Below are 55,795 nucleotides of genomic sequence, written 5' to 3'. Positions count from 1 at the left end.
GATACCGTGGTGACAGGTACCGGCTTTGAAGTGGCCAGCCTGATGAGTCCCGGTTCCGTTACGCGTATTGGTGAGGAGGAGATTCGCCGGCGCAGCCTGGCGGATGTCGCTGATCTGTTCCGGGATCTCCCCGGCGTGGTGCTGTCCGACTCGGATACCCCCGGCATGAAGCGTATCTCCATTCGCGGCGAAAGTTCACGGCGGGTGACCATTCGTATCGATGGCCAGACCGTGACTGACCATACCGACTATGGCACCCCCCTGTTGATCGACCCGGCGATGATCGAACGGGTCGAGGTGGTGCGTGGTCCGGCCTCGGTGATCAACGGCTCGAACGCCATCGGCGGGGTGGTCAATATCATTACCCGGCGGGGGAGCGATGTACCGCTGGAAACCTACGTCGGCGGTGGCTATTACTCCGCTACCCAGGGCTACCGCAGCAATGCCGGCCTGTCCGGCAGCAGCGGCGGTTTCGACTATCGCCTGAGCCTGTCGCGCAGCGAGCACGGCGATCGGCGTACCCGGGGTTATGGCGAACTGGACAACTCCGCCTATGACAATGAGTCGGCGGCGCTGCATCTGGGCTATCGCAGGGCCAATCACTATGTCGCGTTCAAGGCTGAGCGTTTCGACATGAGTGCCGGCAGTTGGGTGGAGCCCCAGCCTGGTTCCGAGTTCAACCTGGACTTCCCCAGGCGCGATCAGCGGCACTATGCGTTGTTCTACGAGGCAACTGACCTGAGCCCGGTGCTGAAGAAGCTGTCGGCCAATGCCTATCGGCGGACGGTGGACCGCGACTTCAATAACAATGTCCTGACCCAGGTGCCGCCGGTCACCGTGGTGGTGGACAACAATTCGCTGGATGAGCAGCTCACCAGGGGATTGGGAGTGCAGGCCGAACTGGAGCTGTTCGCAGAGCAGACCACGCTGATCGGCCTGGAATACATGGATGACGTGCTGGACAGCGACAAGTTCGGCAGCACCACACGGATCACGCCGGTGGGCACCGTGGTGACGCCTGCTTCGGCGAGCCAGAAGGCCGATCAGCAGACGCTGTCGGCGTTCGCCCAGCAGCAGTGGCAGTTTGCCGAGAACTGGACCGCCTACCTGGGCGGCCGCTACTACCGGGTCGACTCGGAGCTGGCGCGCAGCACCGAGCGAACAGCGATAGACAGTGATGATGAGCGTGTGCTCGGTTCGCTGGGGCTGGTCTACAGTCCGGCGCCACACTGGGCGCTGCGAGCCAACCTGGCCCAGGGTTATTCCTATCCGACGCTGGCCCAGCTGTATTCGGTCTCTCCGGCCAGGGAGCGGATCTTCTACGGTAATCCCGACCTCAAGCCCGAGCGTGCGCGGGTCATGGAGCTGGGTTGGCGTTATGAAGTGCCCCAGGTCACTGCCGATGTGGTGCTGTTTCATACCATTGCCAAGGACTACATCGACCGTCAGCAGATCGATACCACGCCGGATGGTTACCTGCCGCCCGGCAACGCCGCCCTTGAGCAGTGGCAGTACACCAACGTCAACGAAGCCAAAACCAGCGGCCTGGAGGTGTCCCTCGAGTGGCGCCCGGACTGGCTGGTCCAGCCTCACGCCGCGGTCAGCCTGAGCCGCCGTGAGTTCGACTACGGCAATGGTTACTCCACCTGGGACAGTGGCTTGCCCACTGCGACAGGCACCTTGGGGCTGCGCTCCTATGTGCAGCTCGGCCGGGTGAGCAATGAATTCGACTTCTTTGTACGCGGCGCCAGCGGTGCCGAGCGCAAGGGAGCGGATCGCAGCGTCGAGGACCGTGAGGGTGGTTACGCCACGCTCAACCTGGCCTGGACGCTCGACTATCAGGAGCGGGTCAGCGCCCGGTTGCTATTGGGCAATCTGCTCAACCGTTCCTACCGGCCTCTGGACGAGTTGCCCGGACTGAAACGCCACATCGATACGGAGATAACGCTGACCTTCTGACCCACTGTTGTACCTGATGAGCCGATTACATTGTCGAGGAAAGGACCAGACCATGAAAATGACCAAACCGTTAACCGCCGCAATCAGCATACTGGCGCTGACGATCACCGCCTCCGCGTTCGCCCAGGGCTCGGACCCGGAGAAAGCCGCGGCCGCCTACCAGGGTGAAGCCTCCGCCGTAGACCCCTCCCTGGCCAGGGTTGTGCGTACCCCAGGTGCCCCTGACCTGAGCGAAGCCGAGTTCGATAAGGCCAAGGAGATCTACTTCCAACGCTGCGCCGGCTGCCACGGCGTGCTGCGCAAGGGCGCTACCGGCAAGCCGCTGACGCCGGATATCACCCAGGAACGCGGCCAGGCCTACCTGGAAGCGCTGATCGCCTATGGCTCGCCCGCCGGCATGCCGAACTGGGGCACCTCCGGCGAGTTGACGCCCGAGGAAATCACCCTGATGGCCAACTATATCCAGCATGAGCCGCCGACTCCGCCGGAGTGGGGCATGCAGGCCATGCGTGACAGCTGGACCGTACTGGTCAAGCCCGAGGACCGGCCGACCAGGCAGATGAACAAGCTGGATCTGCCGAACCTGTTCTCCGTCACCCTGCGTGACGATGGCAAGATCGCGCTGATCGACGGCAACAGCAAGAAGATCGTCAAGACCATCGATACCGGTTATGCGGTGCATATCTCGCGTATGTCTGCATCCGGCCGCTACCTGCTGGTGATCGGGCGTGATGCCAAGATCGACATGATCGACCTGTGGGCCAAGGAGCCGACCAAGGTTGCCGAGATCAAGGTGGGTATCGAGGCGCGTTCGGTGGAAACCTCCAAGTTCGAGGGCTTCGAGGACAAGTACGTGGTCGCTGGCGACTACTGGCCGCCGCAGTACGTGATCATGGATGGCGAGACGCTGGAGCCGCTGAAGATCATGTCGACCCGCGGCATGACCGTGGATGAGCAGGAGTATCACCCTGAGCCACGGGTGGCGGCGATCATCGCCTCCCACGCGCATCCGGAGTTCATCGTCAACGTCAAGGAAACCGGCCAGGTGCTGCTGGTCAACTACGAGGACCTGGACAACCTGACCGTGACCAGTATCGGTACCGCGCAGTTCCTGCATGATGGCGGCTGGGACAGCTCGCACCGTTACTTCATGACCGCGGCGAACAACTCGGACAAGGTAGTGGTGATCGATTCGAAGGATCGCAAGCTGGCAGCCATCGTCGAGGTGGGCAAGATCCCGCACCCGGGGCGTGGTGCCAACTTCGTGCATCCGCAGTTCGGTCCGGTATGGGGTACCAGTCACCTGGGTGACGACACCATTTCCCTGATCGGTACCGATCCGGTGAACCATCCCGAGCATGCCTGGAAGGTAGTGTCGACTCTGAAGGGGCAGGGTGGTGGCTCGCTGTTCATCAAGACCCACCCGAAATCCACCAACCTGTATGTGGATACCACCTTCAACCCGAGCGCGCAGATCGCCCAGTCGGCAGCGGTGTTCGATATCAACAACCTGGAAGGCGGCTACAAGGTACTGCCGATCGCCGAATGGTCCGGTATCGAGGGCGGCTCCCGTCGGGTGGTCCAGCCTGAGTACAACGAGGCGGGTGACGAGGTCTGGTTCTCGGTGTGGAGTGGCCAGGATGAGGAGTCCGCCATCGTGGTGGTGGATGACAAGACCCTGGAACTGAAAAAGGTGATCCGTGACAAGCGCCTGATCACACCGACCGGCAAGTTCAACGTGCACAATACCCAGCATGACGTGTATTGAGACTGCTGGTTGAAGTGGCGGGAGCTCCTGGCGCTCCCGTTCAGTTCAATGATCAAGCCCGGGCTCCTTGGCCCGGGCTTTTTTGCATGTGATGTTTTATTCATCCTGTGCATGAATTGTGCTGCAGATGCGGGTTCTGCCAACTGGCGCACATCCATTCAAGCCTGATTTTGTGACAATGCCTGCCCATCATGTGGGCAGCCGGTGCTGGTTGCCTCTGGCGAGAACAGATGAGGACAACGGATGTTTGCCCCGGCCAATGAGCCCCACTTCACCCTGAGCCTGCCCGGCCTCGAACACGACTTCAAGGTCCTCGAATTCCGCGCCCGCGAAGCCATCAACCAGTGCTACCGTATCGAACTGCAACTGGTCAGCGAACAGCCCGACCTGGACCTCGAAGCCCTGCTGCAACGCAGCGCCTGGCTGGACCTGGACAACGGCAGTGGCCTGCACGGCCTGGTGCACCACGCCGCCATCGGCGAATCCGGCCAGCGCCTGACCCGCTACCGCCTGGAACTGGTACCCCAGCTGCACTACCTGGCTCTGCGTCACAACCAGCGCATCTTCCAGCACCTCAGCGTGCCGCAGATCATCGCCCGCCTGCTCGAAGAGCACGGCATCCACGCCGATGCCTACGCCTTCCAGCTCGGCAGCGAGTATCCCCAGCGCGACTACTGCACCCAGTACGCCGAGAGCGACCTGCATTTTATCCAGCGCCTGTGCGAGGAAGAGGGCATTCACTACCACTTCCGCCACAGCCAGGACGGCCACCTGCTGGTATTCGGCGACGACCAGACCGCCTTTCCACGTCTCGAACCGACCGGCTTCGAGCAAGGCAACGGCCTGGTCGCCGATGAACCGGTGGTCAAGCGCTTCGGCGTCCGCCTGGAAACCCGCAGCAGCCGCGTCACCCGCCGCGACTACGACCACAACAAGGCCCGCCTGCTACTGGAAGGCGAAGCCCGCAGCGAGCAACTGCCGGACCTGGAGGACTACCACTACCCCGGCCAGTTCCACGACCGCCACCGCTGCAAACACCTGGCCCGCCGCACCCTGGAGCGACACCGCAGCGACTACCATCAGGCCCACGGCCACAGCGACCAACCCACCCTGCGCAGCGGTCACTTCCTCGAACTACAAGGCCACCCCCGCACCAGTTGGAACGACCTCTGGCTACTCACCGACATCCACCACCACGGCAAACAACCCCAAGTGCTGGAAGAGTCCATCACCACCCCATCAGGTTCGCACGCCCTGACTCCCTCTCCCCTCGCGGGAGAGGGCCGGGGAGAGGGGGATAAAGAACCCAAAGAAGCCTTCTACCAAGGCTACCGCAACCACTTCACCGCCACCCCCTGGGACACCCCCCACCGCCCAGCCCTGCACCACCACAAACCTAAAATCCTGGGCACCCAAACCGCCACCGTCACCGGCCCCGAACACGAAGACATCCACTGCGATCCCCAGGGCCGGATCAAGGTCCAGTTCCACTGGGACCGCGAAGGCCAGGCCGACGCCCATACCAGCTGCTGGCTGCGGGTAGCCAGCAGCTGGACCGGCAACCAGTGGGGCAGCATCACTATCCCGCGCATCGGCATGGAAGTGCTGGTCAGCTTCCTCGAAGGTGATCCGGACCAGCCACTGGTCTCGGGCTGCCTGTACAACAGCGCCCACCAGGTGCCCTACACCCTGCCGGAACACAAGACCCGCAGCCTGTTCAAGAGCCAGAGCAGCCCCGGCGGGGAGGGTTTCAACGAACTGCGCATCGAGGACAAGGCCGGCGAGGAACAGATCTTCATCCACGCCCAGCGCGACTGGGACCAGCGCATCCAGCACGATCAGCGTATCCACGTCGGCCATGAACGGCACGAGCGCATCGAAGCCAACCGCTATATAGAGAACCTGGTCGAGGAGCACCACCGCACCCATGCCGACCGCCGCACCGAGATCCGGGCCGATGACCACCTGACCGTCGGCAACCAGCAGCACATCAAGCTCGGCCAAGGCCAGTTCATCGACGCTGGTCAGGAGATCCATCTGTCCAGCGGCATGAAGGTCGTGCTGGAGGCGGGAGCAGAAATCACCTTCAAGGTCGGCGCCAGCTTCGTCAAACTCGATGCCGGTGGCATCAGCCTGGTCGGCCCCAGCGTCAAGCTGAACTCTGGTGGCAGCCCGGGTAAGGGAACAGGTGCGACAGCGTTATTGCCGGGCGATACGGTCAAGACGGAGTCCACCCAGGCAGGCAACCTGCTGGTACCAGCACAGCGCCAGGCATTATTGGCAGCTCCCCCGGTATGCGCTATCTGTACCGCCAATGATGGGGATGGCAAGTGACCAGATACTTGCTGGTGGACGGTGTGCGTTATAACGAGGCACTGGCTCGCCTGTACCGGCGTGCAGAAGATATTCAGATAGAACCACTTTATACGGGTACATCCTGGCAGGCAGTGGCTGACCTGGGACCCATTCTGCTCGAGCCAAATCAGGACTCCCCGCTATGGCAGGAAGTCAATGATGGGCCGGAATGGCACACGGCTGCGGCAGTGTTGACCAGCGACGTACCCCTGACACAGTTAGCCGACCATCTACGCCAGTTCAACCAGGTGACGGATACCCAGGGCAATGCCTATCTGCTGCGCTATGCCGATCCACTGGTCGCCTGGTTCTGGCTGAAGAGTTTTGCCAGTGACTCGGAGGTACCGGTGCTTGGTCCGGTTCTCCAATGGCATATTGTGCAACCGCAGCCGGCTTGGCAGATGGCTGACGCGGCCTGGCACGCATTCAATGGACCCGTTTGCGAAACCAGCGAATCGCCATGCAACTCATTCGGCGAAGCACAACGGCAAGCGCTGGACCAGGCCTATCGTTGGCAATTGAAATCGCGTCTGTATGCGTGCCTGCACGCCAATCACCTCGCTGCATTACAGCGCCGGGAAGCAAGCGATCTGAATGACTGGCTGGATAGTCGTCTACTCACTGCTGAGACCTGGGGGCTGAGCAGTGAGCGCAGCCAGATTATCTGGTGCGTACTGAGTCTGACCCATGGTGATGACTTTGCCACCGCTACTGATGGGGCCTACCAGTATTGGTTGAGCCAGCATCAGTACACCGCCGCCTTCACTCCCGATCAACGCCTCCAGCAGTACTATCAAACAACGGTTGAGCCAGAAGGATTACTGACATGACCAGCATGCGCACGCCCAGCGAGATCCGAGACAACCTGTTCGCCACCTTCGCTGACAAGCCCATGACCAGTATCGGCCAGTGTCCGCTACAGCAGGCAGAGATCGCGATCTTTCCAGTACGCTATGCGCTGGACGAAGCCGCGCAAACCAACGGCGAACCGGGTCCGCATCCGCTACCCGTCACCTGGCAGGGCGCAGCGTCATTACCCGCACTGCAGACCCGCACCTATACCCAGCGCCAGCTGCGGGATGGGTGGCTGTATGTCATCGATCGAACAGCCAACACACTGGATGAATATCGTGTGCAGGGTGCCAACTTCAGCAAACAGGCTGCGGGAGGCGAGGGTAGTGCGGGGCCGGCGCTGGGCTATCTGCTTTACCCGCGGGACCACCAACTGCTACTTGCTTACTCCAGCGTAAAATGGAGTGAGCATACCCGCGGTCGCATGGCTGACCCGGCGGCGCAAACGCGCTGGATGCGAGCCCTCGATCTGGCCGGTTATGCCCGCACCATGCGGGCTCCCCATTGCGCCGCACTGGCGGAAATAGCAGAACATGTCGCGGATATTGATTCCGCTACGGCGAAGGCCGGCTTGCGTTTCGATAGCACCCTGCTGCCCACCCAGGCCCAGGATGCGGACCAGGCCTGTAAGCCGGCCTTGGGCAGCGACCGGGTGCTGGCCTGCGTACCGGATCAGGACTCCGCCCTGTTCATAGCGCTGGATGATCCGCTGGGGATACTTGAAGACCTGAGCATGCAAGCGGCTGGTCCGGCATTGGCCCTGGCCCAGTTCGAAGAACAGCATATGCACCGGCTGACCGTGGCTCAGTATGTGGAGATGCTGTCTGGAGCGGATTTTTCTGACCTGCAAGCCACACTCGATCTGGATGACCAGGCCTTTCACGCCTTCAAACAGAAAGCCCAGCGTTACCTGGATGCGACGCTTATGCAGCAGTTCGATGCAGCCAGCGAAACCACCGTGGCGCTCAAGCAGGCCGGCAAAGAGCGGGACTTGCTGGTAGCCGAATATGGCGAAGACGTGGTCAGCCGGGTGGACAGGCTCATGACCCAGTGGCGAGCGCGGGAATCACTGCGAGGGCAGGTGCGTTTTGACGAAGCACAGCAATACGTGCTGGAGAAGCGTATTGAGTTCGAAGGCCATCAGGCCTCTCTCAAATACTGTCTTGAAGACCTGATCGTCTGGCTGAAGCGTTTGGGAACAGACCCTTTATGTGTATTTCACGATCACACCGATGAGCACCAGTGCCTGAGCCTGATGGAGCATGCCGATGCCTGGCTGGGCCTGCTCACTCAACATGAAGCCGGTCGTGACTGGTTCATCAGGGACTATGCCGAACCAGGCACCCTGATGGGCCTGGCACACTACAACTTCGACAAGGAGCTGGCGTCGATTATTGACCGGCTGGCACAGGAGTTTACCGAGGAGCAGGGGATCAACCTCGCGCTAGTTGGTTCAGTTGCAAAGCGTTCACAGGAAATTACCGACGTACTCAGTAATGAAACCATCCGCAACAGCGCCCTGTTCCAACGCCTGAGCCAACCGGCCCAGCGAGCCTATGACACCCTGCTGAAGGTAGCCAGCCAACACTTCGAAGACCTCTGGGAAGCCTTTGAATACAAACTGCTACCCGCCGTCAGCACCCGGCTCGGACCGCAGTGGAAGCCCGTTGCGTACCTGGCCATCAGCGTCGCTGTACAAAGTACCGTCGATGAAATCAAGCCCTTCCTCATCCTTGATGGTGAATACAAACAAAAGCACGCACGTTGGTCGCGACAGGTTGCCATGGTTACCCGCAAGCTCGACGTCCAACACCGCGTGGCGCGAACCGGGGCACGCCATGACCGTCAGGCTGCCAGCCGGGATGTGAGGCAACTCAAACAACAACTGGATAACCTGATGCTGGAAATGCCCAGCAGAATCCTTGCCCGTGGTGAGGTACAGCAGCAAACGCAGCACACCGTCATCCAGCAGCGAGCTTTCACCATCGAAACCCTGGGCCGAGCAGAGCTGGCCCAGCAACTGGAAGCCAGGGCCAGGGACTATGGCAGCTACATCAAACGGGTCAACGACTGGGTCAAGAACAACATCAACAAGGGGCTGGCAGGCCTGGTCACGGTACTGAACCTCTGGAACTTCCACACCGCCATGGCCGACGCCGGCGCCAGCGGCGAATGGACCACTACAGACCAGCTATCGGTCGGCACGGCCGCCGCCACCATGCTCAGTGGTTTGACTGCGCTGGCGATCATGCCGGTTTGGGCGAGGATGGCTAGCCTTACCGGCGAAGCAGCCGTTAAAGGTAAGTCAGTTCAGGTGCGTCTTGTGGATGCCGCAGCTAGATACTGGCACCCGGATCACGGGGGGCACAAGGCCCTGTTCAAGGCCTTTGCCAAGCGAGCGTTTGCCATGTCGGGATTGGCGGTGATTGCGTCAGGAGCAGAGCTGCTTCAGGTTCGGGGGGAAATCAGTAACGCCAAGTCTAGTGGTGAGCAAGTGGCTCAGATTGCAAAATTTTTTACAGTAATTGGAATGTTTGGTGTTGCTTCCTTTCAAATGGTCAGCTCATTAGGTGCAATGGCAGGTATATTTTCCGTGGGGGCCGCATTTGCTCCTTGGACAGTGATTGCATATGCAGTAATAGGGGCAGCATATTTGATTACCACCTTGATTGGCGAGAGCCTGAAAAAGGAAGGGCTCAGGTTATGGTTGCACCGCAGTAGTTGGAGTAACTCGAGAATGGGCTACTGGCCAGATACGGAGGAGGGCAACAAAGATGAGTTACGGGCTTTGCGCGAGGTACTATTGCACCCGACCATCATAGTGCAAACCTTGAAAGGACGAATGAGTGACCTCAATAACCCAAACCGAAATGGTGTCTGGCTCAAGCTGATACTACCGCCTGATGTGGCAGGGCATGATATTCACATCTATCCGATCATGGTGACAGAAGGAGGCTGGTTCAGCAGGGACCGACAGACCCGCTACCGAGCGAATCTGTATGCCGACTACTTTGCTGACGGCAACTGGGTTGATCTTGAGCAAATTGGCGATTGGGAGTCGCTGGACGTACGCAAATATGGAGACCGACTCCCCGCTCAGTACACATCCGAAGATTGGAGAGTGTGGCTTGTTTATCTGCCTCATCGTTGGGGAATGGACAGGCTGGAAGTTGAGATCCATTATCCGCCGGCTATATTGGGTCGCCCTGATGCGCTTGGTTACCGTTTCAGTATCGGCCTCGGGGGCATGAAAGCAGGCACTCTACATGAAAACCCTTATGTGCATGGGCAGGTCACCGAGCCAGACGAGGGGGGCAGACCTCTGGTGATTGACAGCATTCCGCCTGTTGCACGGAATACTCTTACCTTGGGGGTGATGTGATGCGACGAACTGGGTGGTGGAAAGTGCCAGACCTGTCTGATCGGATGGAGTGGCAGTATGCTGCTGAACCAGATGTCATGACATGGACAGTGAAGGCCATTGATCGAAATATTCTGATATGGGTCTGTTTGTTTGGTAGCGTTATTGTTCCGTTCGCCATAGCGTCTTTTATATTCTATATGAAAGACGATGGTCTGATGGCCAGTGGATTTCTATTTGCGATATCCATACTTGTATTTCTTTTTTTCAAGATTGGCTTGGAAAAAACCGTCTTCGTCTACCGCGCCACCGAAGAACGTTTGGAAGTCTGCCAATGGCAGGATATCCCCGATCTGGTGTTTACCTTCCTCAAGGTATTTCCCTTTATCGTGGTCGGTATCATCCTGATGGCGCTGATCAGCAACCCTGCATTATCGTTTGCCGCCCTGGCAGGTCCGGCGCTGGTGGGCATCCTGCTGGCATCGGTGGGTGGTGACTCACACTACAAGGCAATCTATAAACGCTTTCGTCATGATGAAGTCATCTGGTCGGAGATTCGCAAGGCCTTGCTGGATGAAAAGAAAGGGCTGCTTGCGCTGAGTGTTGACTGGGAAAACAAGGTAATTGACCCCGCGGCGGTTGATCTTGCGAATAAAGAGCATCATATCCACTTGTACCCTGTTTACTTCCGTAAGGACCAGGAACGAAGCGTTCTCGCACTTATCAGGGAGAGAGTGCCGGATGCTACTGTCATGGTGGAAGGGCAGTACACATATCCATTTTCAGGCTAACAGATTGACCATGTCCCAGTTGATTCGCGCTACACCTTTCCTTGGAATTGATCTGATGTCACGTACCAACGTAACGGAAAGTGCCAGACTTCTCTGATTGTCTTCGGCGACATCCAGCCAGCGGATCGCAACCCTCAACATCTGCTCAGCTGCCGATCTGGCTCTTGAATTGCCCTGGCGTCACTCCGAACCATGTCTTGAAAGCACGATGGAGGGTGCTCACATCGGCGTAGCCCAGCACCTCGACGATTTGCTCGGTAGGTAATTGCCGTACCACCAGCAGCTCCAGTACTTTCTCCTTCAGCAGTCCTTCCTTGAGTTTACGGAAGCTGGTGCCTTGTTCATCGAGGTGTCGCTGCAACGTCCGTTTCTTGAAGCCAACGGTTTTTGCCAGCGTATCGATATCCAGTCTGACCAGGTCATCGCCCTCCATGTGGCTTTTGACATGATCCAGGAAGCTCTGCCCAACGCGCTGGGCTCTGGATAGCCCATCGGCGTAACCCAGCAACAGCTGGTACAGGTGTTCGTCACGCCCCGTAATCACCGCATCGATCGCTGTGTTATCAAACTCGACGATGTAGCGTTCCCCGCATGACACGACAGGGCATTTCAATGCTTCAGCCACTCCCTCAGCATCTGCCCCAGCGGGCAAGTGCAAAAGGCGCGCCCTGGTATTGCCAGCGGAGATGAGAGAAACATTTTTCAGAATCGCAGTTATCACCGACAGCACATGCTGCAGGTGCACGGAGACGGATGATTGGGCTGGAAGATATTCCAGTGCTACGACATCGCCTTGTGTGGCTTCAACAAATCGGAAACGGCCATTTTCACTGATCAGGCCCTGATAGCGAACCAGCAGCTCCATCCCGGTGCGGACTGAAGGGCTGTGGAGCAGCAAGGGAAACAGCAGCCCTGACGAACGGGGGCTGAGACGACGGCCTGCTTCTACTCCCAGGTGCTCCAGGCCGGAGGCAGACACTGCCCGATGCCACAAGGTGCGAGCTTCCACCAGGTCCAGCTGCTCGCCAACCGAAAGCCTGCCGTCTTGAATACCCTTGACCCCCTTGGTTAACGAATCTATATCCACTCCCAGTTCAGAAAGAACCAGCAGCAGTTCGTTGACCCAGAGGTTATTGATATAGCGATGATCCATGCCTGCCGTCTCGCTCAAAGCGCAAAATAATACGACCCTTTGTGGCACTAAATGCAAATCGATAGCACGGATTCTCAATGAGCCCGCTTCCATAATCTCTTACAGTGAGTGTGTGAATAGCAGCTATAAATTAAAAAAATTATCTACGGCACAGGCAGGAGCGAGACATGAGTTACACCATTACATCAACGTCAGGTGCATGCGGAGCGACAGTAGCAGGTCTGGATCTCTCTGAAGACCTGGATAAGGCGACAGTTGAAGATCTGCGCGCAGCCTGGCTGAAACACAAGGTGCTGGTTTTTACCGGACAGAGCATCAGTGATGCGGATCTCGAGCGTTTTAGCCTTTACTTCGGGGCATTCGCCGGCGACCCCTATATCGCATCGCTGGACGACAACCCGAATATCATCGAACTGCGTCGTGCCGCGGATGAAACCACGCCGATTTTTGCTGATGCCTGGCACACGGATTGGAGCTTCGGTGAAAATCCTCCCTCGGCAACCATCCTGTATGGCATCACCATTCCGCCCCATGGCGGCAATACCGACTTCGTGAATCAGCAAAAGGCCCTGCAGGAGATGCCGCAAGAGTTGCGTAGCCGCATCGAAGGGAAGAATGCCATTCATTCCGCGCGCCGGGCATATGCTCCGACGGGTGCCTATGGGGACGGGGAAAAGGCGAGTGGCAAGGAACGCGGGTTCAAGATCAAGACGTCCGAATCCGCCTACGATACCCAGGCTCACCCGATCATCCGCAAGCACCCGGAAACAGGCGAAGAAACCTTGTTCGGGTGCATTGGCTACATCATCGGTATTGAAGGTATGGCTGATGACGATGGGAATCGGCTACTGATGGAACTCTATGACTGGCAGACCCGCCCGGAATTCCAGTACAGCCATGAATGGCAGCCCGGCATGGTGGTCATGTGGGACAATCGTGCGGTCCTGCATAAAGCCAATGGTGGCTATGAAGGTTATGAGCGGCTACTGCATCGTACGGTCATCAAATAAACCCGATACCCCAAGGTTGTTCGTGACGAGCAACCTTGGGAGAGGGGATTGAGGGGCAGGGCAGGACTCAGTTGCTGATCTGCGACTGCTGGTAGTTTTCCAGGCCAACCTTGTCGATCAGGCCCAGCTGGGTTTCCAGCCAGTCGACATGCTCTTCCTCCGATTCGAGGATTTCCTGCGCCAGATCGCGGCTGCCGTAATCACCAATGCTTTCGAAATAGGCGATGGCGTCCTTGAGGTCGGGAATGCCCTTCATCTCCAGGCGCAGGTCACATTCGAGAATCTCACGGGTGTTTTCGCCGATCATCAGCTTGCCCAGATCCTGAAGATTGGGGAGGCCTTCCAGGAACAGGATGCGCTTGATCAGCGCGTCGGCGTGCTTCATTTCATCGATGGATTCGTGGTACTCATGGTCGCCGAGCTTGTCCAGACCCCAATCCTGAAACATGCGCGCATGCAGGAAGTATTGGTTGATGGCAACCAGCTCATTACCAAGCAGGATATTCAGATGGCGGATGGCCTGTGCGTCGCCTTTCATGACGATATTCCTCAGTGCAGGGGGATCAATGCACCGAGTGTGCTACCGGGAGCGGCATCTGTCAAATCCGCCCTTGAAAATCAAATAGATAGAAACTTTTCGCGGATGAACGCGAGACGCATTCAGGCTACCGAGAACTGTCCCGCATTGACGAAGCTGGCCGCTGCGGCCTGGCGATATTCGCCCAGGATGGATTTGCAGTCCCGACCGCATTTGCCGCATTGGCTGGCAACGTCCAGGCGCTCGCGCAGATCACGCATGCTACAGGCACCATCAGTCACGGCATCGCGAATCTGGGTGTCGGTAATTCCCTTGCAAAGGCAGACGTACATGGGCGCACTCCGGGAGCAGGTCAAGAATGGCTATACGCTAATTGTAATGAGAATAATTGTCAAACAATTATCCGTGCTATTCGCATGAATTGGATGAGCGGTGCGCTGGCTCGCGGTTTTCAGCTCATCAGTCAGCTGAATATCTCTCATCCCTGCACTTTATAAGGGGCTGCAGCCCGCGTCGGTGCTGGTGTGCAAGCAGGTCAATGTCGCCGTTTCGCAATACCTTGGTACATTCACCGAGAATGTCGCGTGAATATTGGCCGTTGAGATGGAATAGACTCCGGTCAACGACGACAGCTCGGTGGGCCTTGGACCCAGGCAGCGTCAGCGAGAACAACTACAACAAGGCAGGGCTCGCTCCCTGCTCAATCTCATTTGGAGTGGCATAGATGAGTCAGTCCGGCATTCTGAAACGTTCCACTATCCTGGTCCACGGTTCCGTGGGCATCCCCCTGGCTATCATCGGTTATCCGCTGGCAGTTTACCTCCCGCCTTTCTATGCCCAGGAAATGGGTCTGAACATGGCACTGATGGCTCTGGTGCTGGTGATCGCGCGCTTTTCCGATGTGATCACCGATCCGCTCATCGGCATGCTCAGTGACCGCTGGCAAACCCGGTTCGGGCGGCGCAAGCCATGGCTGGTAATGGGTACGCCGATCATGCTGGTCAGTACCGTGATGATCTTCATGCCACCCGATGGGGCGGGGCTCTGGCACCTGCTGTTGTGGACGGTGCTGATGTACCTGGGCTGGACCATGGTCACGCTGCCTTACGGTGCCTGGGGCGCTGAACTGTCGCCGTTGTACCATCAACGCAGCCGGGTGACCGCGTCGCGCGAGGGCTACGTGCTGCTGGGTCTGTTCATCGCGGCGCTGGCGCCGGCAGTGGTGCAGGCCATGGGGGCGCGCTACGCGGCGGGAGAAACCGATGGTGTCCTGATGCGCACCATGGTGTGGCTGGTCGGTAAGGATGGGCAATTGGGTACGGGTTACGGTCCCATTCTGGCGGGGATGGGGTGGTTGCTGCTGATCCTGCTGCCGCTGACTGTATTCCTGGTGGTGACCCTGGTGCGCGAGGCGCCGCCTCGGTCGGTACAGAAGACCGACTGGAAGAAGGGGCTGCGCATCATGAAGAACAATGGGCCGTTCAAGCGGCTGATGCTGATCCTGCTGATCGTCATCACTGGCGAGTCGTTCCGCAACGCCATGTCGGTGTTCTTCATGCAGCATGTGGTCCAGATTCAGGCGCAGATCGGCATGATGTACCTGCTGTATTTCGGTATTGGCATCCTCGGCATTCCATTCTGGCTGATACTGGGCCGCAAGATCGGCAAGCACCATGCCTTCTGCGTGGCGGTGGCGGTATCGAGTATCAGTATTCTCGGCATGTTCTTCCTGCAGGCCGGCGACCTGGTGCCCTTCGCCATCATGTTCGCGGTCAAGGGTTTCTGTTTTGCTGCCTTTCAGTTCCTGCCGCTGTCGATGCTGGCGGATATTGTTGATCTGGACACTGCACGCACCAGGGAGCACCGCACCGGCCTGTTCTTCGCCATGTCCGGCATGGCGCAGAAAGCCGCCATGGCCCTTGGTCTGGGGCTGTCGCTGGGCCTGCTGGCCCTGGTCGGCTTCGATGCCACCCAGACCGTGCACAACGACAGCCAGCTGATGTCCCTGCGGGTGCTCTACATCATCGGGCCGGTACTCATGTACATGGCTGCCTTCATGCTGGCGCGCCGCTATCCGCTGACTTCCGACCGGCAGGAACGTATCCAGTCGTGGATCGAGCGGCGTGACCTGCGTCTGGGCACTGCCGGGGTGGAAAAGGCCTGATACGGCGGTTGACGCAGAATGTGTCGCATTCTTCCGTTATGCTGTCATCCTTCGCGTGGCTTCAAAGAGGATGACAGCGATGGCGGGGCGGTCCCAGTTCGGTTTGTTGCGCAGCAGGCGGTTTCTGCCGTATTTCATTACCCAGTTTCTCGGCGCGTTCAACGACAACGTGTTCAAACAGGCGCTGGTGCTGGCGATTCTGTTCAAGATCGGCACCAGCGCCGATCCGAATGTGCTGATCAACTTCAGTGCCCTGTTGTTCATCCTGCCGTTTTTCCTGTTCTCCGCCCTGGGTGGCCAGTTCGGTGAGAAGTTTCCCAAGCACACGCTGATCCGCCTGATCAAGTTCGCCGAGATCATCATCATGCTGGTGGGGGCGGCCAGTGTGTTCATCGGGCATCTGCCGCTGATGCTGGTGGTACTGTTCGCCATGGGCTCCCAGTCGGCGTTGTTCGGTCCGGTGAAATACTCGATCCTGCCGCTGCATCTGGCGGAGCGGGAGCTGGTCGGCGGTAATGCCCTGGTGGAAATGGGCACCTTCCTGGCTATTCTCGGCGGCACCCTGTTCGCCGGGCTGCTGATGAGTGGCGAACACTGGCCCTGGTGGGTCTCTGTGTCGGTAGTCGGGCTGGCGCTGCTCGGCTTTCTCGCCAGCATGACGATTCCGCGTACCGCAGCGGCCTTGCCCGACCTGCGGCTGGACTGGAATATCTTTCGCCAGTCGGCGCGTATCCTGCACCTGGGACTGGTGCAGCAATCCCGGACCGTGTCCCGTTCGCTGCTGGCCAACTCCTGGTTCTGGTTCCTCGGTGCGACCTACCTGGCGCAGATTCCCGGTTTCACCCGTGATTACCTGCAGGGTGACGAGACCGTGGTGACGCTGATCCTGGCGGTGTTTTCCGTCGGTATCGCCGCCGGTTCGCTGCTCTGCGAGCGCTTGTCGGGCAAGGCGGTGAACCTCACCCTGGTACCCTTTGGCGCGCTGGGCCTGACATTGTTCGGCTTGCTGTTGTGGGCCGGCGCCGGGCATATCGAGGTGGGGGTCGAGCACCTGGGCTGGACGCAGTTGCTGATGCAGCCGGCGGCCTGGGCGGTAATGGCCTGCATACTGGGGCTGGGCATGTTCGGCGGCTTCTACATAGTGCCGCTGTACGCGCTGATCCAGGCGCGGACGGAGAATCATGAGCGGTCCCGGGTCATTGCCGCGAACAACATCCTCAATTCCCTGCTGATGGTGATTTCCGCGGTATTCGCCATGTTCATGCTGGGGGTAGTGGGGGTCAGCATTCCGCAGTTGTTCCTGGTGGTATCCCTGCTCAATATACTGGTCAGCCTGTATCTGTTCCTGGCGGTGCCCGAATTCACGGAGCGCCTGCGCATGCGTTTGGGAGGGAGTCGATGAAGATGCTGGATGAGTTGCGCCGGCGCGACCAGCTGCTCACCTGGATGGAGCAGGGCCTGCTGACCCGGCCGCAGCTGGAACAGGCGCTGGCACCGCAATTGCCGCAGCCGAGCGGTCGGGACTGGCGCCAGGCGCTGGATCGGTTGTTGGCCTTGTATGGCAGCCTGTTGCTGGCGCTGGGGGTGATCTTCTTCTTTGCCTTCAACTGGGACGAGCTGCACCGCTTTGCCAAGTTGGCCCTGGCGCTCGGGGCCTTGACCGGGTTTGCCGGGGCGGCGCTGTTGCTGCCGGCGGGGGCGGTGCTGTATCGCGCTGTTCTGCTTGGTGCGGCGCTGAGCACCGGCGGGCTGCTGGCGCTGGTAGGGCAAACCTATCAGACCGGAGCGGATATCTGGCAACTGTTCGCCGTCTGGGCGGTGCTGATGCTGCCCTGGGTGCTGTTGTCACGTTCGCGGGCCTGCTGGGCGCTGTTCTGGGTCGTCAGCAACCTGGCTTTGCTGCGCTATTTCGCCGTGCATGCCGGCTGGTTCGGTACGCTGTTGGCCAGTGCGCAGGCGCTGCTCGGCGTGGCCGTTCTCAATCTGCTGTTGTTGCTGGTGTTCGAGCTGTTCGCCGCCCGCCTGCTGTTGCATCCCGGGCGCAGCATGCCGCGCCTGGCCGGCTTCGCCCTGCTTAGCGCACTGGCGCTCGGCGGTTGCATTGCCTGGTGGGAAAGCGGTTATGCCGACCTGTTATGGGGAGCGGCTGTGGCCTGGCTGGTCGGTATCCCGCTGTACCGCTGGTGGCGAGAGGATCTGTTGCTGCTGGCCCTGCTGCTGTACTCGCTGGTCGGAGTGCTGACCGCGGGGCTGGCCCGGTTGGTGGATAACCTGGATGGTTTCGCGCTGTTCAATCTGCTCGGTTTGTTCCTGCTGCTGAGCAGCGCCCTGGCATCGGTCTGGCTGCATCGGGTCCACCGGGAGGGTGACGCATGAGCATGGCATGGCGACAGGCCCTGATCGCGGAGCTGCGGCAACGACAGGTGCTCGACCCGCAGGCGCTGGAGCAACTGCGCGGCGGCAGCGCCACACCCTGGTACATGGCCTTGCTGTCGGGCCTGGCGGCCTGGCTGGCGGCGCTGTTGCTGTTGGGCAGTTCGCTGGTCACCATCATCGATGACAGCGCCCTGGCCAGCGCCGTAACCGGGGCTGCGCTGCTAGCATTGGCGGTCTGGTTGTTGCGCCGCCCGGGCGTGTTTACCGCGCAGCTGGGGTTGGCGCTGTCACTGCTGGGGCAGGGGCTGCTGGTGTTCGCGTTGGTGCAACTGGAGCCGTGGCATGCCGTCGGGCAGCGGCTGCCGGCGTTGGCGGCGCTGCTGATGGCCGGTGGCATGCTGGTAGTGCCGGCGGTGGCTGCCCATCGACTGATCTGCGCGCTGATCGTGCTGGCCAGTCTGGCGGTGCTGGTCGGCGCCAATCCCTGGTTGTCGGTGTATGGCCTGTCACTGGCCGCGCTGGGTGTCTGGCTCTGGCTGCGGCGTAGCGGCTGGGCCGGGTCGCGGTGGGCGGCTGTGTATCGTGCGCTGGCCTGTGCCAGTACCCTGATGGGCCTGGTTCTGGCCATCTTCGGCCACGGCCGTCTGCTCGATGTGTTCCCGGCTGAGCGGAGCCTGGAGCTGTGGCCCTGGATATATCCGGCAGGCGCAGGCGCGCTGTTGCTGGTGACAGCCAATTGGCTGCTGCGCCGGCAGAGCCCGGGTATGCACCTGGGTGGAACAGTGGCGGTGCTGACCCTGATTGCACTTGGCGCCCAGGCACCGGGCCTGCTGATCGGTGCGGCGCTGTGGCTGGCGGTATTCCACGCCAGCGACCGTTTCTGGTGTGTACTGGTGGGCATCGGCACCACCCTGTACCTCGGTGAGCTGTACTACAGCCTGCACATCACTCTGCTGCACAAATCGCTGTTGTTGTTGGCAACCGGCCTGCTGTTGCTCGTGTTGCGCTGGTTGCTGCTGCGGCAATGGGGAGGCCGGTATGAGAGTTGATCGAATTGCCATCGTCGCTGCCTGGCTGCTCGTGGTGCTGGCAGTGATGTATGCCGTCACCGGCCATGAGCGAACCCTGCGCGACGGACAACTGGTGCTGCTGGAGCTGGCCCCGGTGGACCCTCGCTCGCTGATGCAGGGCGACTACATGGCGCTGCGCTTTGCGGTCGATGATCAGTTGTCCGCGGAAGATGGCAGCTGGCCGACCTATGCCCACCTGCATGTCGGCGCCGAGGGCCGGGCGGTGCTGGCGGGTACCGGTAATCAGCCGAGCAGCGAGCCGGGCATGATCTCCATGCGCATTCGTCAAGCCGAGCGCAGGGCGAGTGTCGGCCCCAATGCATTCTTCTTCCAGGAAGGCACCGCGGCAGTATACGAGAAAGCCCATTGGGGTGGTTTTCGCGTGGCCGCCGATGGTACTGCGCTGTTGACCGCGCTATATGATGAGGATCTGCAACTGCTGGGGAGCAATCGACGCTAGGCGAGCGAATGCCGTGTGAGCTTGAACGGACTCAGGCTTTCTGCGTTTTGCTGACTGGCTTGGCTGCGCGTGGGCTGCCGTAGGTCTGGCCACTGGTGCCGCTGGGGATGCTCTGGATCTTGCCCCCGGAGGCGAGGAAGGCGGCGACCTGGTCGTCAATCGATGCGCTGGTGGCCACGGCCGGTTCGGCCTTGCGCTTGGCCGGAGCTGTCTTGGGTTTGGCTACGGCCTTGACGGCGGGTTTTGTCGACATGGAGTACACCTCGAAGCAGGAAAAACAACCATAATACACTTTATCTGTCAATAATGCTTGGGTTGTTTTTTCAGGCCGAGGGGCAGGGCTTGCCAGCCGGGGGCTGGCAAGCGGATCTCAGTGCTGGTGGCCGCCTACCCCATGGGCGTGACCATGGGCCAGTTCCTCTTCCGTGGCCGGGCGTACGGCGAGGATTTCCACGTCGAACTTCAGGTCTCGACCGGCCAGCGGATGGTTGGTGTCCACCTCGGCCTGGGACAGGCCGACCTTGACCACGGTGACCTGGCGCGGACCCTGCTCGGTATGGACCACGGCCATCATGCCCGGCTTCCATTTCTTCGCGCCCTGCAGGTGCTTGACCTGGACCTTCTGCGTGGCATTTTCCTGGCGCGGGCCATAGGCCTTGTCGACCGGCAGCTCGACGCTGAAGCTGTCACCGGCCTGGCGGCCCTCCATGGCGTCGACCAGGCCTTCCAGCAGGCCCGGCTGGCCGTGCAGGTAGAGCACAGGTTCGTGCTGGTGGGAGTTTTCGATTTCGCCATTGGCGTCGGACAGGGTGTAGTGGAACTGGACCACCGAATTTTTTGCGATCTGCATCAGATGACTCGTCAGGCTGGTTTGAAAGCCGCCATTATCCGGAGCTGCCGGGTCGTTGCCAAGTCGCCCGGCCTCAGGCCGAGCTACCACGTTCCAGTACCTGCTCCAGCGGCAACTGCGCACTGACATTCACGCTACCCTGGGCGGCGAAGACCACCAGGTGATCGGCGGCTACCCGGATACCGAGTTCCTCGCCCAGCAGATGGTCATCATGGCTGGGGAAGATGGCTTCCAGGGTGCTGCCGGTCGGCAGTCGCAGGCGGTACAGGGTGGTGGCACCGAGGAACACCTTGCCGGTGATGGTCGCTGTCTGGCTGCTGCCTTGCTGGCCGACGATATCGTCGGGGCGCAGCAGTACATCCACGGCGCTGCCGTCGGGCAGCTGGTAGGCCCGGTTGCCGCGAATCACGCCAAGCTCGGTCTGTACCGTATCCGGTGTCAGCAACTGGCCACGGATGAAATAGCCCTGGCCGATGAAGCTGGCGACAAAGGGTGTGGCTGGTTCGTGATACAGGTTGTACGGGGTATCCCACTGTTGCAGCTGGCCTTCGCGCAGCACCCCGACCTGGTCACACACGGCGAAGGCTTCGTGCTGGTCATGGGTGACCAGCAGGGCGCTGGTGCCCCGGGCCTTGAGAATGTCGCGTACTTCGGCCGACAGGCGGCGACGCAGATCGCCATCCAGGTTGGAAAAGGGCTCGTCCAGCAGCAGCAGCCGGGGCTCCGGGGCCAGGGCGCGGGCCAGGGCCACCCGTTGCTGCTGACCACCGGACAGCTCGTGCGGGTAGCGCTTGCCCAGCTGGTCGAGCTTGACCAGGGCCAGCAGCTCATCGACGATGCGCTTGCGTTGCGGATGCTTGGCGATACCGAAGGCGATGTTCTCCGCCACGTTCAGGTGCGGGAACAGGGCATAGTCCTGGAACACCATGCCGATGCGGCGCTGTTCCGGCGGCACCGTGCGAGTCGGACTGGACAGCACCTGGCCCTCCAGGCGGATCTCTCCTGCGGTGACCGGCTCGAATCCGGCAATGCTGCGCAGGGTGGTGGTCTTGCCGCAGCCCGAGGGGCCCAGCAGGCAGCCGATATCACCGGCCCGCAGGTGCAGGCTCAGGTCGTCGACTATCTTGTGTCCGCCATAGCCGCAGGCGAGGTTATTCAACTCCAGAACAATGTCGGACATCGACAGTCACCGTCAGTCAGTCAACCAGCAGGAATTCGACCAGTGCCTTCTGCGCATGCAGACGGTTTTCCGCCTGGTCCCAGACCACGCTGCGCGGGTCATCCATCAGTTCGGCGGACACTTCCTCGCCACGGTGGGCCGGCAGGCAATGCATGAAGATCACCGACTCATCGGCCAGATCCAGCAGTGCCGGGGTCACCTGGTAGGGTGCGAAGCGCTGCAGGCGGTCCTGGGCTTCGTCTTCCTGGCCCATGGAGGCCCAGACATCGGTGCTGACCAGGTGCGCGCCAGCTACCGCGGCGGCGGGATCGCGCAGTAGGGTCACCCGGTCGCCGGCCTGGTCGAGGAACGCCGGGTCCGGATCATAGCCCTCGGGGCAGGCGATGCGCAGTTGGAAGTCGAACTGGATGGCGGCCTGGATGTAGCTGTTGCACATGTTGTTGCCGTCGCCGATCCAGGCCACGGTCTTGTCCTTGATGCTGCCGCGGTGTTCCAGGAAGGTCTGCATGTCGGCCAGCAGCTGGCAGGGATGCAGGTCGTCGCTCAGGCCATTGATCACCGGTACCTGGGACCAGGCGGCGAAGGTTTCCACGGTGCTGTGGGCAAAGGTACGGATCATCACTGCGTCGCACATGCGCGACAGCACCCGGGCGCTGTCTTCCACGGTCTCGCCGCGGCCCAGCTGGGTGTCGCGCGGAGACAGGAAGATAGCCTGGCCGCCGAGCTGGATCATGCCGGCCTCGAAGGAGACCCGGGTACGTGTCGATGCCTTTTCGAAGATCATGCCCAGCACGCGGTTCTTCAAGGGTTCGTAAATGACGCCCTGGCGGTGCAGCGATTTCAGCTCGGTGCCGCGCTTGAGCAGGCCAGCCAGCTCTGCCGGGGAACAATCCATCAACGAAAGAAAATGCCGTACTGTCATGTTGTGCTACCTGGTTGCTTCGATCGGCTATCGACCGGAAATAGCGACCCTTACCGTGACCTGGCGGCCCGGTACAAGCCATACCTGAAAAAGTGAGAAGCCGGCATCTTATAGGGAAAATCCGCCGCAAGGCAAATGGCCTGTCGCGGTTGGGCATGGCAGGGTGCTTTGCGGTACACTGGGCGCCGTGATTACGCCCCTAGGCAAGCAACCGCCACCGAGGAACCTCCATGAGTACCACCATCGATACAATCAAAGACCAGATCGCCAGCCATCCTGTATTGATCTACATGAAGGGTGCGCCGAATGCCCCGCAGTGTGGTTTCTCCGCTCGCGCCGTGCAGGCCTTGATGAGCTGTGGCCAGAAATTCGCCTACGTGGACATCCTGCAGAACCCGGACATCCGCGCCGAACTGCCCAAGTACGCCAACTGGCCGACCTTCCCGCAGCTGTGGATCAGCGGTGAGCTGGTGGGTGGCAGTGATATCATCCAGGAACTGTTCGACTCCGGCGAGCTGCAGAGCATGGTTACCGAGGCAGTGGCCAAGGCTGAGTAATCTGCCTGGGATCAGATCCTAAGCACCGGGCGGCAAAAGATTTTTTTCAAAATGCTCTTGTGAAAAAACAACGATTATGTAAAATGCCGCCTCACCAATACGGAGCGTAGCGCAGCCTGGTAGCGCGTCTCGTTCGGGACGAGAAGGTCGCTGGTTCGATTCCAGTCGCTCCGACCAATACCAAAGCCCTGACTCGAAAGAGCCAGGGCTTTTTTGTGGCCTACCATCCCGGGCATCACTGCATGTCGTCGGCATCCTCGCCATTCGCCGATCCGGCGCCGCGCAGCTCTTGCAGCGCCTTGCTCGAGTGCACCACGCAAGCCTCGTCATCACCCTGGGCCTGGGCCTCTCCGGCCAGACGCACATGCTCATCGACCTGCTGGCGTGCGGCATCGCTGAGACCGTCCCGGTCAAGGGTGCTGTTGTCGGACAGCGCCTGCATGTTGGCTTCACAGGTAGCGTCCTGCCCCTGGGCGAACACGGCAGGGCTGGCCAGCAGCGCCGTGGTGAAAATCAGTGCAACGGTTTTCATGGCAATCACCTCATATTACGGATGTGGAGTGCCCCCAGGGTTGTGACAGCGACCAGCACGGGGTGTTTTATCTTTTTCGGGCGTGCTACCTGCATTGCCGTGCGACTGGTATTCTCCAGAGTCCTTCCCCCGGTGTGGACGAGAATGGATAGACATGTTTAACGAGAATCTCGAGAGCAAGAGTTTCCTGCTGTTGCTGGCGCTGGTATCGGTGGCCTTCGTCATGATCCTGTTGCCGTTCTACGGTGCGGTGTTCTGGGGCACCATCCTGGCGATCATCTTCCAGCCGATGCAGCGGCGCTTCGAGGCCCGCTTCAATCAGCGGCGCAGCCTGGCGGCAACGGTTACCCTGCTGATCATCCTGCTGATGGTGATTCTGCCGGTCAGCCTGCTGGCCGGCGCGCTGGTGCAGGAAGGGGCCAATATCTATCAGCGCATCAGTACCGGCTCGCTGGACTTCGGCAGTTATCTCGAACAGGTGATTAATGCCTTGCCGGACTTCGCCCGCGACCTGCTCGAACGTTTCGGCCTGACCGACATGGCCGGCGTGCAGGAGCGCATCTCCCAGGGCGCCATGGCCGGGAGTCAGTTTCTCGCGACCAAGGCGTTCAGTATTGGGCAGAACACCTTCCAGTTCCTGATCGGCTTCGCCATCATGCTCTACCTGCTGTTCTTTCTGCTGCGTGACGGCCGGCAGGTTGCGGCGGCGGTGCGTCGTGCGATTCCCCTTGGGGAAATCTACAAGCAGCATCTGCTCAGCAAGTTCACCACTGTGGTCAAGGCGACGGTCAAGGGCAACATCGCCGTGGCCGCGGTGCAGGGCGCGCTGGGTGGGTTCATATTCTGGGTGCTCGGCCTGCAGGGGGCGCTGTTGTGGGGCGTGCTGATGGCGGTGCTGTCCCTGTTGCCGGCGGTGGGTGCGAGCCTGATCTGGGGGCCGGTGGCCATCTACTTCCTGGCCACCGGTGCCATCTGGCAGGCTGCGGTACTGACTGCCTTCGGTGCGGTGGTGATCGGTCTGGCGGATAACGTGCTGCGCCCGATCCTGGTGGGCAAGGACACCAAGCTGCCGGACTATGTGGTGCTGATTTCGACGCTTGGCGGTCTGGCGCTGTTCGGGCTCAACGGTTTCGTCATCGGGCCGTTGATCGCCGCCCTGTTCATCGCGGCCTGGAGCCTGTACGCCGAAGCTCGGGAAGAGCATGAGGTGGTGGCGGTGCCGGCGGAAGAGGTGGTGGAGCCGCTGGTCGAAGAAGTGGTGGTGGTCGAGGTGGAGCAGGGTAAGGGGCCGGAGGGTTAGGGGGGTGCTTTTCCCCTCTCCCCCAACCCCTCTCCCGCAAGGGGAGAGGGGAGCAAAACGGTGATTGTCGGCGATCCCTACAAAGAGTTAACGTTACTTCCCCGTGGAGGCCAAGAGCCATGGCCGACTACAGCAGCCTTTCGATTCAGCACCCCCTTTCCGCCTGCACTATCGAGCTCCCCTCTCCCCTTGCGGGAGAGGGGTTGGGGGAGAGGGGGAGCTACTTCCCCACCCGCTCCCCACCAACAGGCTCACGCACCCGCCGTACCGCATTCAACCAGCCAGCATACAACTCCTCACGTCGCTGGGCTGGCATCAGTGGTGTGAAGCTACGCTCGCAGGACCAGTGCCGGGCGATATCCTCCAGGCTGTCGAACAATCCCTGCTGCAAGCCCGCCAGGCAGGCCACGCCCAGGGCGGTGGTTTCCGTTACCTGTGGCCGGTCGACCTGCACGCCGAGGGTGTTGGCCAGTGCCTGGACCATCCAGTTGTTGACCACCATGCCGCCGTCCACGCGCAATGAGGCGGTGGCCATGGCGCCATCGGCGTTCATCGCCTCGAGCAGGTCGCGGGTCTGGAAGCACACCGACTGCAGGCCGGCGGTGACGATCTCGGCGATGCCGGTGTCGCGGGTCAGGCCGAAGATCGCGCCGCGTGCCTGCGGGTCCCAGTAGGGCGCTCCCAGCCCGGTAAAGGCGGGCACCAGGTAGACGCCGCTCTGGTCGCCGACCTGCTCGGCCAGGGCTTCGGTTTCGTCAGCATGCTGGATCAGCTTGAGACCGTCGCGCAGCCACTGGATCGCTGCCCCGGCGACGAAAATGCTGCCTTCAAGAGCATAGGTGGTACACCCATCGAGCCGATAGCCGATGGTGGTCAGCAGCCGGTGCGATGACTGTACCGGCGTATCACCGGTATTCATCACCATGAAGCAACCGGTGCCATAGGTGCTCTTGACGCTGCCGGGGGTGAAGCAGCCCTGGCCGATCAGGGCCGCCTGCTGGTCACCGGCCATGGCGGCGATCGGTATGCTGGCGCCGAACAGGGCGGGATCGGTGTGGCCGAACTCGGCGGTGTTATCCAGTACCTCGGGCAGCAGGCTGGAAGGGATGTCCAGCAGTTGCAGCAACTGCTGGTCCCATTGCTGGGTGTGGATATTGAACAGCATGGTGCGCGAGGCGTTGGTGGCGTCGGTGCGGTGTACCTTGCCACCGGTCAGGCGCCATAGCAGGAAACTGTCGATGGTGCCGAAGCGCAGTTGGCCCTGTTCGGCACGCTCGCGCGCGCCTGGCACATTGTCCAGTAGCCAGCGCAGCTTGGTGGCCGAGAAATACGGATCGATCAGCAGTCCGGTACGCTGGCTGATCATCTGCTCATGACCGTCGGCCTGCAGTTGGTCGCAGAAGGCGGCGGTACGCCGGTCCTGCCAGACAATCGCCGGGTGGACCGCCTCGCCGGTGTCGGCATCCCACAGCACGGTGGTTTCGCGCTGATTGGTGATGCCGATGGCGCAGATCTCACTGGCTTGCAGGCCGGCCTCGGTCAGTACCCTACGCACCACCTTGAGTACGCTGTCCCAGATGGCTTGCGGATCATGCTCCACCCAGCCATCACGAGGGAACTGCTGGGGAAACTCCTGCTGGGCGACGCCGAGCGGCTGGCATCTACCATCGAACAGCATGGCGCGGCTGCTGGTGGTGCCCTGGTCGATGGCGAGAAGATACTGCTGCGGCATGGGCGTTGCCTCTCTGGTCTGGTTGGCCGCTCAGTCGCTGCGACCGATGGCGGCGAAGGTGGCCCGGGTCTGCCGGGCCAGGTCCTCGGGCTGCAGCTCGATCTCCAGGCCGCGCCGCCCGCCACTGACGAACAGCTGGGGCCATTGCCGGGCGCTGTCATCGATGAAGGTGCGCAGCGCCTTTTTCTGCCCCAGCGGGCTGATACCGCCGAGCAGGTAGCCGGTGCTGCGCTGGGCGGCGGCGGGGTCGGCCATCGCGGTTTTCTTGGCGCCGGCGGCCTTGGCCAGCAGTTTCAGGTCCAGCTGGCCGCCCACCGGTACTATCGCCACCAGCAGCTCGCCGGCCTCGGTACTGGCCAGCAGGGTCTTGAACACCTGGCGCGGGTCGAGTCCCAGCTTGTCGGCGGCTTCACCGCCGTAGGACTCGGCCTGCGGGTCATGTTCATAGCGGTGCAGCTGGTAGGTGATCCTGGCCTTGTCGAGTACTTTGGTTGCGGGCGTCATGCTTGGCTCAATCGGCGATCTTGACCACCATCTTGCCAAAATTCTGCCCTTCGAGCATCCCGATGAAAGCCTGGGGGGCGTTTTCCAGTCCATCGACCCGGTGCTCCCTGACCTTGACCTTGCCCTCGGCGACCCAGGGCGTCATGGCCTGCAGAAACTCGGGATAATGCGGGCCGTAGTTGTCAAAGATGATGAACGCCTGCATACGGATGCGCTGGCTGAGCAACAGGCGCATCAGCTGTGGCAAACGATCGGGGCCATCCGGCAGACTGGTGGCGTTGTACTGGGCGATCAGGCCACACACCGGAATCCGTGCGTGCGGGTTGAGCAGCGGCATGACCGCATCGAACACCTTACCGCCGACGTTCTCGAAGTACACGTCGATACCGTCCGGGCAGGCATTGGCCAGGTCGTCGGCCAGGCTGTCGAGCTTGTGGTCCAGGCAGGCATCGAAGCCCAGCTCATCCACCGCATAGGCGCATTTCTCCGGTCCGCCGGCGATCCCGACCACCCGGCAGCCCTTGAGCTTGGCGACCTGGCCGACCACGCTGCCGACCGGACCGGTCGCCGCGGCCACCACCACCGTCTCGCCGGGCTTGGGCTGGCCGATATCCAGCAGCCCCATATAGCCGGTGAAGCCGGGCATGCCGAGCACACCCAGGGCCTGGGACGGTTCGGCCATGTTCGGGTCCAGCTTGAACACCATGCTGCCGTCGGACAGGCTGTAGTCCTGCCAGCCGGCGGTATAGCACATCACCAGGTCACCGGCGGCGAAGCCGTCGAGGTTGGATTCCAGCACCCGGCTCACCGCGCCACAGGGCATCACCCCGCCGACCGACACCGGCTCGGCGTAGGACTTGGCATCGCTCATGCGACCGCGCATGTACGGGTCCAGCGACATCCAGATATTGCGCAACAGCATCTGTCCGGGACCGGGCCTGGGCACCGGGGTTTCCACCAGCTTGAAATCGCTGGGTACGGGGGCACCCACCGGGCGGGAGGCGAGTAGGATCTGGCGGTTGATATCGGCTGTCTGAGGCATGGCGAGGGTTCCGCTGTGAAGGTGAGTGGAGAGCTTCCGTGGACTTTAGCATGCAGAGCTGGTGCGGCAGGGTCAACCGCACCGCGGCAGCTTGATGATGGGGTATCAGCAAAGCCACTATATTGGCTGGAGGCGGGGAACGGCGTAGTCTTGTGCCGGAGCGACGAATCAGAAGGATAACAACAAGATGATGGTCGAAGCCGCTGCCGCGCCTGCCGAATCGTTGGACGAGCCGGCGTTGCTGGCCCAGCGTCATCGCCTCGGGCGATTGCGCTTTCCAGCGCCGATGGAAGCCGGGTTCATGTCCTACCTGCACCGCAAGATGTGCAGCCGGGTCTGGCCGGTGGCCGTCTCCAGCCTTGGCTTCATGCTGTTGTTCATCTGGGTGGACTACGCCTTCCTGCCCGAGTCGGTATACCAGCTGAGCATCCCGGTGCGCCTGGCGGTGCTGCTGCTGGTGTGCTACTGCCTGTGGTATTCCAACCGTGCCGATCGCGTGGTACCGGGCTCGGCATTCAATACCGCGACCCTGGGCTACGTCTGCACCGGGCTGATGGTGACCATGGTGATCCTGCTGTGCCGCCTGGAGCCAATAGGTGTCCCGGTGACCCATGACGGCCTGTACCTGATCCTGCTGTCAGGCTCCTTCCTGCTCGGCTTGCCGGCCCGTCATTCGGTGCTCGGGTCCTGGTTCATCGTGGCCAGCTACCTGCTTGGTGAGGCGCTGCTGGGTGCGTCCCGCCAGGTGGTGTTGGGTACCGGGCTGTTCCTCTGCTGCTTCACCCTGATGGCCAGCATCGGCGCCTATGCCTACGAGCATATGCTGCGCCGCGCCTACCTCAACGAGCAACTGCTGCAGGCGGCGCGGGTACGCGCCGAGCGGGAAAGCCAGAGCAAGACCCGCTTCCTGGCCACCGCCAGCCATGACCTGCGCCAGCCGCTGCACGCCATGTCGCTGTTCATTCAGCATCTGGACGAAAAAACCGTTGAGCCAGATACCCGCAGGACCATTGACCGGCTGGCCGAGTCCGCGCAGTTGCTGCAGGCGATGCTCAACTCGCTGCTGGACATCTCCCGTCTGTCGGTGGGTATGGTGCGGCCGCAGTTGCGGCACATCAACCTGCATGACTGGTTGCAGCGCCTGCTCGACAGTGTCGAGGTCAGTGCCCGCCAGCGCGGTATCAGCCTGCAGCTCGATTGCCCGCCACGTTGCGCGGTATACACCGACCCGGTATTGCTGGAACGGCTGGTGCGCAATTATCTCAACAATGCGCTGGTCCACGCCGGCGCCAGTCGGGTGTGGCTGCGGGTGACCGAGAGTGGAGCACAGGCACGCATCGCGGTGGTGGATGATGGCTGTGGCCTGAGCCGGGACGAGCAGCAGCGGATATTCGAAGAGTTCACCCAGTTGCGCAACCCGGCACGGACGTTGGACAAGGGGGTAGGCCTGGGGTTGTCGATCTGTCGCCAGCTGCAGCATTTGCTGGAGTACCCTTCCGGGGTGGATTCCGAGCCGGGGCAGGGCGCCTGTTTCTGGATCGAGGTGCCGCTGGGTGAATGGCAGGCGCAGCCGGCCACGATACTGGCGCCCAGTGGCGCAGCGCTCAACGGCCGTGTGCTGCTGGTGGAGAACGACATGGTCAACCGGGAGGCGATGGACACGCTGCTGCGCCACTGGGGTTGCGAGGTCAGCTGCTACGCGGATGCTGAGGCATTGCTGGGGCAGGGCGCGGCTGCCACCGAAGGGGCCGACCTGTTGCTCACCGACTATCATCTGGAAGGTCCGATGAACGGCCTGGAACTGGTCACCAGCCTGCGCCAGGCTGGCCTGTATGACGGGCCGGCGGTCCTGGTCACCGCCGACACCAGCAGCACGCTGGCTGATGCCGCTCGGCAGGCCGATGTCCTGGTCATCTACAAGCCGGTGCTACCGGCACGTCTGCGCCGCAGCGTGCAGTCGCTGCTGGCCGGGGCGGCCGGAACCATCGGTTAGTTGCTGACCAGGCCGTGCCGGCGCGCGGTGTTGACGCATTCGGTGCGGTTGTGGCAACCCAGTGCGGCGAATACCGCCTTGAGGTGCGTCTTGACCGTATCCTCGGACAGCGACAGGCGCTGGCAGATCACCTTGTTCGGCAGGCCTTCGGCGAGCAGATCGAGAATCTCCAGCTGGCGCGGGGTGATACCCCGTTCCCGGGCATTGGCCTGGCGGTCCAGCGGCTGGCTCTCATCGGCGATCAGCACCTGCTCACCGAACAGCAGGCGCAGCGCGGCACTGACCAGCATCGGCCCATCGGCGGTCTTGCTGATGAAGCCGGCGGCGCCCAGACGCAGCGCCGCATCCATGTCACTGGGGTTGTTGCTGCCGGTGAGAATCGCCACCGGTGTCAGCGGATCGATGCCGCGTAGCTTTTCCAGCAGCATCAGGCCATTGCCGTCGGGCAGGTGCAGGTCCAGCAGGACCAGGTCGTAGGTGTGTTGCCTGACCTGCTCCTGGGCCTCGGCGGCAGTGCGCGCATGATCCAGGGTGATGCCCTGGCACAGCTTGTTCAGGGTCAGGGTAAGGCCGTCGAGATAGATCTGGTGATCATCGATGAGCAGCAGGCGGGTGTCCGGGGGCAGTGTGGCTATGGGCATGCCGACAATTCCTTGGCTTGGTTCATCCTGAGACAGGACTGGCTTATTGTTCTGTTGCTGATAATAGGTAAGCCTGGCCTCAACGTCCAGTTGCCAGCGCGCGTCGCATATAGAGAATCAGTGCCAGGTTGACCAACAGGATCAGCAGGCTGCCGCCGACCACCGCCGGCCAGCCCGCCAGGCGCCAGAAGGGTGCCAGGTAGTAGATGCCCACTGCCGCACCGAGGTAATAGAACACCGAGTACAGCGACGAGGCGCTGGCCTTGCCATGTGCCGCCTGCTGATTCACCCAGCTGTTGGCCAGCGAATGGGTGAGGAAGAAACCGAAGGCGTTGCAGATCAGCCCGCCGATGATCAACCATAACTGGTCGCTCAGGGTAATCAGGCAGCCGAGCATGAACAGCAGGATGCCCCAAGCCATGCCTTGCGTGGCCCGGCCCGTGCCCACGCGCCCGGACAGGCTGGCCGACAGGGTGCCGGCCAGGTAGGTGAGGAATAGCAGGCCGAGGCTGCCGGCGCCCAGTTGCCAGGGCTCGGCGCTCAGGCGGAAGGTGATGAAGGTGTACAGGTTGATGAACACCATGAAGTTCAGCCCGCCGATCAGATAGGCGGGCAGGAGCGCACGATTGCCCAGATGGCTGGCGAAGGTGCCCAGGATGCCGCCCAGTGACAGCCGCTGCGGGCGGAAGGCGCTGGCTGCCGGTAGCAGCAGGGCGACGGCGAGGGTGCACAGCAGGCTCCCGGCGCCGACGATCAGGAATACCGCCTGCAGACCGACATGCTCGGCGACGAAGCCGCCGAGCAGGCGGCCACCGGCGCCGCCAACGGTATTGCCCCCGATATACAGACCCACCGCACTGACCAGCGCGGTGCGCTGCATGCTGTCACCGAGATAGGCGATGGCGGTGGCCGGCAGTACGCCCAGGGCGATGCCCAGCGCCGCGCGCAGCCATACCAGGGTGGTGAAGCTGCCGGCGAAGGCCATGCCCAGGGTCAACAGGGCGGTGAGCGCCATGCCGACGATCAGTGGGGCTCGTCGGCCCCAGGCATCGGAGAGCGGGCCGTGCAGCAGCAGCGACAGGCCCAGGGTCAGGCTGGTCAGGGTGAAGGCGTTACTAGCCTGCAGCGTGCTGACCTGATACTGCTGGGAAATCAGCGGCAACAGCGGGTGGATGACATAGAGGTTGCCGAATACCACCAGCGAAGCAAGCACCAGGGCCAGGCTGGCGCGACGGAATGCGGGCGTCCCCCGCGCGATCAGATCGGGTGTGCTGGCCTCGCCGGGCATGGACCTACTCGTTCTCTTCGAAGGCGCACAGGGTAAAGGTGGCGATGCCGGCATCCTGCATCAGGCGCGAGCCGCCGAGGTCCGGCAGGTCGATGATGGCGGCGGCTTCGTAGACTTCGGCGCCGAGCTGGCCGATCAGCCGGGCTGCGGCGAGGAAGGTGCCACCGGTGGCGATCAGATCGTCGAGCAGCAGTACCTGGTCGCCCTCGTGCAACGCGTCGCGGTGCACTTCGATATGCGCTTCGCCATACTCGGTAGTGTAGGCGGCGCTGAGACAGTCGGCGGGCAGCTTGCCGGCCTTGCGAAACAGTACCAGCGGCTTGTTCAGCTCGTAGGCCAGTACCGCGCCGATCAGGAAGCCGCGGGCGTCGATGGCGCCGATATGGGTCACCGGCGACTCGACGTAGCGCTGGATCAGGCTGTCGGCGACCATGCGTACCGCGCGCGGGGACTGGTACAGCGGGGTGATGTCGCGGAAGGTCACGCCCTCGCGCGGGAAGCCCGGAACCGGGCGGATCAGCGACTTGATGGTGAACTCATCGAATATCATGTGGCGATTCCTTGGTTCAATCGTTCTGGCCGCCGGCCAGGGCACATAGCTGAATATAGTCGAGGATCTCGATCTGCTTGCCGTCGGCCAGCAGCAGGCCCTGCTGCTGGAAGCGGGTGAAGACCCGCGAGACGGTTTCCACCGCCAGCCCCAGGTAGTTGCCGATCTCGTTGCGCGACATGGCCAGGCGGAAGGCCTTGGCCGAGTAGCCGCGGGCGCGGAAGCGCGCCGACAGGTTGATCAGCAGGGTGGCGATGCGCTGGTCGGCATTCTTGCGTGACAGCAGCAGCATCATTTCCTGGTCCTCGCGCAGTTCGCGGCTCATCAGCCGCATCAACTGCTTGCGCAGTTGCGGCAGTACCGCGGTCAGCTCGTCCAGGGTGTCGAAGGGGATCTCGCACACCGAGGTGGTTTCCAGGGCCACGGCGGTCACTGTATAGCGGCCGGTATCCATGCCGGACATGCCGATCAACTCGCCGGCCAGGTGGAAGCCGGTGATCTGCTCGTCACCCTCGTCGGACAGGCTGTAGGTCTTCATCGCTCCACTGCGCAGGGCGAAGATGGCACTGAACTCATCGCCCTGGCGGAACAGCACATCACCTCTCTTCAGTGGTCGGCCGCGCTTGACGATACGGTCGAGTGCGTCCATTTCATCGGCATGCAGGGAGATGGGCAGGCACATGCAAGCCAGGCTGCAATCCTTGCAGTGCGCCTCGCGGTGAAGCAAAGGTGTGGCATTGGGCACGGTTTCAATCCTCACTGTCGATGGCGAGCCGCCGAGATGACGTTGCTGCTATACGTCGGATAAGCCGCGATTCTATCACTGCTTGGCGGTCAATGCCCGGAATGAGGCGCTGCCGAATGCGCGTGGTCGCCATGACCACCCATGAGCCAGGCGGTATGCGGCCCGGGAATGGTCCAGATGCCGAACAGGATGATCAGCAGGCCGGCGGTGATGCGCACCAGGCGCTTTCTCAGCAGCGCCATCATGCGGTTGGCCAGCAGGCCGGTAGCCAGCAAGGTCGGCAGGGTGCCCAGGCCGAAGGTCGCCATCAGGCCGGCGGACAGGGCCGCATCGCCCTGGCTGCTGGCCCAGACCAGGGTGCTGTAAACCAGGCCGCAGGGCAGCCAGCCCCACAGCGAGCCGAGCAGGATCGCCTGTGGCAGCCGGGTCACCGGCAGGAGCTTGCGGGCGCGTGGCTCGATATGCTTCCACAGGCCGCGGCCCAGGCGTTCGATACGGGTCAGTCCTGCCCACCAGTTGGCCAGGTACAGGCCCATGGCGATCATCAGCAGACCGGCCACCACGCGCAACCCCTGGCCCAGGCCCAGGTCCTGGATCAGCCAGCCGAGACTGCCGAGCAGGGCGCCGGCCAGGCTGTAGCTGGCGATGCGCCCGAAGTTGTAGCCCAGCAGCACCCGCCACAGCGTCCAGCCCCGGCGCTGCTCGGCGGGAATGGCCAGGGTCAGCGCGCCCATCAGGCCGCCGCACATGCCGATGCAGTGGCCGCCGCCGAGCAGGCCCAGGGCCAGGGCGGTAAGGAATAACGGCAGCAGTTCCATGCTCAGGCCCTGGGCTCCTGCTCGTCGGCTGGCTGCTGGTCGTCCTTGGACTGCGGTTGTTCGGCCTGTTGCTGGGCCTTGAGGTGGGCTGGGTCCTCCTCATCGAACAGGATGCTGTGGGCCGGGCTGTCCAGGTCATCGTACTGGCCGCTGTTGACCGCCCAGTTGAATACCAGGATGGCGACGATCACCAGGACGATGGCCACCGGGATCAGTATGTAGAGGACCGTCATGGGCTGGGCTCCAGAAGGGGGGCGGGCCGAGGGGCGCTGCGTTGACGCCGGGTATTGCCCGGCAGGCGACTCAGACGCAGGGCATTGAGCACCACCAGCAGGGAACTGGCGGACATGCCGGCGGCCGCCAGGGCCGGTGTCACCAGGCCGAGCGCGGCCAGTGGCAGTGCCCCCAGATTATAGGCGCTGGCCCAGAACAGGTTCTGCAGCATGATGCGCCGGGTGCGCCGGGCGACCACGAAGGCATCGCTCAGTACCTGCAGTTGACTGCTGAGCAGCACTGCATCGGCGCTGGTCTTGGCCAGGTCGGAGGCTTCGCCCATGGCGATGGAAATGTTCGCGCTGGCCAGTACCGGCACATCGTTGACGCCGTCACCGAGCATCAGCACTGTCGCACCGGCGGCCTGCTGGCGCTGGACGAAGGTCAGCTTATCCGCCGGCGTGGCATTGCCGATGGCCTCATCGATGCCCAGCCCGGCCGCCATGCGCTCGACCACTGGTGCATGATCGCCGGACAGCAGCACTACGCGCAGGCCGCGGGCCTTGAGCGAGTGGATCAATTGCGGGGCATCACGGCGGAGTCGGTCATTGAGCACGAACCAGGCCAGTGGTCCCTGTGCATCGCCGAGCAGCAACCACTGGCCGGGCTCGGCAGGCACCTCCGGCGCTGCCCAGTTGCCCAGCTGTGCCACATAATCGGGCTTGCCGATGCGCAGCAGGCGGCCTTCGCAGATGCCCTCCAGGCCCAATCCCGGGTGGCTGGTGACCGACTCGGCCTGCCGCGCACTGCGGCCGAAGGCCCGGGCGATGGGGTGTTCCGAGTGCGACTCGATGGCCCGCGCCAGTTCCAGCGCCAGATCGGCATCCTGGCCGGCAAAAGGCTGGATGCGCTCCAGGGTCATGCGTCCTTCGGTGAGGGTGCCGGTCTTGTCGAGAATCACCGTATCGACCTTGTTCAACCCCTCCAGCACGTGCCCACGGGTGATCAGCAGGCCGAGCTTGTGCAGGCTGCCGGTGGCGGTGGTCAATGCCGTTGGCGTGGCCAGCGACAGCGCGCAGGGGCAGGCAGCGACCAGCATGGCGATGATGATCCAGAACGCCTTGTCACCATTGACCAGCCACCACCAGGCGGCCCCGACCACGACGATCGCCAGCAGCACGGTGAGCAGGAAGTGTTGCGCGACCCGATCGGCCAGCTGGGCCAGCCGCGGCTTGTCCGACTGGGCACGGTCCAGCAGGCGGACGATGGCCGACAGGCGGGTCTGCTCACCCACGGCGCTGACGCGGATCTGCAGCGGGCCTTCGACATTCAGGGTGCCTGCGGTGACCCGGTCACCGACCTGCTTGGCCAGCGGCAGGTACTCGCCGGACAGCGCCGACTCGTCGATGCTGCTAACCCCGCGGGTGATGACCCCGTCGGCGGGAAGACTTTCGCCTGGCTTGACCTCCAGCAGGTCGCCGGGGCGTACTTCGTCGAGCATGATGCGCTGGGTATGGCCGTCGGCATCGGTGCGAAGGGTGCTCGGTGGCAGCAGGTTGACCAGCTTGGCGGTGCTTTCGACCGTGCGCTGGCGCGCGCGCCGCTCCAGGTAGCGTCCGGCCAGCAGGAAGAAGGCGAACATCACCACCGAGTCGAAATACACTTCGCCGGAGTTGCTGACGGTAGCCCAGATACCGGCCAGGTAGGTGGCGCCGATAGCCAGCGACACCGATACGTCCATGCTCAGCCGGCGGTTGTTCAGGTCGCGCCAGGCACCGCGGAAGAACGGGACGCAACTGTACAGTACCACCGGCGTGGTCATCAGCAGCGCCGCCCAGCGCAGGGTGACGGCCATTTCCGGGGTCAGGTCCTGGTTGAAGCCGTCCCACAGGGCCATGGTGGCCATCATCACCTGCATGAACATCAGCCCGGCCAGGCCGAGGCGGCGCAGATAGCGGCGGTTCTCCTGGGCGATCTGCGCACTGGCCTGGTCCGGCTCGTAGGGGTGGCCGGCATAGCCGATGCGCTTGAGTTCGGCGAGCAGCGCCGACAACCGGGTACGGGTCGCGTCCCAGCTGAGGGTCAGCCGGTTGTTGCCCAGGTTGAGCACGGCCTCGGCGACCCCGGGCATCTGCTGCAGGCGCCGCTCGATCAGCCAGCCGCAGGCGGCGCAGCTGATACCTTCGATGAGCAGCTGGATATGCTGCTGGTCACCTTCGCTGCGTACGTAGCGCTGCTGCACATCGCTGCGGTCGAGCATCTCCAGCTCATCCTGCAGGGCCTGCGGCAGGGCTTCGGGGTTGATCGAGTTTTCCGTGCGGTGGGAGTAGTAGGACTCGAGTCCGCCAGCGATGATGGCCTCGGCCACGGCCTGGCAGCCGGGGCAGCACATGGCACGTTGCTCGCCGAGAATGGCGACGCGCCACGACGAGCCGGCCGGAACCGGCTCGCCGCAGTGATAGCAGGGAATGGGGTGGGCCATGGCTCAGCGCGAGTTGAGCTGGTGCTGCTGCCCCATGACCAGGGTGATCTCGCCGGTCAGGCGCCAGCCGTCTGCACCCGGCAGCGCCGGATCGCTCAGGTCGATGTAGTGCCGGCCCTGGATGCCACGTTCCAGTTGCCCGGTGTAGTGATTGCCGGAAATCTGCTGCAGCTCCACGCTGCGGTCGCGCTCGGCGTGGGTCGGCGACATGATCTCCAGCAGCAGCCGGGGTGGCAGTTGCTCCAGGTTGCCTTCCAGCTGCAGGCTGACATCACCGGTCAGGTCATCGACGCTGAACTGCGCCGCCAGGTCCAGGTCCCGTGCGCGGTGGTCGCGGCCCATGTGCATGTTGATGGCGCGACCTTCCTTGTAGTAGTTGTCGCGCACCATGCTGTCCGGGTTGAGCAGCGAGACGTAGAGCAGGCCCAGGCCGATGACCACGGCGAACACCAGGATGCTGATCAGGAACCAGGGCCAGAACTGTTTGTACCAGGGTGGAATGTTTTCGTCGTGTTGCATGAAATTACCTGATTGTCGGGCCCATGAAACGGCTTTCGGATTGCGCCGAAATACCGGCATCATCCGCCGCGGTGACGATGAAGGTGATGGGCATGTTGGTGCCTTGCATGAAGGCTGGGTCCAGTTGCACGTTGACCGGCACCTGCAGCAGGCTGCTCGGCTCGACGGTCAGGCGGCCTGCGCTCATCTGCAGCTGCAATTGCGGATGGCCTTCCACGCTCAGGTCGAAGGTGCGGGTCTGCTGGCCCTTGTTCATGACCTTGATTATGTACACGTTTTCGATATTGCCGCCACGGGCTTCACGATACAGGACATTTCGGTCGCGCTGCACGTCCAGGCTGACCTGGGCCATGTTGCCGATGGTGAAGATGAACATGCCGATCATGATTGCCAGCGCAGCACCGTAGCCGATCAGGCGCGGGCGCAGGATGCGGGTCTTCTGGCCGGCCAGGTTGTGCTCGGTGGTATAGCGGATCAGGCCACGCGGGTAGTTCATCTTGTCCATGATATCGTCGCAGGCATCGATGCAGGCGGCGCACTGGATGCACTCGTGCTGCAGGCCGTCGCGGATATCGATGCCGGTGGGGCAGACCTGCACGCACATGGTGCAGTCGATGCAGTCGCCCAGGCCAAGTTCGGCCGGCTCGATACCCTTCTTGCGCGGGCCACGGCTCTCGCCACGGGTGTAGTCATAGGTGACGACCATGGTGTCCTTGTCGAACATCACGCTCTGGAAGCGTGCATAGGGACACATGTAGAAGCACACCTGCTCGCGCAGCCAGCCGGCGTTGATATAGGTGGCGGCGGTGAAGAAGAAGATCCAGAAGGCGGCCCAGCCATTCAGGTTGAAGGTGGCCAGGTCGACCACCAGACCGCGGATGGGTGTGAAATAGCCAACGAAGGTCAGCGCGGTGACCAGCGCCACGCCGATCCACAGGGCATGCTTGGCGCTGCGCCGGGCCAGTTTGTTGAGGCTCATCGGCGCCGCATCGAGCTTGATGCGGGCATTGCGCTCACCCTCGGTGACACGCTCGGCCCACATGTAGATCCAGGTCCACACGGTCTGCGGGCAGGTATAGCCGCACCATACCCGTCCGGCGAAGGTGGTGATGAAGAACAGGCCGAAGGCGCAGATGATCAGCAGGAACGACAGCAGGAAAAAGTCCTGCGGCTGGAAGGTGGCGCCAAAGATGTGGAACTGGCGAGCGGGGAGATCCCACAGCACCGCCTGGCGGCCATCGACGTTCAACCAGGCCGTTCCGAAGAACAGCAGAAACAGTACCGCGACACCTGCCAGGCGGATGTTCTTGAAAAAGCCCTGGTACGAGCGCGCGTGAATATTGGCGCGCTTGGCGTACAGGTCAACGGTTTCTATCTTGTTCGACGATACATCCTTAACGGGTATTTTCTCGCTCATATCAGGCTGGCCATATCGTTATAGGAAGGGACGCCTGGCCAGAGCAGTGCTGGTCAGGGGGGTGATGCGGCTCCGCCCGATCAGAGTAACCTGATCGGGCGGAGCGTACCATGCGACAGGGGGTCGCGTGGGATGTTACTTGTCTTCCAGGGAAAGACTGTAGACGTACGCGGCAAGCATGTGCAGCTTGTCTTCACCCAGGTGGGCCTGGGCGGGCATGTTGCCGTTACGGCCGGCACGGATGGTGTGCTGGACCTGCAGCATGCTGGAACCGTACAGCCATACATCGTCGGTCAGGTTGGGCGCGCCCAGCAGCGGGTTGCCCTTGCCGTCGGGACCATGACAGGCAACGCAGTTGGTGTTGAACACCTGCTTGCCGGCCTCGAGGTCCACACCTTCGGACTCCAGGCCTGCCAGGTGACGCACGTAGCCTGCGGTGTTGCGTACGCCTTCCTCACCGATGACCGCCAACCAGGCCGGCATCGCAGCCTGACGGCCCTGGCGCAGAGTGGTCATGATCTGCTCGGGCTCGCCACCCCAGATCCAGTCGTTGTCGGTCAGGTTCGGGAAGCCGAAGGCGCCACGGGCGTCGGAGCCGTGACATACCGAGCAGTTGGTGGCGAACAGGCGCTGGCCGATACGGCGTGCCTCTTCGTCGCGGGCTACATCGGCGATCGACATCTCGCTGTAGTTGGCGAAGATGGGGGCGAACTGTGCCTCGGCACGGCTCACTTCACGCTCGTACTGGTTGACCTGGGTCCAGCCCAGCACGCCCGGGAACTTGCCCATGCCGGGGTACAGGATCAGGTAGATCACGGTGAAGACCAGGGTCGCGATGAACAGCATGAACCACCAGCGCGGCAACGGGTTGTCATATTCCTCGATGCCGTCGTAGTTGTGGCCGGTGGTCTCGGTCGTCTGGTCGACCTGCTGGCCCTTGCGCGTGGCGAACAGGAGCCAGGTGATCAGGACGAGGAAAACGACAGTGAGGGCAATGATATAGCCGCTCCAGAAATTACTCATTTTTCATTACTCCTGGTGTCTTGCTGCTCACGCGTTTTCTGGTCTTCATCATCGTCGGCGAAGGGCAGTTGGGCTGCTTCATCAAAATCCTTCTTCTTGTATGAGCTGTAGGCCCATATCACGACGCCGATAAAGGCCACCATCGCAAAGATGGTGGCAATGCCGCGGAGAGTGTTGATATCCATTGGTTGGTTACCGGCGGTCGGAGATGACAGTGCCCAGGTGCTGCAGGTAGGCGATCAGAGCGTCGATTTCGGCTACGCCCTTGACGGCCTCGGTGGCGCCGGCAATGTCTTCATCGGTGTATGGGACGCCCAGCTTGCGCATGACTTCCATTTTCCGGGCGGTGTGCTTACCAGTCAGGACGTTTTCCTGCAGCCAGGGGTAGGACGGCATTTTCGACTCGGGAACCACGTCACGCGGGTTGATCAGGTGAGCGCGGTGCCAGTCGTCGGAGTAACGCTCGCCGACACGGGCCAGGTCCGGACCGGTACGCTTGGAGCCCCACAGGAAGGGGTGCTCCCAGACGCTTTCGCCGGCGACGGAGTAATGACCGTAGCGCTCGGTTTCCGAGCGGAACGGACGAATCATCTGCGAGTGGCAGCTGACGCAGCCTTCGCGGATGTAGATGTCACGGCCTTCCAGTTCCACCGCGGTGTAAGGGCGCAGGCCCTCCACCGGCTGGGTGGTTTCGTCCTGGAAGAACAGCGGGACGATCTGGGTCAGGCCACCGAAGCTGATCGCGATCACGATCAGCACGATCATCAGGCCTATGTTCTTCTCAACAATCTCATGTTGTCTCATCAATCAAATCCTCAGGCGATCTGGGCTGCAGACTGGGCTTCGGCCGGCTTGGACGCGGCAATGGTGCGCCAGGAGTTGTAGGCCATCAGCAGCATGCCGATCAGGAAGAACAGGCCACCGATCCAGCGGACGATGAAGCCCGGATGGCTGGCTTCCAGTGCCTCGACAAAGGAGTAGGTCAGGGTGCCGTCGATGTTCACTGCGCGCCACATCAGGCCCTGGGTGATGCCGTTGACCCACATGGAGACGATGTACAGTACGGTACCGATGGTCGCCAGCCAGAAGTGCGCGTTGATCAGGCCGGTGCTGTACATCTGCTCACGACCGAATACCTTCGGCAGCATGTGGTAGATGGCACCGATGGAAATCATCGCTACCCAGCCCAGGGCGCCGGCGTGTACGTGGCCGATGGTCCAGTCGGTATAGTGCGACAGGGCGTTGACGGTCTTGATCGCCATCATCGGGCCTTCGAAGGTGGACATGCCGTAGAACGCCAGGGCCACCACCAGGAAGCGCAGGATCGGGTCGGTGCGCAGTTTGTGCCAGGCGCCGGACAGGGTCATCATCCCGTTGATCATGCCGCCCCAGGAAGGTGCCAGCAGGATCAGCGACATCACCATGCCCAGGGTCTGTGCCCAGTCAGGCAGGGCGGTGTAGTGCAGGTGATGCGGGCCGGCCCAGATATACAGGCCGATCAGCGCCCAGAAGTGCACGATCGATAGGCGGTAGGAGTACACCGGGCGATCGGTCTGCTTGGGCACGAAGTAGTACATCATGCCGAGGAAGCCGGCGGTCAGGAAGAAGCCCACGGCATTATGGCCGTACCACCACTGGATCATCGCATCAGTGGCACCGGCATACATGGAGTAGGACTTCCACATGCTCACCGGCATGGACATGTTGTTGACGATATGCAGAATCGCGATGGTGACGATGAAGGCGCCGTAGAACCAGTTGGCCACGTAGATGTGCTTCATCTTGCGCTTGGCGATGGTGCCGAAGAACACCACGGCATAGCTTACCCACACCAGCGTGATCAGGATGTCGATCGGCCACTCCAGTTCAGCGTACTCCTTGGTACTGGTGTAGCCGAGCGGCAGGGTGATCACGGCCAGCACGATAACCGCCTGCCAGCCCCAGAACACGAAGGCCGCCAGACCGTCGGAGAACAGGCGCGCCTGCGTGGTACGCTGCACCACGTAGAACGAGGTGCCCATCAGCGCACAACCACCGAAGGCGAAGATGACCGCGTTGGTGTGCAGCGGGCGCAGGCGTCCGAAGCTGGTCCAGGGCAGATCAAAGTTGAGAGATGGCCAGACCAGCTGGGCGGCAATGAAGACACCTAGAGCCATGCCAATGATACCCCAGACCACCGTCATGACGGCGAACTGACGTACCACCTTATAGTTATAGGCTGTCGGAGTGGTAGCTGTGCTCATGCGAGAGATTCCACGGATAGCAAAGGTTAAAGGGGGTCAAAGCGGCGGCAGTATGAGGAATGCCCGTATTGTTTGCAATGACACATGTCAACGTAATGGCCAGTGGCCGGGAGGGTCGGCGAAGGATTTCCGCGGCTATCCACCACAGGCCGGATTACCGAGGGGCAAAGGATAAGCCCCGGGGTTGGAGCTGTGAAGGGATGGTTCCGGCAGCATGCTGTGGCATGATGTCGCACATGCCCGAAATCAAGGCGCTGGGCCAAAAAAGCTGGTCCGCCAGAAACGATCCGAACTGACCAGCGGTACTGCCATCAGGAGTGTAGCGCATGACCCCATCCTTTCTTGAAACGGCCCCTGTTGCAGCGGCCAGGGTGACCCTGTTGCTGGCCCACGGTGCCGGAGCGCCGATGGACAGCGATTACCTCGAGCTGCTGGCCGAGGCGCTGGCGGCACAGGGTGTGAGGGTGCTGCGTTTCGAATTCCCCTATATGGTTACCCGGCGCGCGTTGGGCGGTAAACGACCGCCAAACCCCATGCCGGTGCTGCAGGATAGCTTCCGGGCACATTATCAGGCCTTGCCCGGCCCCGTGTTCATCGGTGGCAAGTCGATGGGTGGGCGGGTCGCCAGCCTGTTGGCTGACGAGCTGGGCGCCGCCGGCCTGGTCTGTTTCGGCTACCCCTTCTATCCGCCGGGCAAACCGGACAGGCCACGTACCGCGCATCTGGCGCAGCTGCGCACCCCGACGCTGATACTGCAGGGGACCCGCGACCCGTTCGGCAAGCCCGAGGAAGTAGCGGGTTACGAGTTGTCCGGGCAGATCCAGCTGAGCTGGCTGGAGTCCGGTGACCATGATTTCAAGCCATTGAAGAGCAGCGGCCTGGATCAGCAACAGCTGATCGAGCAGGCTGCCCGGCATACGCATGAGTTTCTGCGAGGTTGCGCTCAGCTCCCTGGGTGAGCCGGAGTACTCTGGTCAGCGTGCCAGGGAGGGTAACCATAGCGAAATCGAGGGGAACAGGATGAGAATGATGGTCGCCAGGATCAGCAGCGCGATAAAGGGCGGCGTGCCTCGAATTACATCGAGGTATGGGCGGCGGAAGACCGCCATGGCAGTGAATATATCGCAGCCGAATGGGGGCGTGGCCGAACCGATGGCAGCCTGCAGTGTAACAATGATACCGACATGCACCGGGTCCAGTCCGGCGGCGGCGACGGCCGGCTTGAATAGTGGCGTGAGGATGAGGATGACCACGATCGGGTCGACGAACATGCAGCCGATGAAGAAGGATACGGCGATCAGTGACAATACCAGGACCTGACTGTGGCCTATGTCGGCGATGATCGGGTTGAGGATCGCCTGGGGAATTCCGGCAAAGGAAATGGTGTAGGTAAAGGCGTTGCCGGCGGCCACCAGAATGAATACCACGGCGCTGATCAGGCCGGTCGAGAGGGCCGCATCCCATAGCTCGGCAATCCTGACCGAGCGCAGGATAAATACTTCCAGAACGACCGCATAGAGTACCGCGATGGCGGCGGCTTCGGTCGGGCTGAAAATGCCGCCATAGATGCCGCCGACCACCACGCATGGAAAGCCTAGCGGCAGCGCTGCCTTTTTCAATGCCCGCCAGCGGTGCAGCCAAGTGCTTCTGGGCTCTGGCTCTATGCCCATGCGAATGGACGCTATCCAGCAGTATACAGAGAACATTAGCAGAAGGAGCAGGCCGGGCAGAATGCCGGCGATGAACAGATCACCGATCGAGGCGCCTGATATTACCCCGTAGATGATCAGCCCAATGCTCGGCGGGATCAGTAGTGCGATATCGCTGGCATTGATGATGAGCGCCAGGCTGAACTTGTCCGAATACCCCTTCTCCAGCAACTTCGGGCGCATCGGCCCGCCCATGGCTACCACCGTTGCCTGGGTAGAGCCAGAAACGGCGCCAAACAGCGTACAGCTGACGGCAGTAGTGATCGGCAGGCCGCCACGTAGGTGAGCGACGAAGCTCTGTACCAGATCAAGCAGGCGATTGGCGGTGTGACCACGGGTCATTATATCGGCGGCGAAAATGAATAGCGGTACAGCAGCCAGTGCCCAGGTCTGTACGCCGCTGACCATCTGGCCTATCAGTAGTCCGACATTGTCCATTTGCAGCACGAAAAACAGCAGCATCAGGCTGGCGACCAGTAATGGCAACATCATTGGGAAGCCCAACAGTAACAGGGCTGCAGTTATGATCAGGGTGAACGTCAGCATTGATTCGTCCCTGTCTCGGTTGCCTTATCGCCAGGTACGTCGTTGTAGCTTTCCAACTCTGTGAAGGAGCGGTATAGCTGGCTTGAGGTGAGGTTGCGGCCTGCAGTCAGCCAGTACTGAATGCCGGCCAAGGCAAAGCCGATTGGTGCGATCAGGTAGGGAATCCACAAGGCGATGCCCAATGCTGCTGAGGTGCGGCCCACCGCGCGAATGCTGCTGACATAGTTCCAGGCATGCCAGGATAGAAACAGCATCACTGCTCCCGATACCAGGCAGATGAATACCAGCAACCCCTTGCGTGCACGGCCGCTCAATTGATCGTAGAAGGCGGACATGGCTATATGACGAGCACGGCGCACGGCGTAGCCCAGGCCAGCAAAGGTCATGATGATCAGGCTGAATTGTGTCAATTCCACCTGACCTGGTATGCCGCTGTTGAACAATTGTCGGGCCACTACGTGAAGCACCAGCAGGCTGGCGAGAAACAGGACGCTGGCGCCGAGAACCAGTTTTTCCACATGTTCGATGAGGCGGTCAATGGCGGTCAGTGCAAGAGCGACTGGCGTCGGCGAGTCTGTAGGCGTGGGCATGGGTTCCTTCAGGTCCTGTTCCTTTCCGGCTTTTGGGGACGTTAATAGTTACTGTACGAATAATTAAGTGGCGCCGCTGCGTTTTTCCTAGAAAATACAGCATCTTTTTTTTAAATGCACGGCCAGAATATGGACATATGAGGAGCCTGTGTTAGTGTTTTCAATGTGAAAGAGAACAATACATGAGGAATGTTCCATGAAATGGCGAAATGCGTGGGTAGGTGCTGTGGCATTGGCGTTGGCGGCTTGCGGTGATGATGCTGAACAGCAGGCAGCACAGTCGCTACGGGACGAGCAGCCGGCAACCGGACAGGTTGAGATCTGGCGTTTTGGTCTGGAGGAGATCGAGGGAAGCGTTCAATACGAATATGCCAACCGTTTTGCTGAGATCATCAGTGAAAAGACCGATGGTCAGGTGGAGGTTCGACTGTTTCCCTATGGCCAGCTTGGCGGACTTACCGATATCTATGATCAGGTACAGGCTGGTGCGGTACAGTTGGCATTCGGCTCAGGCTTTCTCGGCGGTACCGTGCCGGAATCACAGCTGTTCAGCCTCAACTTCATCCTGACCGACGATGAATTGCGTAATACCCAGATCCTAAATGGGGAAGATTTCCGCAAGAACGAAGACTTGATTGACGCCTTCCGCGAGCGCAGCCTGCATCCGTTGGCCATTGTGCCTGAAGGCTGGCAGGTCTGGACCGCCAACAAACCGGTGCGTGCGCCCGAGGACTTTGCCGGGCTATCTATCCGAGTCATGGATAACCGCCTGCTAAGAGATACTTACAGTGCCTATGGTGCCAATCCCACCACCATGGAATACGGTGAACTATACAGTGGCCTGCAGTTGGGGCAGCTGGACGCTAACATCCAGCCGGTATTCGCCCATCAGGAGATGGACTTCTACCAGGTACAGGACTACATGATTTTCGCGAACCAGGCCCAATTCATCGCCACCGTCATGGCCAACGCCGATTGGTATGACAACCTGTCTGACGAGCATGAGCAGATTATCGAGGATGCCGTCGTCGAAATGGTGCCTCATATCCATGAAGTACAGACCCGGTTGAACTCCGAGCGACTGGATATCATCACTGAAAACAGTGATATCGAGATCATCTATCTCACGCCCGAAGAGCGTGCAGTCTTCCGCGAACGCAGCCTGCCGGTGCGTGATGTGTTTGTAGATATAGTTGGTACCCGGGGTGAGAAGCTGCTTGATGTATTGCTTGAGCAGGTGGGTGAGGGGGTGTCTGTGGCAGCGAGCGAGCCGGTAATGGTCACGGAGACCAATGACAGCATCGACTCTGGTGAATCGCCTGCGCAAACGGACCTGGATCATGCGGACAATACCAACGACAACACGGCGGAGTCGGTAACCCGCTGAATGACGGCATTCGACGTGGCCAATCGGCGGTGCAGGCAGTAGCATGACGGGGTTTTCGTTTCCATTGGATGCATACTCATGACCCAGATTGACCGCTCTGCCGTAGAACAGGCCCTGGCCAGTTACCAGGACCCCTATCTCAAGACCGATCTGCTCAGCGCCGGTTGCCTGCGCTCGTTGCAGATCGACAACGGGCGGGTCAGCGCCGATATCGTGCTGGGCTATGCGGCGGGCAATATCGTCAGCGGTATCGCCCAGATGTTGAGCGTGGCGGTGGAAAACCTGCCGGGCGTCGAGGCCGCGGCGGTGAATGTGGGCTGGGAGGTCCAGTCGGCGCCGACCCAGGGCAGCATCGAAGCGCTGGCCAACGTGAAGAACATCATTGCCGTGGCATCCGGCAAGGGCGGTGTGGGCAAGTCCACCACCGCCGTCAACCTGGCGCTGGCCCTGTCCCGCGAAGGGGCGCGGGTCGGCGTGCTGGATGCGGATATCTACGGCCCGAGCATGGGTCTGATGCTTGGCCTGCCATCGGGCACCCGGCCGCAGGTGCGCGAGCAGAAGTGGTTCGTCGCCCCGCGCGCGCATGGCGTGCAGGTGATGTCCATGGCCTTCCTGGCCGATGACAACACGCCCGTGGCCTGGCGCGGCCCCATGGTTTCCGGCGCGCTGATGCAACTGCTGACGCAGACCGCTTGGGAGGATCTGGACTACCTGGTGATCGACATGCCGCCGGGGACCGGTGATATCCAGCTGACACTGGCGCAGAAGGTGCCGGTGACCGGCTCGGTGATCGTCACCACGCCGCAGGACATCGCCCTGCTGGATGCACGCAAGGGTATCGAAATGTTCGGCAAGGTGAATATTCCGGTGCTGGGTGTGGTGGAGAACATGGCGGTGCACATCTGTTCCAATTGCGGCCATGCCGAGCACCTGTTCGGTGAAGGCGGCGGTACCCGACTGTCGGACGAATACGGTGTCGATCTGCTGGCCTCCATGCCGCTGTCGTTGATGATTCGCGAGCAGGCCGACAGCGGCAAGCCGACGGTGATCGCCGAGCCGGAGTGCCAGATCAGCATGCTCTACCAGGATATGGCGCGGCATGTCGGTGCGCGGATCGCCGCCCGGGCCGCCCAGGGCGCGATGCCGGAAATCAGCATCAGCGACGACTGAAGCGTCTGTGCCCACTGCCGGCATGCAGCGGCAGTGGGCTTTAGTGTCCGCTTGATTCCCGGTAATATGCAGCGTCTTTTCAACGCTTGGACCAGGACACACCATGACTATCAAATCGGATCGCTGGATACGTCGCATGTCACAGGAATGCGGCATGATCGAACCCTTTGTCGAGCGCCAGGTGCGTGGCGGAGAAGGCGAGCGGGTGATTTCCTACGGTGTCTCCAGTTATGGCTACGACGTACGCTGTGCCGACGAATTCAAGGTGTTCACCAATATCCACTCGGCCACGGTGGACCCCAAGCACTTCGATGAGAAGAGCTTCGTCGATGTGAAAAGCGATGTGTGCATCATCCCGCCGAACTCCTTCGCGCTGGCGCGTACTGTTGAATATTTCCATATTCCGCGCAACGTGCTGACCATCTGCCTGGGCAAGAGCACCTATGCCCGCTGCGGTATCATCGTCAACGTCACTCCGCTGGAGCCGGAATGGGAAGGCCACGTGACCCTGGAGTTCTCCAACACCACCACACTGCCGGCAAAAATCTACGCCAACGAAGGCGTGGCGCAGATGCTGTTCTTCGAGTCCGACGAGGCGTGCGAGGTGTCCTACAAGGACCGTGGCGGCAAATACCAGGGTCAGCGTGGCGTCACCCTGCCGCGCGCCTGATGTCCAGGTGGTCACAGTCCGGCTTTCCGGTACTGTGTTGATGCAGATCAAATGCGCAATGGTGCATTAACGGCTATGCTCTGAGTCAGAACAAACGGGACAACAGGAGTAGCTATGCAAAATGTATTGGTTCCTTTCGACGGCTCGGAGTCGGCCAAGCGGGCAGTGCAGTACCTGGTGGAATTCTCCAAGGCCTATCCGGATATCCAGGTGCACCTGCTGAACGTGCAGCGCGAGCCGAATCTGTATGGTAACTACGTGCCGGCGGCCATGCTCGATGATCTGCGCAAGGGTGCGATGAACCATGCCCAGAAGGTCAATGCCGAGGCGGCGCAGATGCTGCAGGCGGCAGCCATCAGCCACCAGACCCACGAAGTGGTTGGCGATGTGGTCACCGAAGTGGTCGCGGCGGTCAAGCGGCTGGGTTGCACCACCGTGGTGATGGGTACGCGTGGCATGGGCAGCCTGGGCAACCTGGTGATGGGTTCGGTAGCCACCCGTGTGGTGCACGATGTGCCGGTACCGGTATTGCTGGTGAAATAAATGCAACGTCTGGATGCTTCGTCTTGTCCAAACAGATGTAGCGGACAATACGAGGTACAGATCATGGGCAGTACAACAGACAAGATGAAAGGCAAGGCCAACGAAATGGTCGGCAAGGTCAAGCAAGCCAGTGACAAGCCGAGCACCCGTGCCGAAGGCCGCATGCAGGAACGCAAGGGCGAAGCCCAGCAGGTCAAGGGCAAGGTCAAGGAAAACCTGAAGGATCGGATCGACAAGGCCTGATCCTGCCTTGCAGCGTTTCAACGAAAGGCCGGCAACCAGCCGGCCTTTTTTGTGGCCTGCCGTCCCTGGCGGCCACCCTGCGGGCCGTCGCAGGGCGACGTCAAAAAACGCTCCCGGCGTTTTTTTGTGGCCTGCCATCCCTGGTGGCTACCCTGCGGGCCGCCACTGCGTGGCGTCAAAAATGGCTCCCGGCCGTTTTTTGTGGCTGATGATACAATCTGCGGCCATCTCCGAAAGTAACCCAAGGTTAGCGGAATGCACGCAGAGAAAGAACGAATCGTCATTGTTGAAGATGATGCGAAACTTGCCGCCCTGGTTGGCGAGTTTCTGCAATCCCAGGGTTTGCAGGTCGATCTGATCGAGGATGGCAGCAGGGCGGTCGAGCATATTCTTGTCCATCCGCCATCGCTGGTGGTGCTCGATCTCATGCTGCCGGGGGAAGATGGCCTGTCGGTATGCCGGCGCCTGCGCGAGGCGGGGTTCGCCCGCCCGATCCTGATGCTGACCGCCCGCAGCGACGACCAGGACCATATCCAGGGGCTGGAAACCGGTGCCGATGACTTCGTCAACAAGCCGGTGCGACCGCAGGTCCTGCTGGCGCGCATTCGTGCCCTGTTGCGCCGGACCGAGGCCGACGCGCCTGAGCAACCACCTTCGCGCCTGGTGTTCGGTGCCCTGGTCATCGACAATGCCCGGCGCGAGGCCTGGCTGGAAGGTGAGTTGATCGACCTGACCGGGGCCGAGTTCGACCTGCTGTGGTTGCTGGCCAGCAATGCCGGCCGGATTCTCAGTCGCGAAGAGACCTTCGTGGCGCTACGCGGCATCGAATACGATGGTCAGGATCGCTCCATCGATGTGCGCATCTCCCGTATCCGTCCGAAGATCGGTGATGATCCGGACATGCCGCGGCTGATCAAGACCGTGCGCAGCAAGGGTTACCTGTTCGTAGCACCGGAGCCGGACAGCCCGTGAACTCGATCTTCTTGCGCATCTATGGTGGCATGTTGCTGGTGCTGGTCACAGTGTCGCTGCTGGCGTTGCTGAGCATTCATCAGATCAACGGTATCCGCGCGGAGGATTATCGCGAGCGCATCGCCAGCGGCACTTTCCGGCTGATGGCCGACAACCTGCAGCCGATGGATGACTCGGAACGCCGCCAGGTGATGAACGTATGGCAGCGGCTGCTTGGCGTGCCGCTGCATATCCAGGCGCTGTCCGAACTGCAGCTCGATTCCTCCAGCTGGTCAAAGCTGATCCAGGGGCGGGTGCTGGTGCGTCCGGCGGCCAACGACGAGGTGCGGGTGCTGGCGCTGGTGGATATGCATGGCGAGGCGGTGCTGACAGCCAATATCCAGCGCGTCTCCGAGCAACTGGGGCGCGCCACGCTGTTTCTGATTGCCGACGAACTGGTCCGCCGGCCCGAATCGGATATGCCGGCGCGTCTGCAGCAGTTGCGCCGGGAGAAGGGCTTCGGCTATCCGCTGCAATTGAGCCGGGTGCGTGAGTCCGGGCTGGATCAGGATCAACTGCGCCGGCTGGATGAAAGTGACACCGTGATGGCGCTGGCGCCGGATGGCGACGCCATCCTGCTGTATCTGAAAATTCCCGGTACCCAGTGGATTCTGCAGCTGGGGCCGCTGTACCAGATGAAAGCCTATCCGCCGGAACTGCTGATGATCACCGGCCTGCTGACACTGATGCTGATCGGGCTGCTGATCTACCTGCTGGTGCGCCAGTTGGAGCAGCGGCTGATGACCCTGGAAAGCGCCGCGGTGAACATCAGCCGGGGCAACCTGGATTTCCGCGTGGACATGGACAGCCCCGATTCGGTCGGCCGGCTGGCGCGAGCGTTCAACGAGATGGCCGATCACCTGCAGCGCCTGATGCGCATCCAGCGCGAGACCCTGGGCGCGGTCTCGCATGAGCTGCGCACCCCGGTCGCGCGGTTGCGTTTCGGATTGGAAATGCTCGAGACCGCGCAGACCGGGGAAGACCGCAGTCGTTTCATCGATGGCATGGACGGTGATCTCAGCGAACTGGACCGTCTGGTAGACGAGATCCTCACCTATGCACGCCTGGAGCAAGGCGCGCCGGCAATCACCATGAAAGGTACCAATATCCCGCGCATGGTCGAACAGGTGATGGCCGAGCTGGCGCCGCTCGATGCCAGTATTCATCTGGAGCACGTCGACAACTCCTGGGGGCTGGGGCGCCATATCGATGCCGAGCCGCGCTACATGCAGCGCGCCATCACCAATCTGGTCAGTAACGCCATGCGCCATGCCGGCAGCCAGGTGAAGATCACCACCCGCGTGCAGCATGGCATGTGTCGTGTTTCCGTCGAGGACGATGGGCCGGGCATTCCGGAGGCTTATCGGGAAAAGATCTTCAACCCGTTCACGCGCATGGACCTGAGCCGCACGCGCTCATCGGGTGGTTATGGTCTGGGCCTGTCGATCGTGCGCCGCGTCATGTTCTGGCATGGGGGCAGGGCCCGGGCGGAGGCATCGCAGGCTCTCGGTGGAGCCTGCTTCATCATCGAATGGCCGCTGCGCCGGGATTGAGTGTGCTGGTCAGCGGGTGTGACCGTTGACCAGCAGACGGAATGCCTGGCCGGCGCGCTCCGGATCAGGAGTGCGGCCACAGATCAGGTCGCAGTAGATGGCGCCTTCGCCGATGCGGATGATGAAATAGGCCAGACTGTTGGCGTCCATCTCCGGGTTGATCCGTCCGGCCTCGATCTCCTCCTCGAACAGCGCCTCCCACTCGTCGATCAGGCGTTGTTGCAGGCCTGAGACATTCGAGGTCAGCAGTTGCAGGCCCCATTGCGGCTCGGCGGCGAGAAAGTCGTGCATGGGCCGGGCATTGATCAGTGCCACGTTCACGTCGTTATAGATCTGTCCGAGAAAGTCGATGCCGCGCTCGGGATGGTCGATACGCGCCTTTTCGATGGCCTGGTCGTAGATGCCCTTGTACAGCGACCAGAGAATCTCACCCATCAGCAGGTCCTTGTTGCCTACCCAGCGCATCAGGGTGGCGCGACCGATGCCCAGCTCTTCGGCAAGCAGCGACAGGTTCAGGCGGCGGCCTTCCAGCCACCAGCGCCGGGCCATGCGAAAGGCGCTCAGTGGCGTGGCGCGCTCATCGGATTTGCGTTGCGACAGCGCCATGGACAGGGGGGTGGGTTGCATGCTCATAGATATTGGCGTCTTCCGTATTGTACTTTTTAAATAGAATAGTAGCGGGATGATACCAAGGATGAAAGTGTCCCGTCCATGACAGGCTGGTAGAAGACCGTTCGGTCAACAAAGCCGTTCTGTCATGAGTCAGACGCAAGAGCAGCGAAACGGTAGCGGCCCCTGGGGAGCAAGGCATGAAAAAGGCCGGCGACCTGGGGTCGCCAGACTGGTCGTGCGCACAGTGATCTAGTTGATACCCTTGCGCCGTACATCCCAGCGGCTATTACTGCAGAGTCCGCAATTGCTGCCATGGAACAGGCTCTCGGCACTCTGGTCGTCCATAAGGTGATAGCGCATCCAGGCGGTGGATGGGCCGCGGTAGTCGCCACCGTTACCCACCGGTTCGAAGTGACTGACCAGACGCCGCTCACCCCAGAACACCGGCACATTGGCGCGATTGAATACCGGCAGGGCATTCAGCATGGGCGAGGCGATGGTATCGCCGCCCCCGGTCATCAGGAACATCGGGCCGCTCTGGTTGCTTTGCGAGGAGCTGCGATGGCCCAGGCCGATGGTGTAGGGTTGGAAGGGTGCGGTCGCCGTTACCCGGCTGTCCTGGCCGGCCATGATGCTGCCGCCGCCACCCTGGGAGTGCCCGGCGGTGGCGACCCGGTTGACATCCAGCTTGCCAGCGAAGGTGCCGGTGCTGCGGCCATTCTGGTCGACCAGGTAATCCAGGCAGGCGATCATTTCCGCGCCGGTACCGGCGTTGGAAGTGCGCGCCGCGGCGACCACGAAACCGTGGCTGGCCCAGTGCTGCAGCAGGCTGCTGTAGGTGCTTGGCGAGCTGCCGGTGCCGTTGCCCCAGAGGATGATCGGATGCCGCAGGCCGTTCTCGCCCAGGGTGCGCGGACGGTAGACGGCGCAGGTGGTATTGACGTTGCTGTTGGTGACCGAGAAGGGGCCGCTGGCGGCAAAGTCGGATACACCGGGGAAGCCGGAGCCGGTATCCGGATCGGGGGTGCCGGGGTTGGTAGCCATGGCGCCAGCGGACAGCAGCATGCCCAGGGCCAGGCCGGTCAATTTGAATGCAGGTGCTTTCATGATCGAGTCTCTTGTTGGTTTCTTATGGGATAGATGAATGGGCAGCACGGAGCACCAGCTACAACGCCCAGTTCGAGACAAACCCTAGACTCTGTTTATGAAAGCGACACTCGCCTAAAAGGGTGAAAATAGAGACAGATTGATATTAGTGCGGTTTTCCTTAAGTGGTCTCGTCGAGATGTCACAATGGCATGATGAGACGCTCGCGACCGTCAAGCGTCGAGCTGCTGCAGGGACCGGGGCTGTTCTAGCCGGCCAGGTTCTTCGCCGTTACTCCTTCCAGCGTGGCGAAGGAAATATCCTTGGCGGTCAGCAGGAAGTCCTGCATATAGGACATGTCCAGCATGTCCTCGCGCACCGCGGCGTACAGGGTGCCGAACAGGCCCTCGCTACCCAGCCGCCGCGCGCTGACATAGCCGCGCTGCAGGTACTCGGTGATCGCCCAGTTCGGCAGGCAGCATACGCCGCGTCCCGATGCCACCAGCTGCATCATCATGATGGTCAATTCGGCATTGCGCACATCCGCCGGCTCGACCCCTGCCGGGTCGAGGAACTGGCTGAAGATATCCAGTCGGCTGCGTTCCACCGGATAGCAGATCAGGGTCTCACCGGCCAGGTCATGGGGCTCGATATGGCTTCGGCTGGTCAGCGGATGCTGGTTGCCGATGGCCAGCACCGCTTCGTAGGTGAACAGCGGCACGTAGCTGATGCCGGCGATGTCCTGCGGGTCGGAGGTGACCACCAGGTCCAGCTCGCCGCGCGCCAGTGCCGGCAGGGGGGCGAAGAAGTAGCCGGAGGCGAAATCCACCTCCACCTCGGGCCAAGCATTGCGGAACTGGTCGATGGTGGGCATCAGCCACTGGAAGCAACTGTGGCATTCGATCGCCATATGCAGCCGCCCGGCCTGCCCGCCCGACAGGCGTTGCAGGTCGCGTTCAGCCTGACGCACCTGGGGCAGCAGGTTGTCCGCCAGCCGCAGCAGACGCAACCCGGCGCTGGTGAACTGTACCGGTTTGGTCTTGCGCAGGAACAGGGTGGTACCCAGCCGCTGCTCCAGATCCTTGAGCTGGTGGGACAGGGCAGATTGGGTCAGATGCAGGCGCTCGGAGGCTTCGACCAGGCTATCCGCCTCGCGGAGGGTGACAAGCGTGCGCAGGTGGCGAAGTTCTAGCATGGAGGTAGCCTCTAACATGAGCAAAATCGAAGTTTACCACTTCTATGATGAGTTTCATTCAGTGCTGGCCCCAACGGCAGCCATCAGCCTGCCAACGGGCAGTCAGCGCTGGCCTCATGTCCTGCGCGGCGTTAGAGTAGCGCCCTTATCAGCGCAGGGGTTGTTCGCCATGCAGGAATTGTTGTTGCACTGCCGTCCGGGTTTTGAAAGCGAGGCTGCCGCCGAGATGCAGGAGCTGGCCGGCGAACAGGGTATCGCCGGGTATGCGGTTACCCGTGATGGCGCTGCCGTGGTGCGCTTCGTCTGCCCGGAGCAGGGGGATGCCGGTCGGTTGATGCGCAGGCTGAATTTCCGCGAGCTGATCTTCGTCCGCCAGTGGGCGCTGGGTAGCTGGTTGGATGTCCCGGCGGAAGACCGCATTGCGCCGATCCTGGCCGCTTGTGCCCAGGGTCCGATTGCCTCGCAGCTGTGGCTGGAAACCGCCGACACCAATGAGGGCAAGGCGCTGGCGGCACTGACCAAGAAGCTTGTGCGGCCGCTGCAGACCGCGCTGACCAAGACCCGCTTCGTGCGTCCGGCCAAAACTGATGCTCCGCGCCTGCATGTCCTGTTCGAGAGTGGCGAGCGGTTGTTCGTCGGCTGGTCCTGGGCGGACAATGCCGCTGCCTGGCCGATGGGTATCCCGCGGCTGAAGTTCCCCCGCGAAGCACCCAGCCGTTCGACCCTGAAGCTGGAGGAAGCCTGGCATCATTTCATCCCGCGCGACGAGTGGGACAGCCGCCTGGCGCCGGGCATGACCGCCGTGGACCTGGGCGCCGCGCCCGGCGGCTGGACCTGGCAACTGGTCAACCGTCATATGAAGGTCACCGCGGTGGACAACGGACCCATGGCCAGGAGCCTGATGGACAGCGGCCAGGTCGAGCATGTCCAGGCCGATGGCTATCTGTTCAAGCCGAAGAAGCCGGTGCAATGGATGGTCTGCGATATCGTCGACAAGCCGGCGCGCAGCAGCGCATTGCTGGCACGCTGGCTGACCCGTGGCTGGTGCCGCGAGGCGATCATCAATTTCAAG

The 55,795-nt window shown here is 61.6% G+C and carries 53 protein-coding genes and 1 tRNA gene (2 of these 54 cut by a window edge); 25 read left to right on the top strand and 29 right to left on the bottom strand.

The window, feature by feature from the left end; genetic code table 11:
- The 6 genes from H6X51_RS04095 to H6X51_RS04070 form a co-directional block, all read left to right on the top strand.
- Positions 1-1,959, top strand: partial view of a TonB-dependent receptor plug domain-containing protein gene (locus H6X51_RS04095; RefSeq protein WP_185266238.1) — the 3' portion only. 90 nt of this gene lie to the left of the window's left edge; the window shows 1,959 of its 2,049 coding nt (coding positions 91-2,049); the start codon falls outside the window, past its left edge; it ends in the stop codon at positions 1,957-1,959.
- A 52-nt stretch (positions 1,960-2,011) separates the two neighbouring features.
- The gene (locus tag H6X51_RS04090) at positions 2,012-3,727 is read left to right on the top strand and encodes a nitrite reductase (protein WP_185266237.1); all 1,716 of its coding nucleotides are present in this window, start codon (positions 2,012-2,014) and stop codon (positions 3,725-3,727) included.
- A gap of 243 nt (positions 3,728-3,970) precedes the next feature.
- On the top strand, positions 3,971-6,061 hold the full coding sequence (locus H6X51_RS04085) for a type VI secretion system Vgr family protein (protein ID WP_185266236.1): 2,091 nt from the start codon (positions 3,971-3,973) through the stop codon (positions 6,059-6,061).
- On the top strand, positions 6,058-6,912 hold the full coding sequence (locus H6X51_RS04080) for a DUF4123 domain-containing protein (protein WP_328795616.1): 855 nt from the start codon (positions 6,058-6,060) through the stop codon (positions 6,910-6,912). The genes H6X51_RS04085 and H6X51_RS04080 overlap by 4 nt, the downstream gene beginning before the upstream one ends.
- Positions 6,909-10,316, top strand: coding sequence for a toxin VasX (locus tag H6X51_RS04075; RefSeq protein ID WP_185266234.1), 3,408 nt, complete (start codon positions 6,909-6,911; stop codon positions 10,314-10,316). Before H6X51_RS04080 ends, H6X51_RS04075 begins: the two co-directional genes overlap by 4 nt.
- Positions 10,317-10,339: 23 nt before the next feature.
- The gene (locus tag H6X51_RS04070; RefSeq protein ID WP_185266233.1) at positions 10,340-11,086 is read left to right on the top strand and encodes a hypothetical protein; all 747 of its coding nucleotides are present in this window, start codon (positions 10,340-10,342) and stop codon (positions 11,084-11,086) included.
- A 145-nt stretch (positions 11,087-11,231) separates the two neighbouring features.
- Here the strand turns inward: H6X51_RS04070 and H6X51_RS04065 are convergent, their stop codons facing one another.
- Positions 11,232-12,239: an AraC family transcriptional regulator gene (locus H6X51_RS04065; protein WP_185266232.1), complete on the bottom strand. Its 1,008-nt coding sequence runs from the start codon at positions 12,237-12,239 to the stop codon at positions 11,232-11,234.
- A 167-nt stretch (positions 12,240-12,406) separates the two neighbouring features.
- Here H6X51_RS04065 and H6X51_RS04060 point away from each other — a divergent pair, with 167 nt between their 5' ends.
- On the top strand, positions 12,407-13,249 hold the full coding sequence (locus tag H6X51_RS04060; protein WP_185266231.1) for a TauD/TfdA dioxygenase family protein: 843 nt from the start codon (positions 12,407-12,409) through the stop codon (positions 13,247-13,249).
- 67 nt (positions 13,250-13,316) lie between these two features.
- Here the strand turns inward: H6X51_RS04060 and bfr are convergent, their stop codons facing one another.
- Together bfr and H6X51_RS20025 are read right to left on the bottom strand one after the other, a co-directional pair.
- Positions 13,317-13,787 (bottom strand): bacterioferritin, encoded by a 471-nt coding sequence (bfr, locus tag H6X51_RS04055; protein ID WP_185266230.1) that lies wholly within the window; start codon positions 13,785-13,787, stop codon positions 13,317-13,319.
- A 122-nt stretch (positions 13,788-13,909) separates the two neighbouring features.
- Positions 13,910-14,119, bottom strand: a complete 210-nt coding sequence (locus H6X51_RS20025; protein ID WP_185266229.1) for a bacterioferritin-associated ferredoxin — start codon at positions 14,117-14,119, stop codon at positions 13,910-13,912.
- A 392-nt stretch (positions 14,120-14,511) separates the two neighbouring features.
- Between H6X51_RS20025 and H6X51_RS04045 the strand changes: the two genes are divergently transcribed.
- From H6X51_RS04045 to H6X51_RS04025, 5 genes are all read left to right on the top strand, one after another.
- A complete protein-coding gene (locus H6X51_RS04045) occupies positions 14,512-15,951 on the top strand; it encodes an MFS transporter (protein ID WP_185266228.1) in 1,440 nt (479 codons plus the stop codon).
- A 79-nt stretch (positions 15,952-16,030) separates the two neighbouring features.
- Positions 16,031-17,353, top strand: a complete 1,323-nt coding sequence (locus H6X51_RS04040) for an MFS transporter (RefSeq protein WP_185266227.1) — start codon at positions 16,031-16,033, stop codon at positions 17,351-17,353.
- Complete coding sequence (locus H6X51_RS04035; protein WP_185266226.1) at positions 17,350-18,327, top strand: DUF2157 domain-containing protein; 978 nt, start codon at positions 17,350-17,352, stop codon at positions 18,325-18,327. Before H6X51_RS04040 ends, H6X51_RS04035 begins: the two co-directional genes overlap by 4 nt.
- Positions 18,324-19,376 carry a DUF4401 domain-containing protein gene (locus H6X51_RS04030; protein WP_185266225.1) on the top strand — a complete coding sequence of 351 codons (1,053 nt, stop codon included), beginning with the start codon at positions 18,324-18,326 and terminating at the stop codon, positions 19,374-19,376. Before H6X51_RS04035 ends, H6X51_RS04030 begins: the two co-directional genes overlap by 4 nt.
- On the top strand, positions 19,366-19,857 hold the full coding sequence (locus tag H6X51_RS04025) for a GDYXXLXY domain-containing protein (protein ID WP_185266224.1): 492 nt from the start codon (positions 19,366-19,368) through the stop codon (positions 19,855-19,857). Before H6X51_RS04030 ends, H6X51_RS04025 begins: the two co-directional genes overlap by 11 nt.
- 31 nt (positions 19,858-19,888) lie before the next feature.
- Here H6X51_RS04025 and H6X51_RS04020 read toward each other — a convergent pair whose 3' ends face one another.
- The 4 genes from H6X51_RS04020 to argF form a co-directional block, all read right to left on the bottom strand.
- Positions 19,889-20,110, bottom strand: coding sequence for a hypothetical protein (locus H6X51_RS04020; protein WP_185266223.1), 222 nt, complete (start codon positions 20,108-20,110; stop codon positions 19,889-19,891).
- A 117-nt stretch (positions 20,111-20,227) separates the two neighbouring features.
- Complete coding sequence (locus H6X51_RS04015) at positions 20,228-20,707, bottom strand: FKBP-type peptidyl-prolyl cis-trans isomerase (protein ID WP_185266222.1); 480 nt, start codon at positions 20,705-20,707, stop codon at positions 20,228-20,230.
- Positions 20,708-20,780: 73 nt separating this feature from the next.
- Positions 20,781-21,887 carry an ABC transporter ATP-binding protein gene (locus H6X51_RS04010; protein WP_185266221.1) on the bottom strand — a complete coding sequence of 369 codons (1,107 nt, stop codon included), beginning with the start codon at positions 21,885-21,887 and terminating at the stop codon, positions 20,781-20,783.
- 16 nt (positions 21,888-21,903) lie between these two features.
- The gene (gene argF, locus H6X51_RS04005) at positions 21,904-22,809 is read right to left on the bottom strand and encodes an ornithine carbamoyltransferase (protein WP_185266220.1); all 906 of its coding nucleotides are present in this window, start codon (positions 22,807-22,809) and stop codon (positions 21,904-21,906) included.
- 230 nt (positions 22,810-23,039) lie between these two features.
- Between argF and grxD the strand changes: the two genes are divergently transcribed.
- Positions 23,040-23,366 carry a Grx4 family monothiol glutaredoxin gene (grxD, locus tag H6X51_RS04000; protein WP_185266219.1) on the top strand — a complete coding sequence of 109 codons (327 nt, stop codon included), beginning with the start codon at positions 23,040-23,042 and terminating at the stop codon, positions 23,364-23,366.
- 100 nt (positions 23,367-23,466) lie between these two features.
- Positions 23,467-23,543 (top strand) — tRNA-Pro (locus H6X51_RS03995).
- Positions 23,544-23,601: 58 nt separating this feature from the next.
- Here H6X51_RS03995 and H6X51_RS03990 read toward each other — a convergent pair.
- A complete protein-coding gene (locus H6X51_RS03990; RefSeq protein WP_185266218.1) occupies positions 23,602-23,898 on the bottom strand; it encodes a hypothetical protein in 297 nt (98 codons plus the stop codon).
- Between the two features lie 154 nt (positions 23,899-24,052).
- Between H6X51_RS03990 and H6X51_RS03985 the strand changes: the two genes are divergently transcribed.
- The gene (locus tag H6X51_RS03985; protein ID WP_185266217.1) at positions 24,053-25,198 is read left to right on the top strand and encodes an AI-2E family transporter; all 1,146 of its coding nucleotides are present in this window, start codon (positions 24,053-24,055) and stop codon (positions 25,196-25,198) included.
- A gap of 220 nt (positions 25,199-25,418) precedes the next feature.
- On the opposite strand, the gene glpK is transcribed toward H6X51_RS03985, so the two are convergent.
- The 3 genes from glpK to H6X51_RS03970 are packed head-to-tail and all read right to left on the bottom strand — an operon-like array spanning position 25,419 to position 28,476.
- Positions 25,419-26,930 (bottom strand): glycerol kinase GlpK, encoded by a 1,512-nt coding sequence (glpK, locus tag H6X51_RS03980; RefSeq protein ID WP_185266216.1) that lies wholly within the window; start codon positions 26,928-26,930, stop codon positions 25,419-25,421.
- Between the two features lie 30 nt (positions 26,931-26,960).
- On the bottom strand, positions 26,961-27,434 hold the full coding sequence (gene ybaK, locus H6X51_RS03975) for a Cys-tRNA(Pro) deacylase (RefSeq protein WP_185266215.1): 474 nt from the start codon (positions 27,432-27,434) through the stop codon (positions 26,961-26,963).
- 7 nt (positions 27,435-27,441) lie between these two features.
- Positions 27,442-28,476, bottom strand: a complete 1,035-nt coding sequence (locus H6X51_RS03970) for an NADP-dependent oxidoreductase (protein WP_185266214.1) — start codon at positions 28,474-28,476, stop codon at positions 27,442-27,444.
- 187 nt (positions 28,477-28,663) lie between these two features.
- Between H6X51_RS03970 and H6X51_RS03965 the strand changes: the two genes are divergently transcribed.
- Entirely contained in the window at positions 28,664-30,469 is a 1,806-nt protein-coding gene (locus H6X51_RS03965; protein ID WP_185266213.1) for a hybrid sensor histidine kinase/response regulator, read from the top strand.
- On the opposite strand, the gene H6X51_RS03960 is transcribed toward H6X51_RS03965, so the two are convergent.
- The 13 genes from H6X51_RS03960 to ccoN form a co-directional block, all read right to left on the bottom strand.
- Positions 30,466-31,110, bottom strand: a complete 645-nt coding sequence (locus tag H6X51_RS03960; RefSeq protein WP_185266212.1) for a response regulator — start codon at positions 31,108-31,110, stop codon at positions 30,466-30,468. The genes H6X51_RS03965 and H6X51_RS03960 overlap by 4 nt on opposite strands.
- A gap of 79 nt (positions 31,111-31,189) precedes the next feature.
- Entirely contained in the window at positions 31,190-32,398 is a 1,209-nt protein-coding gene (locus tag H6X51_RS03955; RefSeq protein WP_221627208.1) for an MFS transporter, read from the bottom strand.
- Between the two features lie 4 nt (positions 32,399-32,402).
- Entirely contained in the window at positions 32,403-32,948 is a 546-nt protein-coding gene (locus tag H6X51_RS03950) for an adenine phosphoribosyltransferase (RefSeq protein WP_185266211.1), read from the bottom strand.
- A 16-nt stretch (positions 32,949-32,964) separates the two neighbouring features.
- On the bottom strand, positions 32,965-33,693 hold the full coding sequence (fnr, locus tag H6X51_RS03945) for a fumarate/nitrate reduction transcriptional regulator Fnr (RefSeq protein ID WP_328795615.1): 729 nt from the start codon (positions 33,691-33,693) through the stop codon (positions 32,965-32,967).
- Between the two features lie 89 nt (positions 33,694-33,782).
- Positions 33,783-34,511 carry a sulfite exporter TauE/SafE family protein gene (locus tag H6X51_RS03940; RefSeq protein ID WP_185266210.1) on the bottom strand — a complete coding sequence of 243 codons (729 nt, stop codon included), beginning with the start codon at positions 34,509-34,511 and terminating at the stop codon, positions 33,783-33,785.
- Positions 34,512-34,513: 2 nt separating this feature from the next.
- Complete coding sequence (gene ccoS / locus H6X51_RS03935) at positions 34,514-34,744, bottom strand: cbb3-type cytochrome oxidase assembly protein CcoS (protein ID WP_185266209.1); 231 nt, start codon at positions 34,742-34,744, stop codon at positions 34,514-34,516.
- Positions 34,741-37,206, bottom strand: coding sequence for a heavy metal translocating P-type ATPase (locus H6X51_RS03930; protein WP_185266208.1), 2,466 nt, complete (start codon positions 37,204-37,206; stop codon positions 34,741-34,743). The genes ccoS and H6X51_RS03930 overlap by 4 nt, the downstream gene beginning before the upstream one ends.
- Before the next feature lie 3 nt (positions 37,207-37,209).
- On the bottom strand, positions 37,210-37,725 hold the full coding sequence (locus tag H6X51_RS03925; protein WP_185266207.1) for a FixH family protein: 516 nt from the start codon (positions 37,723-37,725) through the stop codon (positions 37,210-37,212).
- Positions 37,726-37,729: 4 nt separating this feature from the next.
- Positions 37,730-39,142 (bottom strand): cytochrome c oxidase accessory protein CcoG, encoded by a 1,413-nt coding sequence (gene ccoG, locus H6X51_RS03920; protein WP_185266206.1) that lies wholly within the window; start codon positions 39,140-39,142, stop codon positions 37,730-37,732.
- A 135-nt stretch (positions 39,143-39,277) separates the two neighbouring features.
- Positions 39,278-40,165 carry a cytochrome-c oxidase, cbb3-type subunit III gene (gene ccoP, locus H6X51_RS03915; protein WP_185266205.1) on the bottom strand — a complete coding sequence of 296 codons (888 nt, stop codon included), beginning with the start codon at positions 40,163-40,165 and terminating at the stop codon, positions 39,278-39,280.
- On the bottom strand, positions 40,162-40,350 hold the full coding sequence (locus H6X51_RS03910) for a cbb3-type cytochrome oxidase subunit 3 (protein ID WP_185266204.1): 189 nt from the start codon (positions 40,348-40,350) through the stop codon (positions 40,162-40,164). The genes ccoP and H6X51_RS03910 overlap by 4 nt, the downstream gene beginning before the upstream one ends.
- 7 nt (positions 40,351-40,357) lie before the next feature.
- A complete protein-coding gene (gene ccoO, locus H6X51_RS03905) occupies positions 40,358-40,969 on the bottom strand; it encodes a cytochrome-c oxidase, cbb3-type subunit II (RefSeq protein ID WP_105644594.1) in 612 nt (203 codons plus the stop codon).
- Between the two features lie 11 nt (positions 40,970-40,980).
- The gene (gene ccoN, locus H6X51_RS03900) at positions 40,981-42,408 is read right to left on the bottom strand and encodes a cytochrome-c oxidase, cbb3-type subunit I (protein ID WP_185266203.1); all 1,428 of its coding nucleotides are present in this window, start codon (positions 42,406-42,408) and stop codon (positions 40,981-40,983) included.
- A gap of 326 nt (positions 42,409-42,734) precedes the next feature.
- On the opposite strand from ccoN, the gene H6X51_RS03895 reads away from it, so the two are divergent.
- A complete protein-coding gene (locus H6X51_RS03895; RefSeq protein WP_185266202.1) occupies positions 42,735-43,367 on the top strand; it encodes an alpha/beta fold hydrolase in 633 nt (210 codons plus the stop codon).
- Positions 43,368-43,382: 15 nt separating this feature from the next.
- On the opposite strand, the gene H6X51_RS03890 is transcribed toward H6X51_RS03895, so the two are convergent.
- Together H6X51_RS03890 and H6X51_RS03885 are read right to left on the bottom strand one after the other, a co-directional pair.
- Positions 43,383-44,663, bottom strand: a complete 1,281-nt coding sequence (locus H6X51_RS03890) for a TRAP transporter large permease (protein WP_185266201.1) — start codon at positions 44,661-44,663, stop codon at positions 43,383-43,385.
- Entirely contained in the window at positions 44,657-45,253 is a 597-nt protein-coding gene (locus H6X51_RS03885) for a TRAP transporter small permease (protein WP_221627207.1), read from the bottom strand. The genes H6X51_RS03890 and H6X51_RS03885 overlap by 7 nt, the downstream gene beginning before the upstream one ends.
- 196 nt (positions 45,254-45,449) lie before the next feature.
- Between H6X51_RS03885 and H6X51_RS03880 the strand changes: the two genes are divergently transcribed.
- The 7 genes from H6X51_RS03880 (at position 45,450) to H6X51_RS03850 (ending at position 51,830) form a co-directional block, all read left to right on the top strand.
- Positions 45,450-46,640: a TRAP transporter substrate-binding protein gene (locus H6X51_RS03880; protein WP_185266200.1), complete on the top strand. Its 1,191-nt coding sequence runs from the start codon at positions 45,450-45,452 to the stop codon at positions 46,638-46,640.
- 78 nt (positions 46,641-46,718) lie between these two features.
- Positions 46,719-47,810, top strand: a complete 1,092-nt coding sequence (gene apbC / locus H6X51_RS03875; RefSeq protein ID WP_185266199.1) for an iron-sulfur cluster carrier protein ApbC — start codon at positions 46,719-46,721, stop codon at positions 47,808-47,810.
- 103 nt (positions 47,811-47,913) lie between these two features.
- Positions 47,914-48,480 (top strand): dCTP deaminase, encoded by a 567-nt coding sequence (gene dcd, locus H6X51_RS03870; protein WP_185266198.1) that lies wholly within the window; start codon positions 47,914-47,916, stop codon positions 48,478-48,480.
- A gap of 114 nt (positions 48,481-48,594) precedes the next feature.
- Complete coding sequence (locus H6X51_RS03865; protein ID WP_185266197.1) at positions 48,595-49,023, top strand: universal stress protein; 429 nt, start codon at positions 48,595-48,597, stop codon at positions 49,021-49,023.
- Positions 49,024-49,086: 63 nt separating this feature from the next.
- Positions 49,087-49,266 carry a CsbD family protein gene (locus tag H6X51_RS03860; RefSeq protein WP_185266196.1) on the top strand — a complete coding sequence of 60 codons (180 nt, stop codon included), beginning with the start codon at positions 49,087-49,089 and terminating at the stop codon, positions 49,264-49,266.
- A gap of 255 nt (positions 49,267-49,521) precedes the next feature.
- Positions 49,522-50,238 (top strand): response regulator transcription factor, encoded by a 717-nt coding sequence (locus H6X51_RS03855; RefSeq protein ID WP_185266195.1) that lies wholly within the window; start codon positions 49,522-49,524, stop codon positions 50,236-50,238.
- Positions 50,235-51,830, top strand: coding sequence for an ATP-binding protein (locus H6X51_RS03850; protein ID WP_185266194.1), 1,596 nt, complete (start codon positions 50,235-50,237; stop codon positions 51,828-51,830). The genes H6X51_RS03855 and H6X51_RS03850 overlap by 4 nt, the downstream gene beginning before the upstream one ends.
- Positions 51,831-51,839: 9 nt before the next feature.
- On the opposite strand, the gene H6X51_RS03845 is transcribed toward H6X51_RS03850, so the two are convergent.
- The 3 genes from H6X51_RS03845 to H6X51_RS03835 all read right to left on the bottom strand — a co-directional run bounded on the left by H6X51_RS03845 (position 51,840) and on the right by H6X51_RS03835 (position 54,723).
- Entirely contained in the window at positions 51,840-52,463 is a 624-nt protein-coding gene (locus H6X51_RS03845) for a QsdR family transcriptional regulator (RefSeq protein WP_185266193.1), read from the bottom strand.
- Positions 52,464-52,691: 228 nt separating this feature from the next.
- Positions 52,692-53,549 (bottom strand): alpha/beta hydrolase family protein, encoded by an 858-nt coding sequence (locus H6X51_RS03840; protein WP_407925941.1) that lies wholly within the window; start codon positions 53,547-53,549, stop codon positions 52,692-52,694.
- 247 nt (positions 53,550-53,796) lie between these two features.
- Positions 53,797-54,723, bottom strand: coding sequence for a LysR family transcriptional regulator (locus tag H6X51_RS03835; protein ID WP_185266192.1), 927 nt, complete (start codon positions 54,721-54,723; stop codon positions 53,797-53,799).
- 169 nt (positions 54,724-54,892) lie between these two features.
- Between H6X51_RS03835 and rlmM the strand changes: the two genes are divergently transcribed.
- Positions 54,893-55,795 carry the 5' portion of a 23S rRNA (cytidine(2498)-2'-O)-methyltransferase RlmM gene (gene rlmM / locus H6X51_RS03830; protein WP_185266303.1) on the top strand. It continues 174 nt past the right edge of the window, so only the first 903 of its 1,077 coding nucleotides appear in the window; it begins with the start codon at positions 54,893-54,895; its stop codon lies beyond the right edge, outside the window.

The sequence above is a fragment of the Halopseudomonas xiamenensis genome (assembly GCF_014219065.1).
Taxonomy (GTDB): domain Bacteria; phylum Pseudomonadota; class Gammaproteobacteria; order Pseudomonadales; family Pseudomonadaceae; genus Halopseudomonas; species Halopseudomonas xiamenensis.
This window is presented reverse-complemented; position numbering and strand designations above follow the sequence as displayed.

What these genes read in the sequence shown, in the direction of transcription:
- H6X51_RS04090 (WP_185266237.1), top strand. Translation starts at nt 2,012, where the DNA reads ATGAAAATGACCAAACCGTTAACCGCCGCAATCAGCATACTGGCGCTG.
- H6X51_RS04085 (WP_185266236.1), top strand. Translation starts at nt 3,971, where the DNA reads ATGTTTGCCCCGGCCAATGAGCCCCACTTCACCCTGAGCCTGCCCGGC.
- H6X51_RS04075 (WP_185266234.1), top strand. Translation starts at nt 6,909, where the DNA reads ATGACCAGCATGCGCACGCCCAGCGAGATCCGAGACAACCTGTTCGCC.
- H6X51_RS04065 (WP_185266232.1), bottom strand. Translation starts at nt 12,239, where the DNA reads ATGGATCATCGCTATATCAATAACCTCTGGGTCAACGAACTGCTGCTG.
- H6X51_RS04060 (WP_185266231.1), top strand. Translation starts at nt 12,407, where the DNA reads ATGAGTTACACCATTACATCAACGTCAGGTGCATGCGGAGCGACAGTA.
- bfr (WP_185266230.1), bottom strand. Translation starts at nt 13,787, where the DNA reads ATGAAAGGCGACGCACAGGCCATCCGCCATCTGAATATCCTGCTTGGT.
- H6X51_RS20025 (WP_185266229.1), bottom strand. Translation starts at nt 14,119, where the DNA reads ATGTACGTCTGCCTTTGCAAGGGAATTACCGACACCCAGATTCGCGAT.
- H6X51_RS04045 (WP_185266228.1), top strand. Translation starts at nt 14,512, where the DNA reads ATGAGTCAGTCCGGCATTCTGAAACGTTCCACTATCCTGGTCCACGGT.
- H6X51_RS04040 (WP_185266227.1), top strand. Translation starts at nt 16,031, where the DNA reads ATGGCGGGGCGGTCCCAGTTCGGTTTGTTGCGCAGCAGGCGGTTTCTG.
- H6X51_RS04035 (WP_185266226.1), top strand. Translation starts at nt 17,350, where the DNA reads ATGAAGATGCTGGATGAGTTGCGCCGGCGCGACCAGCTGCTCACCTGG.
- H6X51_RS04030 (WP_185266225.1), top strand. Translation starts at nt 18,324, where the DNA reads ATGAGCATGGCATGGCGACAGGCCCTGATCGCGGAGCTGCGGCAACGA.
- H6X51_RS04025 (WP_185266224.1), top strand. Translation starts at nt 19,366, where the DNA reads ATGAGAGTTGATCGAATTGCCATCGTCGCTGCCTGGCTGCTCGTGGTG.
- H6X51_RS04020 (WP_185266223.1), bottom strand. Translation starts at nt 20,110, where the DNA reads ATGTCGACAAAACCCGCCGTCAAGGCCGTAGCCAAACCCAAGACAGCT.
- H6X51_RS04015 (WP_185266222.1), bottom strand. Translation starts at nt 20,707, where the DNA reads ATGCAGATCGCAAAAAATTCGGTGGTCCAGTTCCACTACACCCTGTCC.
- H6X51_RS04010 (WP_185266221.1), bottom strand. Translation starts at nt 21,887, where the DNA reads ATGTCCGACATTGTTCTGGAGTTGAATAACCTCGCCTGCGGCTATGGC.
- argF (WP_185266220.1), bottom strand. Translation starts at nt 22,809, where the DNA reads ATGACAGTACGGCATTTTCTTTCGTTGATGGATTGTTCCCCGGCAGAG.
- grxD (WP_185266219.1), top strand. Translation starts at nt 23,040, where the DNA reads ATGAGTACCACCATCGATACAATCAAAGACCAGATCGCCAGCCATCCT.
- H6X51_RS03990 (WP_185266218.1), bottom strand. Translation starts at nt 23,898, where the DNA reads ATGAAAACCGTTGCACTGATTTTCACCACGGCGCTGCTGGCCAGCCCT.
- H6X51_RS03985 (WP_185266217.1), top strand. Translation starts at nt 24,053, where the DNA reads ATGTTTAACGAGAATCTCGAGAGCAAGAGTTTCCTGCTGTTGCTGGCG.
- glpK (WP_185266216.1), bottom strand. Translation starts at nt 26,930, where the DNA reads ATGCCGCAGCAGTATCTTCTCGCCATCGACCAGGGCACCACCAGCAGC.
- ybaK (WP_185266215.1), bottom strand. Translation starts at nt 27,434, where the DNA reads ATGACGCCCGCAACCAAAGTACTCGACAAGGCCAGGATCACCTACCAG.
- H6X51_RS03970 (WP_185266214.1), bottom strand. Translation starts at nt 28,476, where the DNA reads ATGCCTCAGACAGCCGATATCAACCGCCAGATCCTACTCGCCTCCCGC.
- H6X51_RS03965 (WP_185266213.1), top strand. Translation starts at nt 28,664, where the DNA reads ATGATGGTCGAAGCCGCTGCCGCGCCTGCCGAATCGTTGGACGAGCCG.
- H6X51_RS03960 (WP_185266212.1), bottom strand. Translation starts at nt 31,110, where the DNA reads ATGCCCATAGCCACACTGCCCCCGGACACCCGCCTGCTGCTCATCGAT.
- H6X51_RS03955 (WP_221627208.1), bottom strand. Translation starts at nt 32,398, where the DNA reads ATGCCCGGCGAGGCCAGCACACCCGATCTGATCGCGCGGGGGACGCCC.
- H6X51_RS03950 (WP_185266211.1), bottom strand. Translation starts at nt 32,948, where the DNA reads ATGATATTCGATGAGTTCACCATCAAGTCGCTGATCCGCCCGGTTCCG.
- H6X51_RS03940 (WP_185266210.1), bottom strand. Translation starts at nt 34,511, where the DNA reads ATGGAACTGCTGCCGTTATTCCTTACCGCCCTGGCCCTGGGCCTGCTC.
- ccoS (WP_185266209.1), bottom strand. Translation starts at nt 34,744, where the DNA reads ATGACGGTCCTCTACATACTGATCCCGGTGGCCATCGTCCTGGTGATC.
- H6X51_RS03930 (WP_185266208.1), bottom strand. Translation starts at nt 37,206, where the DNA reads ATGGCCCACCCCATTCCCTGCTATCACTGCGGCGAGCCGGTTCCGGCC.
- H6X51_RS03925 (WP_185266207.1), bottom strand. Translation starts at nt 37,725, where the DNA reads ATGCAACACGACGAAAACATTCCACCCTGGTACAAACAGTTCTGGCCC.
- ccoG (WP_185266206.1), bottom strand. Translation starts at nt 39,142, where the DNA reads ATGAGCGAGAAAATACCCGTTAAGGATGTATCGTCGAACAAGATAGAA.
- ccoP (WP_185266205.1), bottom strand. Translation starts at nt 40,165, where the DNA reads ATGAGTAATTTCTGGAGCGGCTATATCATTGCCCTCACTGTCGTTTTC.
- H6X51_RS03910 (WP_185266204.1), bottom strand. Translation starts at nt 40,350, where the DNA reads ATGGATATCAACACTCTCCGCGGCATTGCCACCATCTTTGCGATGGTG.
- ccoO (WP_105644594.1), bottom strand. Translation starts at nt 40,969, where the DNA reads ATGAGACAACATGAGATTGTTGAGAAGAACATAGGCCTGATGATCGTG.
- ccoN (WP_185266203.1), bottom strand. Translation starts at nt 42,408, where the DNA reads ATGAGCACAGCTACCACTCCGACAGCCTATAACTATAAGGTGGTACGT.
- H6X51_RS03895 (WP_185266202.1), top strand. Translation starts at nt 42,735, where the DNA reads ATGACCCCATCCTTTCTTGAAACGGCCCCTGTTGCAGCGGCCAGGGTG.
- H6X51_RS03890 (WP_185266201.1), bottom strand. Translation starts at nt 44,663, where the DNA reads ATGCTGACGTTCACCCTGATCATAACTGCAGCCCTGTTACTGTTGGGC.
- H6X51_RS03885 (WP_221627207.1), bottom strand. Translation starts at nt 45,253, where the DNA reads ATGCCCACGCCTACAGACTCGCCGACGCCAGTCGCTCTTGCACTGACC.
- H6X51_RS03880 (WP_185266200.1), top strand. Translation starts at nt 45,450, where the DNA reads ATGAAATGGCGAAATGCGTGGGTAGGTGCTGTGGCATTGGCGTTGGCG.
- apbC (WP_185266199.1), top strand. Translation starts at nt 46,719, where the DNA reads ATGACCCAGATTGACCGCTCTGCCGTAGAACAGGCCCTGGCCAGTTAC.
- dcd (WP_185266198.1), top strand. Translation starts at nt 47,914, where the DNA reads ATGACTATCAAATCGGATCGCTGGATACGTCGCATGTCACAGGAATGC.
- H6X51_RS03865 (WP_185266197.1), top strand. Translation starts at nt 48,595, where the DNA reads ATGCAAAATGTATTGGTTCCTTTCGACGGCTCGGAGTCGGCCAAGCGG.
- H6X51_RS03860 (WP_185266196.1), top strand. Translation starts at nt 49,087, where the DNA reads ATGGGCAGTACAACAGACAAGATGAAAGGCAAGGCCAACGAAATGGTC.
- H6X51_RS03855 (WP_185266195.1), top strand. Translation starts at nt 49,522, where the DNA reads ATGCACGCAGAGAAAGAACGAATCGTCATTGTTGAAGATGATGCGAAA.
- H6X51_RS03845 (WP_185266193.1), bottom strand. Translation starts at nt 52,463, where the DNA reads ATGAGCATGCAACCCACCCCCCTGTCCATGGCGCTGTCGCAACGCAAA.
- H6X51_RS03840 (WP_407925941.1), bottom strand. Translation starts at nt 53,549, where the DNA reads ATGAAAGCACCTGCATTCAAATTGACCGGCCTGGCCCTGGGCATGCTG.
- H6X51_RS03835 (WP_185266192.1), bottom strand. Translation starts at nt 54,723, where the DNA reads ATGCTAGAACTTCGCCACCTGCGCACGCTTGTCACCCTCCGCGAGGCG.